This is a genomic window from Gilvibacter sp., from assembly GCF_013214815.1.
Classification (GTDB): domain Bacteria; phylum Bacteroidota; class Bacteroidia; order Flavobacteriales; family Flavobacteriaceae; genus Gilvibacter.
Genome location: NZ_JABSPU010000011.1, coordinates 12,077 through 63,541, shown reverse-complemented (window position 1 = coordinate 63,541; position 51,465 = coordinate 12,077). Strand labels below are relative to the sequence as shown.

General features: G+C 42.2%; 40 protein-coding genes. 27 read left to right on the top strand and 13 right to left on the bottom strand.

Annotated elements, in window-relative coordinates; all coding sequences use genetic code 11:
- The 9 genes from HRT75_RS04200 to HRT75_RS04160 form a co-directional block, all read right to left on the bottom strand.
- Positions 1-804, bottom strand: an 804-nt coding sequence (locus tag HRT75_RS04200) for an asparagine synthase-related protein (protein WP_291183007.1), incomplete at its 3' end; no start/stop codon positions are given.
- Positions 805-1,035: 231 nt separating this feature from the next.
- Entirely contained in the window at positions 1,036-3,447 is a 2,412-nt protein-coding gene (locus tag HRT75_RS04195) for a thiamine pyrophosphate-dependent enzyme (RefSeq protein ID WP_291183005.1), read from the bottom strand.
- Positions 3,448-3,622: 175 nt separating this feature from the next.
- Complete coding sequence (locus HRT75_RS04190; RefSeq protein WP_291183003.1) at positions 3,623-6,442, bottom strand: metalloprotease; 2,820 nt, start codon at positions 6,440-6,442, stop codon at positions 3,623-3,625.
- Positions 6,442-7,680 carry a hypothetical protein gene (locus HRT75_RS04185; protein WP_291183001.1) on the bottom strand — a complete coding sequence of 413 codons (1,239 nt, stop codon included), beginning with the start codon at positions 7,678-7,680 and terminating at the stop codon, positions 6,442-6,444. The genes HRT75_RS04190 and HRT75_RS04185 overlap by 1 nt, the downstream gene beginning before the upstream one ends.
- A 25-nt stretch (positions 7,681-7,705) precedes the next feature.
- Entirely contained in the window at positions 7,706-8,395 is a 690-nt protein-coding gene (locus HRT75_RS04180; RefSeq protein ID WP_272833347.1) for a TIGR00730 family Rossman fold protein, read from the bottom strand.
- A 147-nt stretch (positions 8,396-8,542) separates the two neighbouring features.
- A complete protein-coding gene (uvrA, locus tag HRT75_RS04175; protein WP_291182993.1) occupies positions 8,543-11,386 on the bottom strand; it encodes an excinuclease ABC subunit UvrA in 2,844 nt (947 codons plus the stop codon).
- 56 nt (positions 11,387-11,442) lie between these two features.
- Complete coding sequence (locus tag HRT75_RS04170; protein ID WP_291182991.1) at positions 11,443-12,462, bottom strand: hypothetical protein; 1,020 nt, start codon at positions 12,460-12,462, stop codon at positions 11,443-11,445.
- A gap of 279 nt (positions 12,463-12,741) precedes the next feature.
- Positions 12,742-14,448 (bottom strand): gamma-glutamyltransferase, encoded by a 1,707-nt coding sequence (gene ggt, locus HRT75_RS04165; protein ID WP_291182989.1) that lies wholly within the window; start codon positions 14,446-14,448, stop codon positions 12,742-12,744.
- On the bottom strand, positions 14,445-15,029 hold the full coding sequence (locus HRT75_RS04160) for an acyl carrier protein phosphodiesterase (RefSeq protein WP_291182987.1): 585 nt from the start codon (positions 15,027-15,029) through the stop codon (positions 14,445-14,447). The genes ggt and HRT75_RS04160 overlap by 4 nt, the downstream gene beginning before the upstream one ends.
- Positions 15,030-15,099: 70 nt before the next feature.
- Between HRT75_RS04160 and glmM the strand changes: the two genes are divergently transcribed.
- Positions 15,100-16,488, top strand: a complete 1,389-nt coding sequence (gene glmM / locus HRT75_RS04155; RefSeq protein ID WP_291182985.1) for a phosphoglucosamine mutase — start codon at positions 15,100-15,102, stop codon at positions 16,486-16,488.
- On the opposite strand, the gene HRT75_RS04150 is transcribed toward glmM, so the two are convergent.
- The gene (locus HRT75_RS04150) at positions 16,485-17,354 is read right to left on the bottom strand and encodes a lysophospholipid acyltransferase family protein (RefSeq protein ID WP_291182983.1); all 870 of its coding nucleotides are present in this window, start codon (positions 17,352-17,354) and stop codon (positions 16,485-16,487) included. The genes glmM and HRT75_RS04150 overlap by 4 nt on opposite strands.
- 62 nt (positions 17,355-17,416) lie before the next feature.
- Between HRT75_RS04150 and HRT75_RS04145 the strand changes: the two genes are divergently transcribed.
- Entirely contained in the window at positions 17,417-18,064 is a 648-nt protein-coding gene (locus HRT75_RS04145) for a rhomboid family intramembrane serine protease (RefSeq protein ID WP_291182981.1), read from the top strand.
- Complete coding sequence (locus HRT75_RS04140) at positions 18,061-18,753, top strand: SIMPL domain-containing protein (RefSeq protein WP_291182978.1); 693 nt, start codon at positions 18,061-18,063, stop codon at positions 18,751-18,753. Before HRT75_RS04145 ends, HRT75_RS04140 begins: the two co-directional genes overlap by 4 nt.
- Here the strand turns inward: HRT75_RS04140 and HRT75_RS04135 are convergent.
- Positions 18,750-19,865, bottom strand: a complete 1,116-nt coding sequence (locus tag HRT75_RS04135; RefSeq protein ID WP_291182976.1) for a TlpA disulfide reductase family protein — start codon at positions 19,863-19,865, stop codon at positions 18,750-18,752. The two genes, HRT75_RS04140 and HRT75_RS04135, sit on opposite strands and share 4 nt — an antisense overlap.
- A 122-nt stretch (positions 19,866-19,987) precedes the next feature.
- Here HRT75_RS04135 and HRT75_RS04130 point away from each other — a divergent pair, with 122 nt between their 5' ends.
- Positions 19,988-22,360, top strand: coding sequence for a GAF domain-containing protein (locus tag HRT75_RS04130; RefSeq protein WP_291182974.1), 2,373 nt, complete (start codon positions 19,988-19,990; stop codon positions 22,358-22,360).
- Here HRT75_RS04130 and HRT75_RS04125 read toward each other — a convergent pair.
- Positions 22,357-23,565, bottom strand: coding sequence for a Pycsar system effector family protein (locus tag HRT75_RS04125; protein WP_291182972.1), 1,209 nt, complete (start codon positions 23,563-23,565; stop codon positions 22,357-22,359). The genes HRT75_RS04130 and HRT75_RS04125 overlap by 4 nt on opposite strands.
- A gap of 44 nt (positions 23,566-23,609) precedes the next feature.
- Here HRT75_RS04125 and HRT75_RS04120 point away from each other — a divergent pair, with 44 nt between their 5' ends.
- Positions 23,610-27,311, top strand: coding sequence for a metallophosphoesterase (locus HRT75_RS04120; RefSeq protein ID WP_291182970.1), 3,702 nt, complete (start codon positions 23,610-23,612; stop codon positions 27,309-27,311).
- A gap of 3 nt (positions 27,312-27,314) precedes the next feature.
- Here HRT75_RS04120 and HRT75_RS04115 read toward each other — a convergent pair whose 3' ends face one another.
- Positions 27,315-28,154: a hypothetical protein gene (locus tag HRT75_RS04115; protein WP_291182968.1), complete on the bottom strand. Its 840-nt coding sequence runs from the start codon at positions 28,152-28,154 to the stop codon at positions 27,315-27,317.
- A gap of 176 nt (positions 28,155-28,330) precedes the next feature.
- Here HRT75_RS04115 and HRT75_RS04110 point away from each other — a divergent pair, with 176 nt between their 5' ends.
- From HRT75_RS04110 to HRT75_RS04005, 22 genes are all read left to right on the top strand, one after another.
- Positions 28,331-30,742: an SLBB domain-containing protein gene (locus HRT75_RS04110; RefSeq protein WP_291182966.1), complete on the top strand. Its 2,412-nt coding sequence runs from the start codon at positions 28,331-28,333 to the stop codon at positions 30,740-30,742.
- Positions 30,743-30,748: 6 nt separating this feature from the next.
- Complete coding sequence (locus HRT75_RS04105) at positions 30,749-31,828, top strand: Wzz/FepE/Etk N-terminal domain-containing protein (protein WP_291182964.1); 1,080 nt, start codon at positions 30,749-30,751, stop codon at positions 31,826-31,828.
- A complete protein-coding gene (cysQ, locus tag HRT75_RS04100) occupies positions 31,821-32,636 on the top strand; it encodes a 3'(2'),5'-bisphosphate nucleotidase CysQ (protein WP_291182962.1) in 816 nt (271 codons plus the stop codon). The genes HRT75_RS04105 and cysQ overlap by 8 nt, the downstream gene beginning before the upstream one ends.
- A gap of 2 nt (positions 32,637-32,638) precedes the next feature.
- Positions 32,639-33,094 carry a DUF2061 domain-containing protein gene (locus HRT75_RS04095; RefSeq protein WP_291182960.1) on the top strand — a complete coding sequence of 152 codons (456 nt, stop codon included), beginning with the start codon at positions 32,639-32,641 and terminating at the stop codon, positions 33,092-33,094.
- A gap of 2 nt (positions 33,095-33,096) precedes the next feature.
- Positions 33,097-33,696: an adenylyl-sulfate kinase gene (cysC, locus tag HRT75_RS04090; protein WP_291182958.1), complete on the top strand. Its 600-nt coding sequence runs from the start codon at positions 33,097-33,099 to the stop codon at positions 33,694-33,696.
- Position 33,697: 1 nt separating this feature from the next.
- A complete protein-coding gene (cysD, locus tag HRT75_RS04085) occupies positions 33,698-34,603 on the top strand; it encodes a sulfate adenylyltransferase subunit CysD (RefSeq protein WP_291182956.1) in 906 nt (301 codons plus the stop codon).
- A gap of 13 nt (positions 34,604-34,616) precedes the next feature.
- Positions 34,617-35,873 (top strand): sulfate adenylyltransferase subunit CysN, encoded by a 1,257-nt coding sequence (gene cysN, locus HRT75_RS04080; protein ID WP_291182954.1) that lies wholly within the window; start codon positions 34,617-34,619, stop codon positions 35,871-35,873.
- A gap of 6 nt (positions 35,874-35,879) precedes the next feature.
- Positions 35,880-37,094, top strand: coding sequence for an L-2-hydroxyglutarate oxidase (lhgO, locus tag HRT75_RS04075; protein WP_291182952.1), 1,215 nt, complete (start codon positions 35,880-35,882; stop codon positions 37,092-37,094).
- Between the two features lie 13 nt (positions 37,095-37,107).
- Entirely contained in the window at positions 37,108-37,836 is a 729-nt protein-coding gene (locus HRT75_RS04070) for a sulfotransferase domain-containing protein (RefSeq protein ID WP_291182950.1), read from the top strand.
- Between the two features lie 45 nt (positions 37,837-37,881).
- Positions 37,882-38,889 carry a Gfo/Idh/MocA family oxidoreductase gene (locus HRT75_RS04065; protein ID WP_291182948.1) on the top strand — a complete coding sequence of 336 codons (1,008 nt, stop codon included), beginning with the start codon at positions 37,882-37,884 and terminating at the stop codon, positions 38,887-38,889.
- 1 nt (position 38,890) lies between these two features.
- The gene (locus tag HRT75_RS04060; RefSeq protein ID WP_291182945.1) at positions 38,891-39,367 is read left to right on the top strand and encodes an acyltransferase; all 477 of its coding nucleotides are present in this window, start codon (positions 38,891-38,893) and stop codon (positions 39,365-39,367) included.
- A complete protein-coding gene (locus HRT75_RS04055) occupies positions 39,364-40,464 on the top strand; it encodes a DegT/DnrJ/EryC1/StrS family aminotransferase (RefSeq protein ID WP_291182943.1) in 1,101 nt (366 codons plus the stop codon). Before HRT75_RS04060 ends, HRT75_RS04055 begins: the two co-directional genes overlap by 4 nt.
- A 110-nt stretch (positions 40,465-40,574) precedes the next feature.
- The gene (locus HRT75_RS04050; RefSeq protein ID WP_291182941.1) at positions 40,575-41,819 is read left to right on the top strand and encodes an oligosaccharide flippase family protein; all 1,245 of its coding nucleotides are present in this window, start codon (positions 40,575-40,577) and stop codon (positions 41,817-41,819) included.
- 63 nt (positions 41,820-41,882) lie between these two features.
- Positions 41,883-42,950: a hypothetical protein gene (locus HRT75_RS04045; RefSeq protein WP_291182939.1), complete on the top strand. Its 1,068-nt coding sequence runs from the start codon at positions 41,883-41,885 to the stop codon at positions 42,948-42,950.
- 3 nt (positions 42,951-42,953) lie between these two features.
- Positions 42,954-44,435: a hypothetical protein gene (locus tag HRT75_RS04040; protein ID WP_291182937.1), complete on the top strand. Its 1,482-nt coding sequence runs from the start codon at positions 42,954-42,956 to the stop codon at positions 44,433-44,435.
- A gap of 12 nt (positions 44,436-44,447) precedes the next feature.
- Positions 44,448-45,518, top strand: a complete 1,071-nt coding sequence (locus HRT75_RS04035; protein ID WP_291182935.1) for a hypothetical protein — start codon at positions 44,448-44,450, stop codon at positions 45,516-45,518.
- A gap of 215 nt (positions 45,519-45,733) precedes the next feature.
- Complete coding sequence (locus tag HRT75_RS04030) at positions 45,734-46,492, top strand: hypothetical protein (RefSeq protein ID WP_291182933.1); 759 nt, start codon at positions 45,734-45,736, stop codon at positions 46,490-46,492.
- A gap of 84 nt (positions 46,493-46,576) precedes the next feature.
- The gene (locus HRT75_RS04025; RefSeq protein ID WP_291182931.1) at positions 46,577-47,272 is read left to right on the top strand and encodes a sulfotransferase family 2 domain-containing protein; all 696 of its coding nucleotides are present in this window, start codon (positions 46,577-46,579) and stop codon (positions 47,270-47,272) included.
- Positions 47,273-47,274: 2 nt separating this feature from the next.
- Positions 47,275-47,973 (top strand): sulfotransferase family 2 domain-containing protein, encoded by a 699-nt coding sequence (locus tag HRT75_RS04020; RefSeq protein WP_291182929.1) that lies wholly within the window; start codon positions 47,275-47,277, stop codon positions 47,971-47,973.
- Between the two features lie 108 nt (positions 47,974-48,081).
- Entirely contained in the window at positions 48,082-49,572 is a 1,491-nt protein-coding gene (locus tag HRT75_RS04015) for a hypothetical protein (RefSeq protein ID WP_291182927.1), read from the top strand.
- A 9-nt stretch (positions 49,573-49,581) separates the two neighbouring features.
- A complete protein-coding gene (locus tag HRT75_RS04010; protein ID WP_291182925.1) occupies positions 49,582-50,589 on the top strand; it encodes a glycosyltransferase in 1,008 nt (335 codons plus the stop codon).
- An 84-nt stretch (positions 50,590-50,673) separates the two neighbouring features.
- A partial coding sequence (locus HRT75_RS04005) for a hypothetical protein (RefSeq protein WP_291182923.1) occupies positions 50,674-51,465 on the top strand: 792 nt, incomplete at its 3' end.

Here is a 51,465-nt window from a genome sequence, read left to right as displayed (position 1 = left end):
CAGCTGCGGCCACCAGGCGGATTCTTTATCTCCAGATTCTATGCGTTTATCTGCGTAACGCTTGGCTAGAGCAGAGGTAACAGAAGAATCCAATCCGCCTGAAAGCAATACGCCATAAGGCACATCAGACATCAATTGACGTTTAACTGCAGCGTCTAAAGCTTCACGAAGCTCTTCAACACTGCTCTCGTTATTCTTCTCGGCCTCATATTCCATCCAGTCTCTGCTGTACCATTTTTTGAGCTCCCCATCTTTGCTGTGGAGGTAATGTCCCGGAGGAAACAACTCGATCTTGGTGCAGACGCCTTCCAGTGCTTTAAGCTCTGAGGCTACATAAAAAGTACCGTCCTTATCCCAGCCCATATACAGAGGAATGATCCCCATATGGTCTCTGGCAATCAGATAGGCGTCCTGCTCCACGTCGTACAATGCAAAACCAAACATACCGTTCAGATCATCAATGAAATCGGCTCCCTTTTCCTTATACAATGCCAAGATCACTTCACAGTCTGATTTAGTCTGAAAATTATAGCTGCCTTCAAATTGTTTGCGCCAATATTGATGATTGTAAATCTCTCCATTTGCAGCCAATACTAAATTCCCATCCTCACTAAAAAGCGGTTGTTTTCCAGAAGTAGGATCAACGATCGCTAAACGCTCGTGAGCCAAGATCGCTTTGGGGTGATCAAAGATTCCGCTCCAATCGGGCCCGCGATGCCTGAGGCATTTAGCCATGGTTAATAATTGAGGTCGCAACTGCTGAGCAGGCTGCTTAAGGTCAAAGGCGCATACAATTCCACACATAATTTTGTTGTTTAGTTTAAATCAAAAAAAAAGCCCGTCAAGTACAAAAACCTGACGGGCAATATCTTAGCGACAAGTTTCTGCTAGGGCATCCTGTTATTATTATTGTTATTGAAATTGAAAGTAGCCATATTGTCTAACTTAACTTGTCTGTTGTTATCTGGTGTAAATGTTTGAATTATTTTTTTAATATCAAAATGAGAGTCGAAAAAATCGCACAGGAAAAACCCTCTAAAGTGTTGGGAAGTCCTGTGGATTCGCCTCATGCATGATCCTGTAAACTTTTTCAAAAATATCTTCAACAGAAGGTTTTGAGAAGTAATCTCCATCAGATCCATAAGCTGGACGGTGTGGTTGAGCCGATAGTGTTTGTGGCTTGCTGTCCAGATGCTGCCAAACGTTTTGCTTCTCTAAAATCTCTTGCAACAAATAGGCTGAAGTACCTCCAGGCATATCCTCATCGATCACCAAAAGACGATTGGTCTTAGCTACACTCTTAGCAACATCTTGATTGAGGTCAAAAGGCAATAATGATTGCGCATCGATCACCTCCGCATCAATACCAACTTGCAATAAAGACTTTGCAGCTTGTTCTACCAATCGCAGGGTAGAGCCGTAAGAAACAAGGGTGATATCACTTCCTTCCTTCACCGTTTCTACAACGCCGATCGGTGTTCTGAATTCGCCTAAATTACTCGGCATTTTTTCTTTAAGACGGTAGCCGTTCAAACACTCTACAATGAGTCCAGGTTCGTCACTTTCTAAAAGTGTATTGTAAAAACCTGCAGCTTTGGTCATATTCCGCGGCACTAAGATATACATGCCGCGCAGTAGGTGAATTAAGGCGGCCATTTGAGATCCACTGTGCCAAATTCCTTCCAAACGGTGTCCACGAGTTCTAACAATAAGGGGTGCTTTTTGCATGCCGTGAGTTCGGTAGCGTACCGTAGCCAAATCATCACTCATGATCTGAATACAGTAAAGGATGTAATCCAGATACTGGATCTCTGCAATTGGGCGCAGGCCACGCATGGCCATTCCAATTCCTTGTCCAAGAATAGTAGCTTCCCGAATTCCTGCGTCCGCAACACGTAGATCACCAAATTTCTCCTGGAGGCCTTCTAATCCTTGATTAACATCTCCAATCTTCCCAGAATCTTCCCCAAAGATCAAGGTCTCCGGTTTGGTTCTAAAAATGTGTTCAAAGTTGTCACGTACCACAACGCGTCCGTCAACTTCTTCTGCGCTGTTATCATAAGCGGGCAGGACCTCTGCAATAGCAGTTGCCTTTCCTTCATGCTCACTGTATAGATGAGCGCTGTATTTGGGTTGGATACGCGCTTTATAGCTCGTGATCCATTGGTGTAGTTTTGTTTTTGCTTCGGATGTTTCTCCTACCAAATACGGCAATACAGAGCGGGAGGCCTTTAAAATGTCACTTCTAAACGGCTCTGTATTGGCTGCTAGATTTTCGCGGATCGGTTTGATAAAACTACCGTTAGCACTTGAAGCTTCTACTTCTGCCAATAATTGAAGCGCTTCTTTTTGTTCTTGTAGCTGACCACTGAGATAAGCGTTCCAGGCTGCTTTCTTGCCTTCGCGCACTTCTTTTTTAATGGTCTTCTCGAGCGTGGTAAGATCTTCCTCAGTGGCGATGTTGTTTGCCAACATCCACTCGCGCATCTTCAAATTACAGTCGTGTTCTTGTTCCCATTGCAAACGCTCTGGAGATTTGTAACGCTCGTGTGAACCACTGGTGGAGTGGCCTTGCGGTTGGGTGAGTTCTTGTACATGGATCAAGACCGGTACGTGCTCTTCTCGAGCTAAGCGTCCAGCTTGTTGGTAGGTATTGATCAGCGTGGCGTAATCCCAACCTTTTACAGTCATGATCTCATAACCGTCTTCCTCGCTATTGCGTTGGAATCCGCTGAGTACTGCAGAGATGTTTTCTTTGGTAGTTTGGTCTTTGGCATGAACAGATATTCCGTACTCATCGTCCCAAACACTTACCACCATGGGTACTTGTAAAACACCAGCAGCATTGATGGTTTCCCAAAAGTGGCCTTCACTGGTTGAAGCATTACCGATAGTTCCCCAAGCAACTTCATCTCCACCTTTGGAGAATTGAGTATGTCCAGAAAGCTCCTTGACGTTTCTAAAGATCTTAGAAGCTTGCGCCAAACCTAAAAGTCTAGGCATTTGACTCGCCGTAGGAGAGACGTCAGAACTGCTGTTTTTTTGATCCGTAAGGCGTTTCCATTGTCCATTGGCATCTACACTGTGGGTAGCAAAGTGCCCACCCATTTGGCGGCCAGCAGACATGGGGTCGTGTTCTAAATCAGTATGTGCGTAAAGCCCGGCAAAGAACTGTTGAATGTTCAAAGCGCCAATAGCCATCATAAAGGTTTGGTCGCGGTAGTATCCGCTGCGCCAATCTCCGTTTTTGAAAGCCTTTGCCCAAGCGAGCTGAGGCACTTCTTTTCCGTCACCAAAAATCCCAAACTTGGCTTTTCCGGTAAGTACTTCACGGCGTCCCAACAAACTACATTCGCGACTGGTCACGGCTATGCGATAATCATTAAGTACTTGAGCCTTAAAATCTTCGAAGCTGATCTCGGTTTCTGATTGCGGATGTGTTTGCATAGTGGGATACTTTTTGCGCGAACACAAAATTAGCGAAAATCGTCGGATTGAGCAATAGTAGGAAGAAGCGAAATATTAACAAATTCACAATCAAACATGATTTTGATTGCGAAAAATTGAATAAATGTCAATATTCTGGAATTCTGTTAAATATTTGTCAATGAATCTGCAACCGTTAATACCACTCTCGGGTAAAGAGTCTAAAGAGGGTTTGAGGGCTTAAGGTAACGATAAATCGGATGCGCTGATCGTAGTTGCCCAAGCTCGGTTCCCAACCCAAACTGGAGTAGAGGGGAAGAAAAACCTCAAAATAATCAGCCACCAAACTCAAACGAATCCCTGAATCAAAAACAGCCTGAGTGCCTCGATCTCGATTGTGAATCAGTCCGGCGTCACCATAGGCAAAGATCCACTTCCAAATATTGGTACTGGCATTAACTGTGGCTATCCAACTGTTGGAGAATGCAGGTTCCAATTGCGATTTAAAACCTCCTTCTGCAATAATGATCTGCTGAGAGAAGATCCCTGAATCGTCGCTACGTCCATAATAGTCGTAATCAAATAGGTAATCAGTAGGGCGGTCTAAAGCAAAACTGAAGAAGTCATCATCCCTCGGCGTATCATTGAACAAAAAGACTCCAGCAAAGAAACGCAGATTCAACTGTCTGTTACTCAAAAACAGCTTGCGGTATTCCAGTGTAGTGGTCACCTTGCTGAACTGATCCGAAAGTTCATAACTAAAAGTTCCCTTATAAAAGTCGATCAGGTTGTTGTCTGAATAGGTGTATTGCAGATTAAATACACTGTAGTTAGGCGTTTCCAGAGGAACATTTGGATCCTCATCACGGTCAATATTGATGTTTCTCAGACTGATGGTCTGTCGCATATTGCTACGCAGATTGTCCGGATCGCGAAACGAAAAAGTAATAAACGGGGTGTATCGTCTAAAATTCAATCCGACGTTATAAGAACTCGTTCCTCCAGAGAAACCATAGCGCATCGCGTAAAGCGAACGGTTTTGGATATAATCGGTATAAACCACTGAAGCACTACCCACAATTTGATTGGACTTTAGCGCGTAGCGTGGCTGAATGCGGTAGTTCCAGTTTTTGGGAAGCACCGTTTTATTGTAGAGTTTAGGCCCAATAGAGAGTCCGTCATAGACATTGAAGTCAAAGATGGGCATCACAAAGCTCTGGTTGTATTTTGGGTCCTCAACATCTAAAAACAGGCGGAATTCTATGGGCTTGTTAAAAATCCCTTTGAGGTTTTTATAGTTGTTTCGGTTGTTGATCTCGGGCACTACGCGGTTGTAATTCAGAGCCAATTGTCTGATGCCTTCTCGAGGAATGGTCACCGTGGTCAAACTGTCCACTGGAGCTAGCCATCTGGTGTAAACTATGGAATCCTTATGTAAACCGTAAAGAGGAACTGGTACTTTGACTCCCGTTTTGTTTTTAATGGTCACCCGCAAAGAATCACCCATACGTTTCACACGTTTGATCTTAAAGTCAATAGGGACGTTGGTCTCTACGTATTCATCAAAGAACCAATCCACAGGCAATTCTGCTTTCTGCTTCACCAAATCTGCAAAGGCCTTAGAGCTAGTTGGTTTCAATACATTTTGCTGATAGAAGTTGCGGATGGATTCGTCTAAGGCATCAGAATCCAAATAGTTTTTTAAAAATTTAAAACCGACTCCTGCTTTATAACTGGAGGCGATATTCTTGTTGAACTTTACCAAAGAATCCTTAGCGGTGGTCAGGGATTGATCCAAGTTATTGCGCACCATATTCATATACAACAGCTCGTACTGATCATTGAATTCCAGATCACTAGCGTGAGACCATTTGATCACCCAAAGATTGCTCAAACTCCCAATGATCTTCATGTCTGGATAGTACAGATCGGTATACTTCATCATCAAATACACCTGAATTCCACCATATAGCCAATGGTCCTTACGCGGATCCAACATCAGGGTGTTTTTGAGGTATTTGGCAGTGATGGTTTTGAGTTGTTCAATATCGTATTGGAAACCGTCCGGGAACGGACTGATAAAATCCGGCAACTGATTCAATCCATAAACAGGGCTCATCTTGTAATCCTCTCTGGAAATGATCATTTTTTCCAGCGGATAGGGCCCAAGTTCCTTCTTCAAGAACTGAATAATACGATCAATATTAAGAGCCTTAAGTGGTGGACTGATCTTGTTGTCGTCTAGGTTTGTGACTACTTCAAACTCATCGGTGATCACTGATTCAAAGTCGAAGTTCTTTGTTACGTAGAGAGGGATCTCCGTGCGATTGTCTCCGGTAAGCACCGTAGTTGTTACATCAGCTGTATTACGTGCAGAGATTGTATTGAGATTACTGATCACTTTGTAATTCGTCGGAGCCGTAAAACTTACCTTGACGTGGAAGGGATCGGTATAAAAGTCATTGAGATTCTTATTGCTGTAGGCCTTCCATCCATCTTTAAATACAGCAGGAGCCATATACCAATAGCGCAGCTTTAAATTATTGTCATTGTCATACCCAAAGCGCGTAAAACGATCATTAGGCAGGATAATGCGGTAATTGAGCTTCAGTGATTTACTAGCTCCAGGTGCTAAGCCTTCTGGCAAGGCAATTTGGATCAAATCTACTTTTGGGCGGCTGTACTCCAAGGTAGATCCCATTGCGTCTGTAAGCGAATTCAGTTGAGTTCTTCCGCGGTTCTTGTCTTGCTCAAAGTAAAATCGATTGTTGAAATTCTCTGCGAATCGTACTCCCAGTTCTGAAGTCTTAGTAGAGAAACTGTTTGCCCAGTCCAAAAGATAAATTTCATTGAGGGTCTGCTCGCTGGAGTTGTAATAGATGATCTCTTGCTCAACATCAATATAATGTCCAACAGGATCTGCCTCTGCAGTAATGAGCAACTGATTGGTTTGCCCGAAACCGAGACTGCTCAGCAAAATACTAAGCAAGAAAGCTATGCCAATGCCAGGACGCATTAACGCTTAATAAATTTTAGGGTTTGGCCTTGTTCAGGCACTAGTAAATAAAGACCGCTTGGCAAGTTTTCGGTTGAGATTTCTAGCCTGCTTCCCGTGGTAAAAGAAAAGCTTCCTAAATACTGTCCCAGGCTGTTGTAAAGTCCAATGTTTTGACTGGCGGTGGTAATTGACCCAGCGACAACCAATTGATCGGATACAACATTTCCAAAAGGAAAATGTAGTCCGCTGTTGGCGGTAAACTCATCTACACTGAGAAGTGGCTCATCAGTTTCAATGGTAATGCTCAAAGGCAGATGATCACTGATGTTCCAAAGGGCATCGCGGAGCTCCTCGCTATAAAAACCATCACACAGGTTGTTATTCACACTGCGGTTATAGCAATTGCCATTGTTACCTATGGTGAGGTAAGAATCTTCCACATAGCGCAAAGTGCTGCTGTCATCTAAAAGGTTTTCAGAAACTAAAATATGGTCAAAGCGATCGTCCATACCGCCGCCGGCACCAGCTCCACCAAAAGGAGCAGAACTACTGCGCGTGCTTTGCGTGAACAGATCTTCATAATCTGTATTATTACTCCAGTTACCGCTGCGGTTCAATGGATCTTTAAAAACGATGGGATTAGATACCGCCGTCAACTCTAAATACGCCAATTCCGCGCCCGTGTATAAATTGAGGTCTCCAGCAAAGACCACAAAAGCGTTTGGGTCAAGATCGTCTAAAGTGTCCGTAAAGGCCTGAATCATCTCAAAGCGTCTCAGCTCATTAGCGCTACCTGTACTGGCTTTGAGGTGAGAAGAATAAACCAATAACGTAATCGGATCCGTGTCTTGATTGGCCGTTTTTAGCACCAACTCATAACCGTTGATATCACGCACTGTGGTGGGTATTACCGTGAAATCAAGAAGTTCAAACTTATCTGCTCGATAGTAAACCAGTTGCTGCAAATTCGCGGTGCTTGAGGTATTGAATACAAATTCTGCAGCCTCGTACAAAGCTTCATCAGCATTGAGTACATTGTCTAACAAATTGTCTGCACCAGCCGGTGACTCCAATTCGCAGACCAAAAGGATATCTGGAGGATAGGCCTCAAAAAGGGTTTGCAAATGACTGTCTCTGTCCGCAGGAGGCGCTGTGGGATAGTTCAATAAGTTGTAGAACATTACGGTAAAGTCATTTTGACCAAACGCAATTCCGCTCAGCAACAACAGCAATAGGGTGCATAATTGTTTCAACATAGGGGTAGGAGTAGTTCAGCAGAACTTAGAAGTTCGGGCTCAAGTTGTATTTCGAATAGAAGTTATTAAGAATTTCTAATACCTCGTCTTCTGTATCCACAATGTGGAACAGGTCAATGTCTTCGGGGCTGATGTTCCCGTTGTCTTCCAAAAGGGTTTGCTTGATCCAATCAATTAGACCGGACCAGAAGCTACTTCCTACTAAAATAATTGGGAAACGCTCTATTTTATGAGTTTGGATCAAGGTCATCGCTTCAAAAAGCTCATCCAAAGTTCCGAATCCTCCAGGCATCACCACGAAACCTTGAGAGTATTTTACGAACATTACTTTACGAACAAAGAAGTAATCAAAGTTGATGCTCTTGTCACTGTCAATATAGGGGTTGTCGTGCTGTTCAAAAGGAAGGTCAATATTCAGTCCAACTGAAGTTCCTCCAGCGATATGCGCTCCTTTATTACCCGCTTCCATGATACCTGGTCCACCACCAGTGATCACTCCGTAACCGTGGTCGGTGATCTTTTGCGCGATGCGTTCCGCGAGCTTGTAGTACGGATGGTCAGGTTTGGTTCGTGCAGATCCGAAGATAGAAACACAAGGCCCAATAAGACTCAGTTTCTCATAACCGTTGACAAACTCTCCCATGATCTTAAAGATCGCCCAAGAGTCGTTGGTCTTTACTTCGTTCCAACCTTTTGGATTGTTGTTTGCTTTCATTTATTTGATAATTTTTATTGAGCTGCCAATCAAGCAAATAAAAATTATCTGCATAAATCAACCGCTTCGCTTTCGCACAAAAAATTTAATTATTTCATCGGTAAGCTTCTAATTAAATTTATTTGCGCTCATTTCATTTATATATTTTTATTTCTTTACCGATTCCAACTCGCGCTTTAGGAAAGCCGCGGTGTGGCTCGATTTTACTTTTATAATTTCTTCTGGGGTTCCTTTGGCGACTACTTTGCCTCCGCCTTTACCACCTTCTGGTCCTATATCTATCAAATAGTCTACCATTTTTACAACATCTAGGTTGTGTTCAATGATCAGCACCGTATTTCCTTTGTCTACCAATTTGTTCAAAACCAACATCAAAACCCGAATATCTTCAAAGTGCAAACCGGTAGTGGGCTCATCTAAGATATAAAAAGTGTTGCCGGTATCACGCTTGGAAAGCTCTGTGGCGAGTTTAATTCGCTGTGCTTCTCCTCCGGAAAGAGTTGTTGATTGTTGCCCTAGGGTGATGTACCCGAGGCCTACATCTCTGATAGTCTTAAGTTTGCGATAGATCTTTGGAATGTGTTCAAAGAAATCGCAGGCCTCATTAATGGTCATTTCAAGAACGTCAAAAATGGATTTTCCCTTATAGCGAATCTCCAAAGTTTCACGATTGAAGCGTTTTCCTTGACAGGTTTCACATTCTACATAAACATCCGGCAGGAAGTTCATCTCAATGACTTTAAGACCACCACCTTTACAGGTTTCGCAGCGTCCACCGGCCACATTAAAACTAAATCGTCCCGGTTTGTAACCACGGATGGCAGCTTCCGGAACCTTCGCGAATAGCGAACGTATCTCAGAAAACACACCCGTATAAGTAGCAGGATTAGAACGTGGAGTCCTTCCAATAGGACTTTGGTTGATGTCAATCACCTTGTCTATATGCTCCAAACCACTGATCTTCTTATACGGAAGCGGTTTTTTAACGCCGTTGAAAAAGTGTGCGTTTAGAATTGGGTACAAGGTTTCGTTGATCAAGGTAGATTTTCCACTTCCAGAGACACCAGTAACACCGATCATTTTACCCAAGGGGAGATCAATGCTTACGTTCTTTAAGTTGTGCCCTGTAGCGCCTGTAAGGCTTAACACCTTGCCATTGCCTTCGCGTCGTTTGGCCGGCACTTCAATCATTTTGGTGCCTTTAAGATACTCCGCGGTAAGAGTAGGGTGCTCTAGAATCTCTTCTGGAGCCCCTTTAGAAACGATCTCTCCTCCGTGTTTTCCGGCGGCAGGTCCTATGTCGATCACATAATCTGCGTGTTCAATCATATCCTTGTCGTGCTCCACGACCAGGACGGAATTTCCAAGCTCTTTGAGTTTGACCAAAGAGTCTATCAGTTTTGCATTGTCTCTTTGGTGGAGTCCGATACTCGGTTCATCAAGAATATAGAGTACTCCAACCAATTGGGAGCCGATCTGTGTAGCCAAACGGATGCGTTGCGCTTCACCTCCGGAGAGGGATTTAGAGCTGCGGTTCAAGGAAAGATAGGTGAGTCCTACATCAACCAAGAACTGCAAACGCGCTTTAATTTCTTTTATCACCTCGGAGGCGATCTTCTTTTGTGACTCACTGAGCTTGTCGTCAATATTGTTGAACCATTCCAAGAGTTCCACCACATCCATTTTGGCTAAATCGGCAATGCTTTTATCGGCTACTTTGAAGTAAAGCGATTCTTTTCTCAAACGAGAACCATTGCACTCTGGGCATTCCACATGGTCCATATACTCCTTAGCCCAACGTTGCAATGACGCGGAATCATTGTTGTGGTAAGTATTTTCTATGAAATTTGCGATCCCTTCAAAATCGATCTTATACGTCCGGGTAATTCCCAAGGTTTTAGAAGCGACTTCAAACTTTTCGTTTCCGCCGTAGAGGATAATATCAACTGCCTCTTGAGGAATGTCTTCAAAAGGATCACTGAGTTTGAAGTTGTAGCGTTCTGCAATTAATTCCAGTTGCTTAAAGATCCAGTTGGATTTCTGCGGACCTTGTGGCGCCAGCGCTCCTTGTTTGATGGACAGCTTTTTGTCTGGAACAATCTTGTCTATATTGACCTCGTACAAATGTCCCAGTCCTTTACAGCTAGGACACATCCCCTTAGGTGAGTTGAAAGAGAAATTATTTGGCTCTGGGTTCGGATAGGAAATACCACTGGTAGGACACATAAGCGTTCTACTGAAATAACGCGTGGCTCCAGTCTCATTATCGATCACCATCAAGACATCGTCTCCATGGTACATCGCCGTTTTGATAGTTTCTGCCAAACGGTTGTCCAAGAGGGCAGAGGCGTCTACCAAAAGACGGTCAATTACAATTTCAATATCGTGGATCTTGTAACGATCCACTTTCATCCCGCTTACCAGATCCACAATCTCTCCGTCAACGCGGACTTTGATAAAGCCTTGTTTACCGATCTGCTCAAAGAGTTCGCGGTAATGTCCTTTTCTGGAACGAATCACTGGCGAGAGCACAGAGACTTTTCGTCCTTCAAAATCTTTAAGGATCAGCTCCTGAATCTGCTCATCGCTGTAAGAGACCATTTTCTCGCCGGTCTCATAACTGTAAGCATCGCTACCACGGGCGTAAAGCAGACGTAAAAAGTCATAGATCTCCGTGATGGTTCCTACAGTAGAACGCGGCGATTTACTGGTGGTTTTTTGTTCAATGGCAATTACGGGAGAAAGTCCGTCAATTTTATCCACATCCGGACGCTCCAATCCGCCTAAGAATTGACGGGCATAAGCCGAGAAGGTCTCTATGTATCTTCGTTGTCCTTCTGCATAGATGGTATCAAAGGCCAGGGATGATTTTCCGCTGCCTGAAAGCCCAGTGATCACCACTAGATTTTCTCTGGGAATGCGAACATCTATATTCTTGAGATTGTGTACTCGAGCCCCTAAAACTTCGATAAAATCGTCCTGATTTGCCATAGTTTGCAAAGGTACTGATTTGACCGCTAAAAACTCAGGGACTTAAGAAGCTTTTATCAACCTTGCATGCGGGTGGATTCGCTCAGCAGGAATTGGTAAAAGGAAGTAGCGATAAAAAACACCAAGGCGATGATCACCGACACACTTACTATGCTAAAAATCATAGATAGTTGCAGCAAGGAAGCCACTATAGGTAGTAGCACTCCAAAAATGATTAGCACAGCAAAAATGGCGTACAAGTAACGAACCATCCTTGGCAGTTTTTTATCGAATCCTTCCTGAAATTGATAGAGCTTGGGCAGAATTTCATTAGACATATATTCTCCAAGCTTAGAGAGGAAAACTTCGTTGAATGAAGAGTCCTCAAAGGCTTCATTGTCAATAGACAAAGCCAGTTTCATTATTTTATCCTGATGACGCTCATAGACATTGTTCAAATTGAGCGCTTCTTTGTAGGTACTGTATTTGTATCCGAAGTAATACCAAAGTCCAGACCCACATTTGTGTTCCAGCCATCGCTCTAATAAACGCTTGTCATAGATCTTCGGATGAGAAACACTTTCATTGATGCGTTTGTCCCGAGCGGAATTGTAAAGGAGGGACTTAAGCTCTAAATATAGGTTCTCTGTATCCTCATAGTTGTGCGATTCCTGCAGGAATTCAATGGCCAACTTTGATTTTCCTTTGTAAAACTCTTTGACCTCAAAGAAGGTGAGGCCTTCGTATTCATCGTCTATATACTCCTTAAGGCCAGGAAGCCACATTTTAGAGCGCAAAAGCAGTTCTACGATCTCTCTAAAGTTGTTCATCTTATCGGTAACTCGGCGCAGGTCAGAGAGCAAATTGTTCCGATTGGTTTTTACCGTCAGGACATTGGCGGCTAGATACACCATGATCACAGCGCCAAAAATGGCACTGATGTAAGTCAAGATGGTGTTGATGTTTTGCAGCAGAAGAGCGAACTCCGGGTCGGTCTGGCTTTTTTGCCACAGCAGGAAAAACAGGCCAATACAAAGCAGCCCACTGAAGATCAGCGGTATGATATTGAGTATATCCTTTTTATAGGATTTGGCCATAATTTGCACTTTTGATAGCGCTATGGCAGCAGGTCAAGCCCGTTTAAAGACCCGAACACACCAAAGTATGCAACGGCCCAAAAACGGCGTTGTAGTTTCGTTTTAAAGTAATTTTAAACTATAAGTATCTAAAAATCAATTAAATAAAATAGCCCCAAGTATAAAAATGAGTAGCTCCTGCTGCAACATAGAGTTACCTAATATGCCTCAAAAATAGAAAAATATCTTAAAATGTAGTACAAATCTTACTTTTTGTAAGAAAATACATCGCGTAACTTGCTAGTATCCAACGGCTGTATCGTCTCCTCTGCGGTCTGCTCCACCTTCCAATCTGCCGTCTGGCAATACAAGAATTCCATCTACCTTACCAATGATGGGTGAGTTGTTAGAATTCGGCAAATAGCCTTTGGTCTTTAGGCTGTCCAAAACGGCTTGATCAAATCCTTCAGGCTCAAACAAGATCACGTCTGGTAACCATTGGTGGTGGAATCGCGGTGCATTGACTGCTTCTTGCATGCTCATATCGAATTCATAGACATTGAGCACGGTTTGTAATACTGAGGTAATGATCGTGGAGCCACCGGGTGTGCCCACAGTCATCCAGAATTCACCATCCTTTTCAATGAGGGTTGGAGTCATAGAACTCAGCATGCGCTTTTGAGGCGCGATAGAGTTCGCTTCAGCTCCAATGAGTCCAAACATGTTGGGCACTCCAGGCTTGGCGCTAAAGTCATCCATTTCATTGTTTAAAAAGAATCCGAGCTCAGGGACATAAAGTTTAGAACCATAAGCTCCGTTGAGCGTTGTAGTTACTGCAATGGCGTTTCCATATGCGTCTACAATAGAGTAGTGGGTGGTTTCCATAGATTCTACAACCTCCACTTCACCGTAATTAATGCTCGATGAAGGTGTTGCCGCATCAAAGCTAAAGTCACTCATGCGACCGCTCAAGTAGGAATCGCTGGTTAAGATCTCCGTTGGAATGTCCACAAAGTCAGGATCTCCTAAATAATAACTTCGGTCAGCATAAGCACGGCGTTCCGCTTCTGTAATGACCTGAATGGCCTTTAAGCTATTGTGTCCGTAGCTACTCAGGTTATAAGGCTCGATCATTTTCATAATCTGCGCCAAACAAATTCCACCAGAAGAAGGCGGTGACATAGAAATGACACGCAAATCCTTATAATCAAAAACCACCGGTTCGCGCCACTCGGCTTCATAAGCTTTCAAGTCTTCTAGGGTGATAATTCCATCGTGTTTGTTGAGGTAGCTCACCAATTGCTCTCCCAAAACGCCGCTGTAAAAGGCAGAGCGCCCCTCAGTTTGAAGAGTCTTTAAACTGTAGGCAAGTGCTGGGTTCTTCACCGTATCTCCTGCCTTAAAGCCTTGACTGTAGAGTGTTTTTTGTTTGTTGATGGAATCAAAAAGGGCTGCATAATTGTCAAAACGCGCCTGTTGTTTTTCGGTCACTACATAACCGCGCTCGGCCAATTGAACTACAGGTTCTAACAAAGTTTCCATGGGCAGAGAGCCCAATTTTTCATGTACTGCAAATATACCGGCCACAGTTCCTGGCACGCCCACGGCCAATCCACCGATTTTGCTCTTCGCAGAAATGACATCTCCATTCTCATCCAAGTACATGTCTTTAAATGCAGCCATTGGCGCTTTTTCGCGATAATCCAAACCACCTAATTCTCCGTATTTAGTGCGATAAACCATAAAACCTCCACCTCCTAAGTTCCCGGCAAAGGGATAACTCACGGCCAAGGCCATCTCCGTAGCGATCATGGCGTCAAAGGCATTACCTCCCATTTTTAGAATCTCCGTTCCGATACGTGAGGCTTCTTCTCTGGCGGATACAACCATGGCTTTTTCAGTGATCAATCCTTGTTTAGACGGAGCTTCTACTGCAGTGGTTTTGGGTTCGTTCTTGCAACTTACAAGCAGTAAGATTGCAAACAGGCTGGCGAGTGTTTTGGTCATAGGGTTTTTAGTTTTTCGGCGCTGTAGGTAATGAGTTCAGCAAAAAAAGTGGTGAATTCCTCATAGAACTCGTCATAATGCGCTTCGAGCTCTAAGATAGCGAAATTCATCTTGGATCGGTTCTTGGTTCTGCGGTTCATTTGGAAGAGGATCTTTCCAATTCCCTCAACGGTAGCATAACTCAGTAGCCAATTGTGGGCAAACATAATGGGCATGATCTTTTGGATGCGTTCCGGGACGATGTCATGATGTGCCTGTAATAAGTCGTAAAAGGCTTGCACATATTGGTCCAGCGGTTGGTCGCTGTAATCGCTCCAATTGGCTGCGAGGAAGTGGTCATAAAGGATGTCTACTATAACTCCGCTGTAATGCCCGTATTTTTTGTGCAAGCGTTTGCTGCTTTGCTTGACTATAGGATGGCTGTCTGTAAAGGTGTCTATGGCGCGATGTAGAATAATGCCTCTTTGAATGCCTTCGGAATAATTCAGATAATCTTTTCCTTTGACGGCATCAGCTATAAAGTTGCCCACGGTTACTTCCGGATCACCTCCGGAGAGATAAATATGAGCGAGATAATTCATGTCTCGAATTTACAAAATCTAGCGACTAGAGCCTCTGAAGAAATACTATCTTTGCCAAAATTTATTGAGCATGACCCTAATCAAATCTATTTCTGGAATTCGAGGAACTATCGGCGGAAGCGCTGGTGACAATCTAACCCCTATTGATGCAGTGACCTATGCGGCAGCTTACGGTACTTGGATCAAGCAGCAGCGTGAAAAGACGAACTACAAAGTAGTGGTAGGTCGCGATGCGCGAATTTCAGGACCAATGATCCAAGAGTTGGTCATGCAGACCTTGATTGGAATGGGGATCAATGTTGTGGATTTAGAACTTTCTACTACACCTACTGTTGAGGTAGCTGTACCGATGGAACACGCAGATGGGGGTATCATTCTCACAGCCAGTCACAATCCGAAGCAATGGAACGCCCTAAAGCTCTTAAATGCGAAAGGCGAATTCTTAGATGCTGCTGCCGGACAAGAGATCTTAAACATAGCCAACAATCAAGATTTTGATTTCGCAGAAGTCGATGTTTTGGGCGAGATCAATAAGAACCAAGCGTATATGGATTTGCATATTGACGAGATCCTCGATTTGGATCTGGTTGACGCTGAGGCCATCAAAAAAGCTGGTTTTAAAGTGGTTGTGGACGGTGTGAACTCCAGTGGAGGAGTAGCTGTTCCACTGTTGTTAGACCGTTTGGGCGTGCAAACTGTGAAGTTATTCTGCGAACCTACGGGACATTTCCCGCATAATCCAGAACCGTTGAAGGAGCACTTAGGAGATATTATGAAAGCCGTTGTAGACGAGCACGCTGATTTTGGGATCGTAGTGGATCCTGATGTAGACCGTTTGGCTTTTATCTCAGAAGACGGCAGCATGTTTGGGGAGGAATACACCCTGGTCGCGGTTGCTGATTATATTTTGAGCCGAGTTCCTGGAAACACAGTTTCTAATTTATCTTCTTCACGAGCCTTGCGTGACGTGACTGAAAAGCACGGCGGACAGTATTTTGCCAGTGCAGTTGGTGAGGTCAATGTGGTGACCATGATGAAAGAGAAGAATGCCGTTATTGGTGGTGAAGGAAATGGTGGAATCATCTATCCAGAGCTGCATTACGGGCGTGACTCTTTGGTAGGAATTGCTTTGTTCTTAACGCATTTGGCCAATCAGACTAAAACGGTAAGTGAGCTTCGCGCCAGCTATCCGAGCTACTTTATGAGTAAAAAGAAGATCCAATTGACTCCAGATTTGGATGTAGATGGCATCTTAGCCGGAATCCACAGCAAATATGCTTCGGAGAATCCTACGACCATTGATGGGGTAAAGATCGATTTTGCAGATTCTTGGGTTCACTTGCGCAAATCCAACACGGAACCTATCATTCGTATTTATACAGAGGCGCCGTCTGCAGCTGCAGCGGACACTCTTGCAGATCGATTTATCAGTGAATTGAGTGAGTTGGCTGGGCTTTAAGCCTCTTTGCGATACTTCCAACGTTTATGAGACCAGAGGTAGAATTCTGGAGCTTCTTTGATCTGAGATTCCAAAGCATCCAAAAAACTGCGGGTGACCGGATATTCGTTGGCCTGCGTAGGATGCAAAGGCACTAAGGTGGCCTCATAATAGCCGCGTTTTACCTTTTCTACATGCAAATAAAGATGAACCAGGTCTAATCTACGGCCGAGCTCTTCTCCTCCTGTAAATACAGGTACTTCCACACCCATAAAGGGCTCCCAGTGTTTGGCAACCGTTGGTCTTGGAGTTTGATCACTCAGCATAAGCGTTATGGAAGAAACACCCTCTTTTTTATTTCTAAAGAGGGTTGAAACGATCTGTTTGTTGTTGACAATTATACCTCCGAAACGACCGCGAATCTTGCGGACCATGGCGTCAAAGGACGGGTCCTCTAATTTTTTATAGACGGCATAGCCTTGTACAGGAATAGACTTTTGCAAAATTCCGCTCCATTCCCAAGAGGCATAATGGCCACACCACAAAAGCACAGAACGGTTGTTGTTGAAAACTGGCTTAAGGACCTCTAAATTTTTATAAACAAAGCGTTTTTCTGCCTGCTCTTGACTGATGGTATAACTTTTAATGGTCTCCAAAACAAAATCACAGAAGTGGCGATAGAATCCTTTTCTGGTTTTTTTGATTTTTACCTCGTCCCAATTGGGAAATGCGAGTTGAAGGTTGTTGTAAACGACTTTTTTTCGATAGCCAATGAGGTGATAAGTCAGCAAGAAAAGAAAATCAGCTAAGGCGTAAAGCGACCAAAACGGTATTTTGGAAATGGCCCAGACCAGTGATTTAACTAGAATATATCCTGCTTTACGCATCAAAAAAATTTAAGCAAAACTAACTAAAATTAATTCATTAATTTGGTCTTCAAAGTGCAATTATGTTAGATATAGCCCCGGTTACCATACTGCTTATAGGTGCCAACATTCTGTTTTCTTCTAAAGGATTCCAGGACTTTTCATTTTTTGAGAAATACAAATTCAATGTCGGGGCAATTCGCCGCGGAGAATATGTGCGTTATCTCTCTTCTGGATTCTTACACGCAGACTGGACCCACTTACTGGTCAATATGCTGACCCTTTACTTTTTTGCGGGAGCCATTATGAACCGATTGGGTTTGATCCCTTTTTTGATCATCTATTTTGCAAGCTTGTTGGTTGGGAACTTTTTGTCTTACGCCTTCCACAAGAATGAATACCATTACAGCGCCATTGGCGCAAGTGGAGCGGTCTCCGGAGTGGTTTTTGCTTTTGTATTATTGTATCCAGATCAGAACCTCTATTTGTTCTTTGCCTTACCGATAAAGGCTTGGCTCTTTGGAATCCTGTATTTAGTTTACTCCATTTACGGCATGCGGAATCAATTGGGTAATATTGGTCACGACGCTCACTTTGGAGGGGCTGTTGCAGGTTATGCGTTAACACTTTTATTTGAACCTTATCTACTGGAAGCTCGGACAGAAATAGTTCTTCTGATGGCGGTTCCAATTGTGGCACTGTTTGTGCTAATCAAACAAAAACGAATATGAGAACATTTTTTTTATTTATCAGTCTAGCTATTATGAGTATGAGCATGCATGCGCAAGCAGAGGCCTTTCCGTCACGTGTTGATGTTACAGGAACGGGGGTGGTCAAGATCACTCCAGATCAGGTTTTGATTAGCCTTCGAGTGGAAAATACGGGGCAGGAAGCTGCAGCGGTCAAGAAACAGAATGATCAAGTAGTCGCAGCCGTGTTGCGCTTTTTAAAGGATTCAGACATCCCGGACACCGATGTCCAAACGGAGTACATCAGACTCAATAAGAACTACAACTACAATTCCAAGACCTATAATTATCAGGCTAATCAAGCAATCAATGTCCTACTTAAAGATCTGACCAAGTATGAAGCTGTAATGAATGGTTTGATCAGCTCCGGAGTCAATCGTATTGACAATATAAGCTTTGGGAGTTCAGAACGAATCAATTTAGAGGCTGAGGCGCGTAAAAAGGCGGTGCAGCACGCACAACAAAAAGCACGTGAATACGCGGGTGCTTTGGGACAGGAAATAGGAAGAGCTGTAAAGATCAGTGAACAGACCGCTACGGTTATGCCTGCAGTGAACATGCGATCTTTTGCAGTAGCTGATGCTGCTGAAAGCGAACCGACAATTGCTCCTGGAGAATTGGAGATTTGTGTTAATGTGCAAGTGAGTTTTCTACTCTTGGCAGACGACTAGTTGTCAAACAGCTGAGCCAGTTTAGCTTCTAGCTGAGGCCCTCTAAGGTTCTTGGCAATGATCACCCCGTTTTCATCCAACAGGAACGATGCAGGAATTGCGTGTACGTTGTACATGCGGGCAATAGGATCTTGCCAGAATTGCAGGTTAGAGATCTGCGGCCAAGGCAGTCCATCATCGGCAATGGCTTTGATCCAGCGGGCCTTCCCATTAGGCTGATCCAAAGAAACTCCAATGATATTGAAGCCTTGGTCATGATAGGCTTCATAGGCTTTAACCAAATTCGGGTTTTCAACACGACAAGGCTTACACCAAGAAGCCCAAAAGTCAATAAGGGTAAATTTTCCTTTAACCTCCTTTAGAGAAACGATCTCTCCTGCGGGATTTGGCGCTTCAAACTTTGGAGCGATACCACCGATCTCCACGTTTTTCATAGCCTCTAAAGATTCTTTTACAGTCTTTCCGATCAGGGTGTTTAGTACTTCTGGACTGGTATTCTCAACGATCTCGCGAGCCTCATCCGCCGTGATGTCCTTTTTGTTGATCAGTTCAGAAAGAATGATCATGGTAAACAGAGAGTTTGGATTTTGCTGTACAAACTGCTTTTTAAAAGCGCGTTCTGCAGACATGAGCTCTTTGTTCTCCTCCTGCAGGATGTTGATCAAAATTCCATCCTGTTCTTGACGAGCTTGCTTATAAGCAGCCGCTTTCTCTTTTTTCAAAACTGCGTATTGACGCAAGGTTTGATTGTATTCACCATACAGGTCATTGCTGCGGCCACCAGTGGCTCGAGAAGCCTGCATACTGTCCTTGTACATGGTGATCTTGATGTCCTGATTCTCATTAAAGACGATCATATTCTTACGGCCAATAGGTTCGGTGATCAATCGAAGCTCAGATCCTTCCACAGTTTCCAGATCAATACTGACCTTTCCGCCTTGAACGATAAGGGTGTCCAAAATGACTGGTTGGTTGTTCTCATCGATGCTCTGCCAATAGAGTTTGGTGCCTTCCTCAAAACCGAGGGCAGTACCTGTTAATTTTTTCTGACCGCTATCGCCTCCACAGGCTGTTAAAATTGCGGCTATTGCCGTAACGAATAATAATCTCATACGTCTAAAGAGTGTAAAGGACAAAAATAGCGATTCGCGGCAATAAATTTTGTTAAGATTATATTATTGTATCTTTGCAATAAGAGTCCTTAATTAGGCGTCTAAGTAATTGATTTCTAGGCATGAATCTGAGTGATGACAACTTTCCGTTAACCATAAAAATTGGGTTCGGAAAACTCTTTGAACACTACAAAGAGCATATTAATAGCACGGATCCGCTAGTACAAGAGCGCGCAAAAGCGGTGCTTGAACTGGCCGATAAGCATCCGGAGCTGACCACTGGTTTGGAAACTCCCGAAGATGTGGAGCGTTTCAAGCCGCAGATCGACTTTATTCTAAGCGATCTGTTTTCTCCTGTATTACAGCGCAATGAAATCAAGATAGCGACCATTCCGTTTCGCAATTACGTCTTTAAATCGACCCAACGTTTTGAGAGTATTCTCAAGAATGCAGAGGGTAATTACGATCTAAGTTTTACAGATTTTACTGCGGATGAGTTCTATGTGATGAGTTGTAGCGTGATCTTAGGAGCACATTACGGCAAGCGCATGGACTTTAGACGTCCGTTCCATTTTGCGATTCCGGACAGTAATCAAATTACAAGAAACTACCGCGTGCTTTACAACGGAGATTTCATTGAGATGAAACCTACTGAAAGAGCTTTAGCCCTTACGGAAGAGGATATCGCGGAGCTTATTGATAATTACGACAATATTGAACTTTGGAAATCCAAGTTTCCGCCTCAAAGCTGGGAGTTTAACGGTTTTGTGATCGGAAATATGTACGATGCTACCGTGGATGTAGCGCTGTCTGATCTCAAAGCCACCCTTTTGCGTCAAAACGATGAAAAGGTTGATGAGGACATCGAAGAGTTTCAAACCATTTTACAGGCGATTTTCAACTTGCCAGATATCAAGATGGGGTTTGCGGTTTACAATGCTGAGGAACATCAGTTTGAACCCATTCCACAGGGAAAGAACATCAACAGTTTTATCCTCAACGGTGAAATGAGCGCCTCTTGCGACAGAGCGCTTTGTCCGCATTCTTATGAGGCTTTGTTTGTCTCTAACGAATACTATTGTGTTTCTGACGTGGAGCGTTTCCACAGACTGTATCCTAAGAATCCACTATACAAAAAATTACACGCTCAAAAGGCGGGAAGCGCCATTTTGGCCGCTGTCCGTGATGAGGGCAAAGTTTTGGGAGTGTTGGAATTGGTTTCTCCAAATCCGCAGGAACTCAACTCCATCAATGCCAATAAACTCAATGATATAATGCCGTATATCATTGACTCGGTGCGGAGTTCCAAGCGCAGAGAAGAGAATGAGATCGAGCTTTTGATTCAACATGAGTGTACGTCCATCCACCCCAGCGTGCACTGGAAGTTTGTGCAGGAATCCAAGCGCGTATTGGCCAAGCGCTATGCCGGAGAAGAGGTAGGATTTAGAGAGATTGTCTTTGATAATGTGTATCCGCTTTTTGGGCAGATCGATATCAAAGGTTCTTCTGTAGCCAGAAATCACGCGATTCAAGCGGATTTGATTTTACAGTTGGCGGCGATAAAAGACGTGATCAAACTCGGCTTGGAGAAAGAACCCATGCCGATCTACGAACAATACATACATCGCATTGACAGCTATTTAGAGATCATACACAAGGATTTGAAGGTGGACAGCGAGCAAAAGATACGCTCCTTCATCAAAGACAATATCAAGCCCTTATTTGATCACTTCAATAAATTGTCTCCAGAATTAGCCGCTGCTATTGCTGATTATCGTGGACAACTTGATCCAAACTTAAATTTGATCTATAAGCACAGAAAAGATTACGACAACTCCATTACCTTGATCAATAAAAAGATGTCCGAACTCTTGGATAAGAAGCAAGCCAAAGCACAAGGGATGTATCCGCATTATTTTGAACGCTTCAAAACGGATGGGGTAGAGCACAATATGTATATCGGTGAGTCCATCACCAAGCAAGACAGCTTCAACAAGCTGTATCTCTACAATTTGCGCCTCTGGCAATTACAGGTGATGTGTGAGATGGAGAATGCTTACTACAATATGAAGCCCAAGCTTCCATTAGATCTTGACGTAGCCTCGATGATCTTAGTTTTTAACTCGGCGCTTTCGGTTCGTTTTAGAATGGATGAAAAACGCTTTGATGTTGATGGAACCTACAATGCCCGTTATGAGGTGGTTAAAAAGCGTGTAGATAAAGCCTATATCAAAGGTACCACCAAGCGTGTAACCAAAAAGGGCAAGATCGCTATTGTGTATTCTCAACGCAGTGACGAGCAGGAATACTTGCGTTATATCAAGTTCTTGCAGTCCAAAAACGTTTTGAGTGATAAGGTAGAGGTCGTGGAATTAGAAGATCTACAAGGCGTAACAGGTCTTAAGGCGATCCGCGTGGATGTTCTTTACAAGACTAAAAAGAACGACAAGCAGTTCTACACCTATGAAGATCTGATGAAAGAGATCAAGAATTAAGTTCCCATTGCTTCACGGATTCCCGCAGACCATTGAAAGGCAATGGCAAAGGCAATTACAGAGACAATAATTCCTACGATGAATACCGTATAGGTCAGTCGGAGGATCTTGTATTTTCTGTCCAGGACAATTCCTAAGAAATAAAGATCCTTGGTCATGGCAGAGTAGATGTAATCCTTGTCGTTGAGCATTTGATTGATCGCCCAATCAAATTCCTTGTATTCCATTTTGTGAAAGTTTCCGAAGAACAAAAGATTCACGCGTTTTTGTTCTACATCTTCACGGGTGAATTTTCCTCGAGTCACGTTAGGTCTTGTGGCCAATACCGATAGAATCATTGATGCTACACTGAAGATCACGAATACTACGGTGGGAACAATCAAATAGGCGTTAGAAGGATTGTCCAGTTTTGGAATTAAGTTAGACAAGGCTAAGGAGATGATGATCGCGTTTACGGAAAGCAAGATGTTTGCCTTGGTGTCTGCAATATCGCTGAGTTTGATGTGATTTCGCAGCGTCACACGATACATGGATTGAATGGCCTTTTCTGGGCTTTCATCTTTGAGCTTGGCTTTGAGTTTGGCAAGCTTGGCCTTCTTTTTCTTTTCTTTTTGAGAGGCGCTTTCCTCTTGGAGCATTTTTAGGTTCAGCGCTTTTTGAGGCTCCCATTTTTCTTTTGCATAATCGGTATACCACTCGTGTTTATTAGCAAACATATCTATGTTCACCAATGTCCATTTGCGGGTAGAATAATCTTGGATATTCAAGTTTTTAAGCTCCTCTCTCAAGTATTCTGAGGCCTCTAGGTAATAGTCTTTGGCAAAATGAGAAGCGTCCGCATCTCTTATGATGTATTCCAGCTCATCCTTTGGAGTGTAAACCATCTTTGTGGCAAGGATACAGCGCTTAACTGTATCTATTTGATCCTGAGGCACGTCTTGCGAAGCCAAGTAGTCTTGTGCCATATTCGCACTGATCTCCTCGTGTCCGTCCCATTGCTTTATGTATCCAACATCGTGGAGCAGCGCGGCAAGCTCAAGCGCTTCGGCATCTTTCTCGCTTACGGAACTGTGTTCCAAAATTTCTTTTGTACTTTTAAATACGCGTTTGGTATGGAGTAGATTGTGGTAGACGATCTCGGGAGGAAGTTTCTCTTCTAATAGTTGTGAAACGTACTCGTGAGTATTTTGGATAAGGGAATTCATCTGTTCGATTATTACGCCAAATTACTAAATTATCATTACTTCTTATGTCGAAATTTAAACTCGTCCTTTCTTTGGCGCTTGCATTTATTGTTCTGAGTTGTGCTACCTACTCAACAAAGATCGCTGAAGACTCGACTTACACCCAACCCCCGTCGACAGCAAAAAAGACCCATTCCATATTTCTTTTAGGCGATGCTGGTTTTGCTAGTCAGGACCCTGATAAGTATTCCATTGACGGTTTTAAGGATATTCTGGAAGCAGAAGGTCAGGCTGATGATATCGCCATTTTTCTAGGCGATAATATCTATCCCAAAGGCCTTCCGCCTAAAAAAGACAAAACTTACGATGCTGCAAAAGGCTATTTAGATGCTCAAGTTGCAGCCATAACCAATTTCAAAGGAGCAGCTTATTTCATACCTGGAAACCACGATTGGTACAGTCGCGGACTGCCCGGATTAAAGCGTCAAGAGGAATATTTGGAGAAAGCCACCGATAACAATGAGGTGTTTCAACCGGAGAAGGGTTGTCCAATAAGAACCAAATCCATCAATGATGATCTGGAGATCATTTTTATTGATACCCAATGGTTCATGGTGGATTGGGACAAGCACCCGACCATGAATGACGACTGCGATATCAAATCCCGCAATGACTTTTTCTTGGAGTTGGAAGGAGAACTCAAAAAGAACAATGAGAAGACCATTATTGTAGCTACACACCATCCAGCAATAACCTATGGACCGCATGGAGGCTATTTTGCAGCTCGTCAACATTTGTTTCCATCAGGCAGTAAGATTCCCTTGCCGATCTTAGGTTCTTTTGTGGCTTTGGCGCGTTCTCAAGGCGGAGTGACCAATCAAGATCGCTACAACAAAAGATACGATGAGCTCATGGACCGCATAACTACTATGGTCACAGCTTCAGATCGAGCAGTGATTGTTTCCGGACATGAACACACCCTGCAATACATTGATCTGGATAATATCAAACAGATTGTATCTGGTGCGGGATCCAAAAGCAATCCAGTTGCCTTAGGGCCTGGTGCAGATTTTGTTTCTAGTTCTCGAGGATTTGCGGTGCTTGATATTTATGACGATCGATCCAGTAAGGTCCGCTTTTATACTATGGACGGAGCTACTGCAACTTTAGTGCATTCCGCAGATGTTCATCCTGCTGAGAAGCCTTTTGATACGAGTGGTTTGCCGACTGACTTTGAAAATGAAACAGCAGCTAAGGCATACAAAGAAGGCACTGATAAAACCGATGGATACCGCTGGTTCTGGGGAGATCACTATCGTTATGTCTACGGTACAGACATCAAAGTTCCTGTGGTCACCTTAGATGAGTTTATGGGAGGCTTCACTATTGAAAGAAAAGGTGGAGGACACCAGACCCGATCGTTGCGATTGATTGACGGTCAGGGCCGTAACTTCGCATTACGCGCTGTAAAGAAAAGTGCGGTGCAATTCCTTCAAACAGTGGCTTTTAAGGATAATTATGTAGAAGAAGACTTTAAAGAGACCCTCACAGAAGATGTACTCCTTGATTTCTACACCTCCAGTCATCCATTTGCGAGTTTTACCGTTGGGCCGCTCTCTGATGCCATCGGATTATACCATACCAATCCACAGCTGGTCTATATGCCAAAACATCCGGCATTGGGCAAGTATAATGAGGAGTTTGGCGATGAGCTTTACATCATTGAGGAACGACCAGATGACGGCTTTTTAGACGTTGCTTCTTTTGGAAATCCTGATGATATAGAAAGCACGTCAGATATGTTGGCCAACTTACGTGCCGATGAAAAATATCAAGTCGATGAGGCGAGTTATATCAAGGCGCGTTTGTTTGATATGTTGGTGGGAGATTGGGACCGTCACCAGGATCAATGGCGTTGGTCTCGATTTGATATCTCAAAAGATCAGAAGGTTTATCGTCCCATTCCACGTGATCGGGATCAGGTTTATTCCAATTATGACGGAGCTCTTTTAGATTTCTTGAAAGTGATCATTCCGACCACAAGACAATTTCAAGAGTTTGATTTTGAGCAAAAAGATATAAAGTGGATCAACTCCGCAGGGATCAAATTAGACCGAGCACTCACTCAGGACAGTAATCTCAATGTTTGGCTGGAGCAGGCGGCTTACATACAACAACAAATGACCGATGAGGTCATAGAGCAAGCATTTTCTAAGCTTCCTCCGGAAGTTCAGGATGAAACTGCCGAGGACATCAAGGCAAAACTCAAAGCACGTATTCTGGACTTAGATGACTTAGCGCAACGCTACTATACTTATTTGAGCAAGTTGGTAATCATCACTGCCACTGACAAAGATGATCTGATCAATATTGAACGCGGTCGTGGGGAGACCAGAATCACCGTAAGTCGCATTAAAGACGGAGTTGCACAAGCCCCGTTCAAAACCAGAACAGTTAAGAGTTCTGAAACCAAAGAGGTTTGGATTTACGCTTTGGATGATGACGACAGAATTACTGCCAGTGGGGGTGGAAACAACCCGGTGTTTATTCGTGTGATTGGTGGACAGAATAACGATATCTATGATCTTGAGGATGGACGTCGCATAAAGATTTACGATCATGCCTCCAAGCCGAATACCATTGTAAATACAGGAGGAGCTGAGCTGCGATTAAAAGACATCTATTCCAATAACGTTTACGACTTTGACAAGTATATCAATCGCATCAATATGATAGTGCCTACCATTGGGTTTAATCCCGATGATGGTATCAAGATCGGTGCGACCAATACCTACACGGTAAAAGGGTTCAAAAACGATCCTTATCACAGAAAGCATGTGGTTAGCGCGGGTTATTTCTTTGCCACTCAAGGTTTTGATTTGAAGTATCAAGGAAATTTTGCCAACACTTTTGGCAATTGGGATTTGGTTGCTGGTGCGCGATTTACAAGTGAGAATTTTGCTTTGAATTTCTTCGGATTCGGAAATGAAACGGACAATTTTGACGATGATCTTGGTTTGGATTTCAATCGAGTTAAAACGGGTATTCTTCAAGGGTCGATCGGTGTACAAAAAATAGGTGATGCGGGGAGCAGTTTCGCCGTATCGCTGCGCGCAGAGCGCATAGAGTTAGACCCGACTCCGGACAGATTCGTGACCCAGTTCTTTGATGCTAACGATCCAATTCTCACTGACTCAAAAACCTTTGGTACGCTGCTGTTCCACTACAATTACACGGGAGCAGATAATAGAGCTTATCCAACACGTGGAATATTCTTTGACTTTTCAGCAGGAGCAACAGCCAATCTCAAAGAAAGCGACAGAAACTTTGCCTTTATAAAACCCTCCCTTGAGTTTTACAGCGCGCTAATTGGCTCGCGTAGGCTGGTGTTGCGCACTCAAATTCAAGGACAGTTTAACATTGGAGACAATTTTGAATTCTATCAAGGGGCCGTTTTAGGGGCTAATACGGGTCTTAGAGGCTATCGTCACCAGCGATTCACAGGAGAGAGTGCGTTGGCCATGTCTGCAGATTTACGCTTACAACTCACTAAGTTTAAAACGGGCTTATTGCCTTTGAAACTCGGGGTGTTTGGTGGTTATGACCTAGGACGTGTTTGGATTGACGGAGAAGACTCAAATATCTGGCACGATAGTGTTGGTGGTGGTCTTTTAGTGACTGCTGTAGATGCGATCTCAGGTCAGTTTGGGCTGTTCAATAGTGATGACGGCTTGCGATTCTCATTTGGATTTGGAGTTTCCCTCTAAAGCTTACTCTTTGAGTTGAAGCAGATATAACCATTGGCTCCCTTTGTTGCGTTCTTCGCTAATAAACACCTCTTGGCTGTTTTTAAAACACAGGCCTTCTTTTTGAGAATCGTCCTCAAATTCGTAGCGCTCTAAGGTAATAGCGTCCAATGCGTTTGGATCAAAATCTGGAATGAGCCACAAGTTTTTATGGCTCAATAAAGCTAATTGACCGCTTTCTTTGTGAAATGCCGCTGCAGTAATCTTGCAATTCTTTTCTTTGCCGCACAGGGGAATGGTGCCGCAGAAGCGCGCAGTTTGCGTCCCATTTTGCGCTAGCACTTCAAAAACTGCGGTTTGGTCTTTGAATTTATTCCGAAAGGTCTTGGTGAATAAGTAAAAAGAGCCGTCGCGGTAGATCAAGGCTTCCACATCGTATTTGATCTTGCCCTTTTTAGTAGTGTAGTTTTTTGGAAACTCAATGGTTGTGGTCAACACAGTTTGAGTATCATCAGCATCTGGAAGCACACCATAGATCGTCAAGCTTTTTCGGGAAAAATCATTATTTCCAGTATCGCTAATAAATACCATGCCCTTATCTCCAATGGCTAAGTCTTCCCAATCTTCATTGTAGGTGTCTGGAGGGAACACCTTTTTGATCACCTCGCCATTTTCCAAATCGATGGCGTAGAGAACATCCCGATTACCGCTGTCATTGTGTGTCCAGAGAAGCTTTCCATCATAGGCCAAGCCACTTGACTCACTTACTTCGTTTGACAAAGGAGTAAGTCCTTGGAGTTGCCCTAAAAATAAAGTTGGTGTTAGGAGGAATACGAAAGTGCAGATGTATTTGAATTTTCTCACAGACCAAAGTTACAAAGAAGTATGCTTTTTGGTGCTTTTTACAAGCCAAAGATACCCTTCTTCATTTCTCCCAAAGACTTGCGGAAAAACTAGGGTTCTTGGCTATATTTTTTATATTTGCGCAAGTTTTGAGGGCTGGTTTTTTTAGTCCCTGAGAATATCAATTTATCGACCACATGATTACATCCAAGTTTGTGAAGCAATTATCCCTTGTGGCAATGTTTTTATTTGCCATAGGGATTCAACAAACAACGGCCCAAGGCTCAGTGTCTGGGGGCGATCTTAACAACCTAACTGATTCCGAACTTTTGGAATACTGGGAGCAACTCCACGCTCAAGGTTATACCATTGATCAAGTTAAAGCTGTAGCACGAGCTCGCGGGATTTCTCCCCAGCAGATTGCTGCCTTAGAAGAGCGTTTAATGTTGTTGGACGGTCAGGCGGCTTCTGATGTTTACGACACCACTTCTAATCCGCTGACTTTAAGTACGCCCGCAACCGCAACGGCAAACACTTGGGGAAGAGCGGTGGTTAAAGATTCACTTTTCGGATTTGATTTCTTTGCCAACGACAATATCTCCTTTGCACCAAATCAAAACCTAGCAACTCCGGAATCTTATGTTTTAGGACCTGGAGATGAGTTGGTGATAAGCGTTTGGGGAGCGGCAGAAAGTAATTATTTGGTTGAAGTTGACCGAGAAGGCGCCTTACGTATTCCAAACATAGGGCCCATATATGTAAGTGGAATGGCCATCAAAGACGCCAAACTAAAAATAAGAAGTGCTCTTAAGCGGGTTTATGCAGGACTTACTGCTCCAGCTAGTAGCCCATATAGAGTGAATTTAGATATCGCTATATCAAATGTACGCACCGTTCAGGTCAACATTATCGGAGAAGTTAAAGTTCCAGGTAGTTATAGTTTGAGTGCCTTATCTACAGTACTCAATGCTCTTTATGCCAGCGGTGGACCAACACGAGAAGGGACTTTTAGAAACATTAAGCTGGTTCGTAATGGGGAAGACGTGGCCGTTTTTGACGTATACCAATACTTAGTTCGAGGCGCTCAGGACGGAAACCTTACCCTTCGTGATGGTGATGTGCTTTTAGTAGGACCTTACGAGACTCGCGTTACGGTTAGTGGTCCAGTAAAGCGACCTGGGATCTACGAACTGAAAGAAAATGAAACCTTTGCAGATCTATTTGTTTACACCAGTGGATTCAAAAGTAATGCCTACAGGGATCTGATCGTTCTGGAGCGCATTGAGAATGACCGTCGTAGAGTTGTGGAAATTCCACTTGCTGAAATGAAAAGTGCCCAGCCTAAAGACGGAGATCGTATTCGAGTACAAGGAATCATTGACAAGTTTGAAAATGCAGTAAGCATTGAAGGAGCTGTATACCGACCAGGAACATATGAATTCCAAAACGGGCTGACGCTAAAAGGCTTGATCGATAAGGCTAGTGGTGTTAATGAAACGGCCTTTATGCAGCGCGGTATTTTGATCAGTACCACAGATGGTGTTAAGAAAACTTCACGTTCCTTTTCTGTTGCAGAGGTGATCAATGGACAAAACGATATTAGTTTACAACCCAATGATGAGGTTCGTATCTACAATAAATACAGCTTGACCGAGGAACAAACGCTAACCATTGACGGTGCGGTAAATAACCCAGATAGCTATCCGTACATTGAAAATCTTACTGTTGAAGATCTGATTTTGATCGCTGGAGGATTGCGTGCTGGAGCTAATCCAATGGTTATTGATGTTTACAGAAGAATCAACGACGATAGTTTTGAAACTTTGACAGAGAGCTTCTCAGTGAGCGCGGACGAAACTTTGAGTCAAAGCACTGGAGGATTCGTATTACAACCTTTTGATCGTGTAGCGGTTCGATATATGCAGGGGTACGGCGATTACAAAACAGTACAAATTGGCGGAGAGGTAATTCGTCCAGGATCTTATTCCTTGGCTCAGAAAGACGAGCGTATTTCAGATCTAGTAGACCGTTCGGGCGGTGTATCTCCTTATGCCTTTGTGGAAGGAGCTTATATGATCAGAAAGAATCCTTACTACAATGAAGAGATTCAAAATTCCGTACGCGTAGATCTGCAAGACAGTACTGCAACGAATCTAGACCTGCGTAACCGCAGCGAATTCAAAGTAGGTATTGATCTTCAAAAGATATTGAGCACGGACGGGAGAGGCTCTAAATACGACCTGATCTTAGAAAACGGAGATGAGCTTTTCATTCCATCTACCAAGCAAACCATTAAAGTAGAAGGAGAGGTGCTTTCTCCGAGCATGGTTCGCTTTGATGAAAACTTTACCCTCTTAGATTATATAAACCGTTCGGGTGGTTTTTCAACCAACGCCAAACAAGGCAAAGTTTATGTGGTCTACGCCAATGGTGATATCGCATCAACCAAACGCTTTTTGTTCTTTAGATCATTTCCTAAATTAAAACCAGGTGCTATTATTTTGGTGCCGGCTAAACCAGACAGACGTCCATTAACGGTACAGGAAGGAGTTGGTATTACCACAGGATTGGTAACCGTTGGGCTTTTAATTGATAGACTTATAAGATAATCTGAAATGGATAACATTGACATTTTTGAAATATTAGGTCACATTTGGCGAAAAAAGCTATTTGTCATTAGATGTATGATCATTTTCTTCGTGATCGGAATTCTAATGGCTGTATTTACGCCCAATCAATACGTCTCTAATACGGTTATCTTACCTCAAATCAGTGGAAGTCCTGGATTAGGCAAAAAGTTAGGCGGTTTTGCGAGATTGGTAGGATTAAATTTGGATGACAACGGGAAGAATGAAATTTTCCCGACACTATATCCCGTAATTGCCACAAGCATACCTTTTCAAAAAGGACTTCTTTATTCCGAAGTTAAAACAGGCGATTCCGGAAATAAGATCAATCTAAACGACTATTTGGAAAGTATTAATCTTAATTCTCCTTCTGATTATGTTTATAAGTACACCGTTGGTCTCCCTGGAAGGATCGTGCGTATGTTTCGCAGTAAAGAAGAGAAGACTTATAAAAATGTTGATACGACTATAATTCAACTTTCTAAAGCAGAAAAATCTAAAATAGCCTATTTAGAGAAGCATATGGATGTTTCGTTCAATGAGCTTGAAGGGTTTGTTGAAATTTCAGTATCAATTCCAGATGCGGAGGTTTCAGCTAATTTGGCCAAGAATGTACAAATATTGCTGCAGGATAAAATCATAGACTTCAATATTTCAAAGGCTAGAGAGGAATTAAAATATTTGAATAAACGCTACAATGAAGCTGAGCAAGTCTATGAAGAAAAGCGACAAAAACTCGGTCAATTTCGAGACCGAAATAAAAATTATATCAGTTCTGTTAGTGAGAATCGCTACGAGCAACTGAAGACTGAGAACGATCTCGCTTTCAACGTTTATTCTCAATTAGCCAGCCAGGTTGAATCTGCAAAGCTCCAAGTAAAACGGGATACTCCAGTTTTTACAGTATTAAAACCGGTCTCAGTTCCTTTAGAGCCCGCCGGGCCCAGTAAGTTAATTTTAATCATAGCTTATATCATAGTTGGAGCTGTTCTAGGCGCCGGAATTATTGTTTTTAGAAAACTATTCCCTGAGATAAAAGCTAAACTTAATCAGAAACCCATTGAATAAATCTGTTGTTGCTCTTTCTGAGCAATTATTAATAGCCGTACGTGCTGCGTTAGAGGCTGGAAATGTCATTATGGATGTCTATCAAGCTCCATTTGATGTAGAGATCAAAAATGATAATTCACCCTTAACTATTGCTGATAAGAAAGCCAATGACGTGATCAATGGCTATTTGAAGCCTACTGGAACTCCGATTATCAGCGAGGAAAACAGGCAATTGGACTACTCGGAGCGCAAGTCCTGGGAGCAATGTTGGATTGTTGATCCGCTTGATGGTACGAAGGAATTCATCAAACGCAACGGTGAGTTTACGGTCAATATTGCCTTAACGCATTTGGGCGTCCCTAAACTTGGAGTGATCTATGCTCCATATACTCGGGAATTGTATTTTGCACAGACTGACCTTGAGAAGGCTTGGAAGATCGTTGTGCCGGAATCTTATGAATCTGCTGAAGAACTTATGGAATCTGCTGTTTTGATTCAACCTAAAGCAGACGAAAAGCAAATGCGCATAGTTGGTTCGCGGTCACATTTGAACGACGAAACCAAAGAATATATTGAAGGTTTGGCCACCGCTAAGGAAAAAGAAATAGTCTCTAAAGGGAGTTCGTTGAAGTTCTGTTTGGTGGCTGAAGGAAAAGCAGATGTTTATCCCAGATTTGCGCCAACCATGGAATGGGACACTGCCGCAGGACAAGCCATTTGTGAGGCCGTGGGTGTTCATGTCGTAGCATTGCCGTCTAACAGCCCGATGCGCTACAACAAGGAGAATCTTTTGAATCCTTGGTTTTTGGTGAGTAAGGAACTTTAGTCATGACGCACTACAAGCAAGAATCGCATTACCGAAGCCTGATCAAAGGTATATCGTGGCGAATTGTAGCTACGACCGATACTGTATTGGTGGTTTTGTTGGTTACCTGCTTGGCAGATCAGTGCAGCCTCGCCGATGGCTTGAAGATCGGTTTTATTGAGTTCTTTTTGAAACTTGGGATCTACTATGTTCACGAACGAATTTGGCAAAAGATTCTTTTTGGGCAACGTATAACTAAGAAGAGAACGCTCTTTAAAACCATCTCTTGGCGTCTTGTCGCGACTACTACGACCTTTATTATCGCAGGAGCAATCCTCAATGAATTTGATGAAATTGCGCTATATATTGCACTGACAGAGATGTTTACCAAATTTGTCTTGTATTATTTTCACGAACGCCTGTGGTTAAAATTACCACTAGGGCGTGTTCGGAACTATCTCAAAAAACTAAAGAAATAGGCATGCAGGAAAATGTAATTCCACATCAATTCGGGATTAATAAAGAAAACCGAGAGTCACTCAACGGGCATCGCGGGTTCTTGATTTGGTTTACGGGCCTTTCTGGTTCTGGAAAGTCGACTGTGGCCAATGCTGTAGAAGAAGCCCTGCATAAGCAAGGGGTTCACACTTATACTTTGGACGGCGATAATATCAGAAAAGGTATTAATTCTGATTTGACTTTTGCCCCGGAAGATCGATCTGAAAACATTCGCAGAATAGCAGAGATTGCAAACTTGTTTGTCGATGCCGGAACGGTTGTTCTGGCGGCCTTTGTTTCGCCTTATAAAAAGGACCGAGAAATGGTTAAAAGTGTCGTTAAAGATTATAACTTTGTCGAAGTCTTTGTGGACACCCCGATAGAGGAGTGCGAACGCCGCGATGTTAAAGGTCTTTACGCTAAAGCACGCCAAGGTTTGATCAAAGATTTTACAGGTGTAAATGCACCTTATGAAGCTCCGGAAAATCCGGATTTGAGGATAGACACCACTTTAACTGATATAAATGAATCTGCTGCCCTTGTTTTACAAGCGGTGGCGTCGAAGTTAGAACTCAACAACTAGCATGAGCAAATATTATTTAAACTATCTAGACGAATTAGAGTCGGAAGCGATTTTTATCCTGCGCGAAGTATGGGCGCAGTTTCAGAATCCTGTAATTCTGTTTTCAGGAGGTAAGGACTCTATCGTGGTTACCCATTTGGCGAAGAAGGCATTTTATCCTGCCAAGATTCCGTTTCCATTAATGCACGTAGACACCGGTCATAATTTTCCGGAGACCATTGCCTTTAGAGATGCTCTTGTAAAAGAATTTGGAGTGCAGCTTTTGGTGGGCTCAGTACAGGAATCTATTGACCAAGGGCGTGTTGCAGAAGAGCGTGGAAAGAACGCTACGCGAAATGCATTGCAGATCACTACTTTGCTCGATGCTATTGAAACACATAAAGTGGACTGCGCCATTGGTGGAGGCCGCCGCGACGAGGAAAAAGCTCGTGCCAAAGAAAGATTCTTCTCGCACCGCGATGATTTTGGACAGTGGGACCCAAAGAACCAGCGTCCAGAACTTTGGAACATACTCAACGGTCGTCATTTTGAAGGAGAGCACTTTAGAGCCTTTCCGATCAGTAACTGGACGGAGATGGATGTATGGAATTACATCCAAAGAGAGAACATTCAGATTCCTTCTTTATACTTTGCTCATGAGCGTGAAGTGGTTTGGAGAAGCGACTCTTGGATCCCGGTTTCTGAATTCTTGAAATTGGAAGAAGGAGAGAAGGTAGAAAAGAAAAAGATTCGTTTTAGAACCTTAGGTGATATCACCATTACCGGAGGTATTGAGTCCGACGCAGACACCGTTGAAAAGATCGCCATGGAAGTGTCGGCAATGAAACAGACCGAACGCGGAAATCGTTCCGACGATAAGCGCAGTGAGACCGCCATGGAAGATCGTAAACGTCAAGGATACTTTTAATCAGAAAGAACTTATGGAAATCAGCAACAATCAACTGCTAAGATTTACAACAGCCGGTAGTGTAGATGATGGTAAAAGTACCTTAATCGGAAGACTGCTCTACGACAGCAAGGCTATATTTGAAGACCAATTGGAAGCGGTGAGCAACACCAGTAAGCGCAAGGGACATGAAGGTGTGGACTTGGCTTTATTCACAGACGGTCTTCGCGATGAACGCGAGCAAGGGATCACCATAGACGTGGCCTACCGCTACTTTACGACGCCAAAACGTAAATTCATCATCGCAGATACTCCTGGGCATATTCAGTATACCAGAAACATGGTGACTGGAGCATCAACGGCTAATGCAGCATTGATCTTGATCGATGCACGTCACGGAGTTATAGAGCAGACCAAACGACACGCGTTTATAGCATCTTTATTGCAAATCCCACACGTGATCGTTTGTGTGAATAAAATGGATCTTGTGGAATATAAAGAAGAGACGTTCACTAAGATCATCAGCCAGTTTGAGGAATTCTCCTCTAAACTTTTGGTAAAAGACATTCGATTCATTCCGATCAGCGCCTTGAATGGGGACAATGTGGTGAATCGCAGTGAGAATATGGATTGGTACAAAGGAGCGCCTTTGTTACACGTATTGGAAAATATGCATATCTCCAGTGATCTCAATAAGATCGATGCGAGATTCCCAGTGCAAACGGTTATTCGCCCGCAAAGTGAAGGCTTTATTGATTACAGAGGATACGCCGGTCGTGTTGCCAGTGGTATTTTAAGACCTGGCGATGAAGTTACAGTAATGCCTTCTGGATTCACTTCTAAAGTTAAGACCATAGATACCTTCAACGGAGAAGTTGAAGAGGCTTTTGCGCCTATGTCTGTAACAGTTACTTTGGAAGACGATATCGATGTGAGCCGCGGAGACATGATTGTTAAGACCAACAACAAACCAGAGTCCAAGCAGGAATTTGATGCGATGATCTGTTGGTTGCACAACAACCCGGCAAGACCGCGTACTAAATACACCTTGATGCATACTTCTAACGAGCCTAAGGCTATGATCAAGAATGTGCTCTATAAGATCGACATCAACACCTACAATCGCGAGGAAGAGGATAAAGAACTCAAGATGAATGACATTGGGCGTATTACCATCCGCACCACCCGTCCAATTATGTTGGATGAGTATCGCGATAACCGCATTACAGGAAGTTTTGTTTTAATTGACGATGCAACTCATGAAACCGTTGCAGCTGGAATGATACTATAGGACCACTTGAGTCAACCAACCGAAAATATAACTTTTGATCTCCTAGTAATAGGGGCTGGAATTGTAGGTTTGGCTTCTGCCTATACCTTTTTGCAGCAGTATCCAGATAAAAAAGTACTTGTACTTGAAAAAGAGGAAGCTGTTGGAAAACACCAGTCTGGCAATAACAGTGGCGTAATCCACAGTGGTGTATATTACAAACCGGGAAGCAGTAAGGCAATCAATTGCCGTAAAGGTTACAAAATGCTTTTGGAGTTTGCCAAAGAGCACGACATCAAGCACGAGGTCTGTGGAAAGATTATTGTTGCCGTTAAAGAGGAAGAGCTTCCTTTGTTGGAGACCATCCATGAGCGTGGTGTTGAAAATGGCTTAGAAGGGCTTCGCTTTTTGAATTCGGAAGAAATCAAAGAGATCGAACCTCATGTACGAGGAATTAAAGCAATACACGTGCCTCAAGCGGGAATCATTGATTACCCGGGTATGTGCCTCAAGCTTGAGGAATTAATTTGCCAAAAGGGTGGAAGTCTACTTTTCAAGCAAAACGTACAGCAAATTATTCCGGCCGATGACAGCGTAACGGTAAAAACGAACACGGGAAGTTTCACTGCCGCTAAGGTGGTTTCCTGCGCTGGCTTGTTTTCTGATCGTGTTTCTAACATGACCAGTGAAGAAGAAGATCTTCGGATCATTCCGTTCCGTGGGGAATATTACAAACTCAAACCGGAAAGCCAAGGTTTGGTCAAGCACTTGATCTACCCGGTGCCGGATCCTAATTTCCCGTTCCTCGGGGTGCATTTTACACGAATGATCGAGGGTGGAATTGAAGCTGGACCTAATGCGGTACTCGCTTTTAAGCGTGAAGGCTATAAATTCTTTGACGTGAATCTCAAGGATCTTGCAGCCACCTTGCGTTGGCCAGGATTTTGGAAGATTGTTGGGAAATACGGAAAAACGGGTACCAAAGAAATGTACCGATCGCTTTCCAAACGCCAATTCACTAAGGCTTTACAAGGGTTGATCCCAGAAGTGAAGATGAGTGATTTAGAGCCTGGAGGCGCTGGTGTACGAGCCCAAGCTTGTGATCGTGAAGGAAAACTGCTGGATGATTTTGATATTCAAAGGCAAGGAAATGTGATGCATGTGCGCAATGCGCCATCTCCTGCGGCTACGTCGTCGCTGGCCATAGGCGAATCTATTATCAACGAACTATATGGACATTAATTAAAGGACCAAAATGAAATCTTTACAGTATTACAAGAATTACATTACTCTTAGGTTGATAAAGACTTTTGTGCAGCGTTTTCCATTTTTATTCCGCAGAATTCAACTCTCTCGATATAAAGGAACTGAAAATGTAAATCAAATTGTCGGTCCTAATTCTGATGTGGTAATCGAAGGATATCCGCGTTCGGCCAACAGTTTTGCCATTCGGGCTTTTATGTTATCCAATGGTATGGATTCTGTCATCGCCACGCACTTACATGTGTACACGCACATAGCCTTGGGAATCCATTATAAAATTCCAACCTTGTGCCTTATTCGCCATCCTAAAGATTGTGTGTTGTCTTATGCGGCTTTAAAATCTAGAATGGCGCCTATTGAAGAGTTTAAGGAAAAATACAATATGCTTTGGTTGATCAAAGAATATGTATTTTTTTACAAAAATTTGAAGCGTTACGAAGGTAAATTTTTGATGGCGACCTTTAAGGAGGTTACCACGGACTTTGGCGCAGTTATTAAGTCATTAAATGAGTTTAGTGGAAGCGACTTCGTTCCGTTTGAACATAACGAGAAGAATGTAGAGGCTGTGTTTAATTTTCACGATGCGACCACGTATTTAGGTCCAAACCAAAAAAGAGAAGACGTTAAAGCTTCCTATCAGTCTGAATTAAATCCGTTAATGCGGACTAAGGCCTACAAGGAAGCGCTTGAATTGTACGAGTATTGGGCAAAAAACGATTAAAAGGGTTCAAAATCAACAGACCTAACTAATGCTAAATAAAGGATTATGGAACAGATAAGATTCGGAATAATTGGATGCGGTAGAATAGCCAACAGGCATGCCGAGCACATTTCAAATAACGGAAAGCTCGTTGCGGTTTGCGATATCGTAGAGGAAAAGGCCGACACTCTTGGTGGTAAATACAATGCTGCAGTATATTATTCCATTGAGGAATTGATTGAGAATCACAAAGACGATATTGATGTTTTGGCCATCTGTTCTCCAAATGGACTGCACGCACAACACTCTATTCAAGGATTAAATGGCGGATACCACGTACTTTGTGAAAAGCCAATGGCCATCAATGTACACGACTGTGGAGAGATGATCAAGACCGCAGAGGCCATGAACAAGCGTCTGTTCGCTATTAAGCAGAATCGTTTCAATCCGCCAGTAGCAGAAGTAAAGAAACTTATTGATCAGGGGATTCTAGGTAAGATTTACAGCGTTCAATTAAGCTGTTTCTGGAACCGTAACTTTGATTATTACAAAAACTCTTGGAAAGGGACTAAAGACCTTGACGGAGGGACATTATACACCCAGTTCAGTCACTTTGTGGATTTGTTGTATTGGATGATCGGTGATGTGAAATCTGCCAAAGGAATGTCCAACAATTTCGCCCACCAAGGAGTAATTGAATTTGAGGACACTGGAGTTGTTGCTTTGGAATTCTACAACGGAGCCATTGGAACGATCAACTATACCGTAAACAGTTACGGACAGAACATGGAAGGCTCACTGACCATCTTCGCAGAGAAAGGTACCGTAAAGATCGGGGGGCAGTACCTCAATGAGATGGAATACCAAAATATTGAAGGTTATAAGATCGAAAACCTTCCCGAAGGCAATTCCGCAAATAACTACGGAAAGTACACGGGGTCTATGTCCAACCACGACAAGGTTTATGAGAACCTTATTGACGTATTGAAGAATGGAAGTTCCATCAATACCAGTTCCTTTGAAGGATTAAAGACCGTGGAGATCATCGATAAGATCTACCGCTCATTTGAATAAGATGAACAAGAACGAACCCATAATTTTTGAAGCGGGCATTAAGGATGTCGAATTTGGCGAAAACGTCAAAGTGGTCCATCCGTCCAATATCTACGGTTGTAAAATAGGAGATAACTCCTTCATAGGCCCTTTTGTAGAGATTCAAAAAAATGTGACCATCGGCGCGCAAACCAAGATCCAATCCCACAGTTTTATCTGTGAGTTGGTGGATATAGGCGACCGTTGTTTTATTGGTCACGGGGTGATGTTCATCAACGATCTGTTTGCCAAAGGCGGACCTGCTCAGGGGGATAAAACCCTTTGGAAATCCACCAAAATAGGCAACGACGTTTCTATCGGAAGCAACGCGACCATTTTGCCTGTATCCATCTGCGACAAAGTAGTCATTGGCGCAGGCGCAGTGGTGACGAAAGACATTACCAAATCCGGAGTATATGCCGGTAACCCCGCAAAATTTTTAAAAGACTTTGAACAATGAACATACCTTTTGTAGACTTAAAAGCCCAGTACTTAACCATTAAGGATGAGGTTAAGGAAGGCATAGACTATGTATTAGAAAACACCATGTTCATTGGTGGTAAGCCTGTGGATGATTTTAAGCGTGGTTTTGAAGAACTTTATGGCGTAGATCATTGTGTTCCTTGTGCAAACGGAACTGATGCCATTTTTATCGTGATGAAGATGATGGGCATTGCAGCAGGAGATGAAGTGATCACTACAGCTTCTTCTTGGATCAGTACCTCTGAGACCATTACCCAAACCGGCGCGAAACCTGTTTTTGTGGACATTGATGATTATTACACCATTGATATTTCAAAGATAGAAGCGGCCATTACACCAAACACAAAAGCGATCATTCCAGTACACCTTTACGGTCAAATGGCAGACATGCCAGCTATCATGGAGATCGCAAAGAAACACAACCTCAAGGTTATTGAAGACTGTGCGCAGTCACACTTCTCTGAGATTGATGGAAAGCGCGCAGGGCTTTACGGGGATGCTGCTACCTTTAGTTTCTATCCTGGAAAGAATTTAGGTGCCTATGGAGACTCCGGATGCATCATTACCAATGATGGAGATCTAGCAGAAAAGTGCACCATGTACGCCAAGCACGGAGCCTTAGTAAAGCACCACCACATCATTGAAGGAATTAACAGCAGGTTAGATACCATCCAAGCTGCAGTTTTAAATGTAAAGCTGAAGTATATTCTAGACTGGACAGCCTCCAGACAACGTATTGCTGCGCGATATGACGCTGCTTTACAAGGAGTAGGAGACTTGGTAACACCTAAATTGAGATCCAACGGTAAACACACTTACCACGTTTATGCGATCAGAACTGCTAAGCGTGATGAGATGAAGGACTACCTAAAAACTCAAGGGGTGAATACGCAGATTCATTACCCCAATGCTATGCCTTTTATGCCTGCTTACGATTATTTGAACCTGGATAAGAGTCAATACACAATGGCCAAGGCGCATCAAGAGCAAGAATTGTCGCTACCCATCTATCCAGAAATGACAGACGAGCAGGTAGATTATGTCGTAAAAGCGGTGAAGAGTTTCTTTGAATAGCAAAGTGCTGAATTCGAACCACTAGAGGTTCTCACTACTTACACAATAGTTTTTCGTCCCAGCAAGGATCGAATCTGAAAAGATTCAAAATATGCCATAAACGCCGAAGCATGAAGTTTCCTTTGAAGAGTGCAAATATCAAGAATGTCTTTCTTTTAATAGGAAGTATTGTACTTGGAAAGGGAATCGTACTGCTGTGTACACCATTTATTACCCGGCTTTACGATCCGTATTTGTTTGGTATTCTCGCCTTGATCTTGAGTTTTAGTAGGATACTATTTGTGATCTTCTCCATGCGTTATGAATTAAAATTCTTAAACGTTGATCAAGAAGAGCGCTTCTCTGTGCTGCAGTTCTTGAATACCCATGTTTACACACTATTTCTTTTATCAATACTAGTTTGTAGTTTGATAACTCTAGGCTTGGATAAGCCGATGTATTATTTGATGGTGCCATTTTTTGCTTTGGTCATTGCAATGAATAATATCCATCGATTCTATAACGTTGCCTCTAAAAATTTCAATAAAATCGCTGTTTCTGAGGTAATAAAGGGACTTGGTCAGGGCCTTATACCTTTGTTAGCTTATTTTTCCAGTCTGTTTGTCCCAATTGGTCTTGTGGTATCTGAATTAAGTGGATGGGCAGGTTCAGTATTCAGTTTGTCAGGAGTTAAACGCTTAACAGCGACTCAAAAATTCAACACCTATTTAAGCAATCTTAAAAAGGCATACCGAGAAATGTTGTTAACAGGATCTTCAAAACTTTTGAATGTTTCTACCGATGAGATCATTCCAATAGGAATTGGGTTTTTGTTTAACAATGAACTGTTGGGGCTTTACTTTGTTGCGAAGAAAATTATGGCGGTACCCATTAGTCTAATTACACGCTCCATAGGAGATGTAACGAACAATGCGGTAAGTGAGATCTTTCTAAAATCGGGAGCTAATAAAGCGAAAAATTACCTATTCAAGCAATTTAGATTGCTTGTTCTAGCGGGACTTGTATTTGGGGTTGGCGTGTATTTTTTGATTGACTTTTTGATCGATATATTTTTGGACGAAAAATATGAGAAGGTCAGCCAAATAATCAAGCTCAGCCTTGTATACTATTGCGGAATGCTCATGGTTCAGCCTTTGAGTAACTACTTCAATATTATTGGTAAGTATAAAGTCAGTCTTATTTGGGATATCATACGTTTTTCATTGGTGATCACTTCCTTTGTTGTTGGATGGCTGATGGATTTGGGTTTCGATAAGTTCATTTTATTGCTGTCCATTTGCTTGTTTACTGGGTATTTAGTTTTTGTATTTTTACTCAAATTTTACAAGATTAAAGATGATCGGACGCGTGTATAGTAGGGTTTTTAAATACTATATGTTGCGTCATATGATGGATTTTGAATTACAACAGTAAAGAGGATGCTAGCTAGAATCTTGATATACACTTTTCTCTTTGCAGGTTATTTCGAGTTTTTAACTGGAGGTGTGGACTTGCAGCTGTATGCCGGAGTTTTAATAACATTATTGGGTTTATTGCAATGTGAATTAACCAAGCAATATGTATATCAACTCTTTGGCTTGGGCTTGCTATGTTGGGTGATCTACTCTTATGAGATTTATATTCCGTATAACGATTATGCGAATCTTAAAGCCCGTAAGCTCATTGTGCTAATGATTTTTGCGTTCTTTTCAGCCAAATTGCTCCTGAAACAAAAAAGTCTAGAGCCCTTTGTCAAAGGCTTGCTCAGTTGTTGTTTGCTGGTTTTCTTATTAGCGGTAGGTTCAGTATTTGGCCTTTCTGCAAAAATCCAAAACAATGCTATTTGGTTATCGAGAGCAACAGGATTTTTTATTATTCTCAACATCTTTGCTTATTTAAAGAATAAAAATATCATTCATTTGATAGTCTGTGCTGTTGCAGCAGGTACCATATTATTGCTCAATAAATGGGGTCCAATTCTGTCTTTGGCCATGCTTTGGTATTTTTTCTTTTACCAACGTCTAAGAGCTACTAGTCTCTATTTATTTTACTTCATATCGTTGTGTTTATTCATAATTGCATACGTGAAGTTCCCGGAGATCGACTCCAGTGGTAGGGATGTGTTGTTCGGCATTGTGCTTTCCAACATCACCGAAAATTACTTTGGATATGGCTTGGGCTATTTTAGCACCTTGACACATCACAGATATCCGCACAACATTTTCACAGAGATCTTTTTAGAGATGGGAGTGGTGTTTTTGGCGCTCTTCATTGTTTTCATCGTTCGCTTTTTCAATACACTCAGTACCTATGTCAGAAAGCTGGAGTCAGAAGAACTCATTCTGGCGTCTTTGATGTTGTACAGTTTTTTTAATACCCAATTTAGTGGGGACCTTTCTAGTCCGAAAATGTTCTATATTTTTGTGATCTACTTCATGATCAAATACAAACGACCAGCAAAACAGAAAGCTGCCGCCCCAAGGGTAGGATCGGTTACAGAATCATAGAATATGTTGTTGAGAATACTCTTATTAGGACTTTTAGTGCAGTGTGCATCTGCTCAGCAATATAACGATGAGCAATCTTTTTTTATCGATCAGAACGAGAGTGAGATCAATTGGTGTGGCATACCCGAACGTTTTAATCTAAATCCACGCTTAAAACTCATTTATGGTATTGATCCTGTTTACGATAACTTAAGATATAAAGGATCGTGTGAGGTTGATAGTTTGCTTTCCTATATACCTTTAAAGTACGGTTATACCCATATCAATGTTCCGCTAGATACCAATAATGTAATATACAAAGGGCTAGCTCCTAATGAGCGCGCTTCAATAGTGTATTTGAATCGTTATTTGAATACTCGCGAATATCCGATCATAAAGGATAAATCGCCCTTTAACAATGATTTTGAAAAATTCAACAGTGACCTTAAAGAGAAGGTACTCAAACATGGAGCAGGCTTAGAATTAGATTATTTGGTCTGGGATATTGAGAAGGCGGTTTTTGGTGATGCTCGTATCAGTAAACATCTCTTGGAGAAAAAGGCCGAATCAGAATCCATTTGGGAGGCAATTCCAGCAGCTTTAGATGTTCAAGAGTACAAAACCTTATTGCATGATTTCTATTTGAGGTTTTTAGAATCTGGAGATAGCTATTTATGTTACGATGGACTTCAGCAAAGTTCATATGCAGATGTTCCGATCCGCAGATCATATCACCAAGTCAGAAAAACAGATTGGGACGATTTAATTGCTGACAAAGCAGATATTTCAAACTATTTGTTCTTTGATGAGAATGAAAATCCGACAGATTTTTACAAGTCTCTAGATTTGTTAACTCCTTCCACATATCTTATTTATCAAAGTGGGGAAAGAGGTGATAATTATTTGGCCTATGCACTTTTTCAGATTGAAGCAAATCTAAAGTTCAGGGATAGTTATTACGAATTAACTGGGCAAAAGAAAGAAGTGATTCCCTTTGTTTGGATGCGATATCATCCAAATACACCTATCAAGTCAAACTCACGCAAACTTATAGAGCCCTACAAAGCGGAATCCCTGGCCATATTCACCTTGATGTCAGGTGCCGATGGACTCTGGCTTTGGGACGCTTTAGATTATTACGACAGAAAATTCAAGGAGCTCAGGGGCGAATCGTTCGTTACCTATAACTACTTCAATCGCGGTTTATATCGCATCAGTAAATTCAATGAATTTTTTGATACTTCAAGTCAAATCTTGAACCAGTCCAACTCCAATGTGAAGGATCCTAACCGCCTATTTAAACAGCAGACTCCTGTCTGGAGAGGAATTGTGTCTAAGGATAGGAGTAAAATACTAGTTGCCGCGCATAATCCTTATGCCCAAGAAGGCCAACAAACCAGAATGCGCATTGAGTATAACTCAAGTGATGGTACCCAATCATTCACCAAAGAAATAATACTACAAGGCAAGGAGACATTTCTAGAAGCTTTTCCAATAAAAAATTAAAACGATCCTATTTTGAGAATTCTGTTTATAAGGCCATCTAGTATTTACGTGACTCCTGCGTTTTCCAGAGTTATCGAAGCTAAGGGATTACTGGAAAACCCTGAGGTTGAGATTCACGTATTGCATTGGGTTGATTCAGATGCTGAGTTCAAAACAGACGGGATCAAGTATCACAATTTTAGAAGCTCCAAAGGAAAGTTAGGATTCTTAAAATGGAACTGGATCATTCTGAAAACCTTGTTGATGGTGAGACCTGGTTTTGTTCACAATTTCTCATTTCAAAATTGGTTTCCCATAGTGCTTTATAAGCTGTTTTATCCCAAGCGAATTAAGCTGTTTTACGACTGTCGTGATTATTTTGCATGGAGCGCCAGTTGGAGTCCTGTTTTAAAAAGAACAATGCACTTCTTTGATCGTAGGATAGCCAGATTGTGTTCTCAAATCATCTTCCCAGACCCTAATGGGTATACCTATTTTAGAACAAAGGCCGATAAATTTTCGGTAATTCCTAATACCGTGACTGATGCGTTTGAGAATCGTGAATTGAGTCGCAAACCCAGTGGAGATCCTATTAAAATCCTCTATGCAGGCTATTTATCCAATGACAGGAACATTCAGGCCATCATTGACGCAGTAAAGAAGTTCCAGCATTTAGAGTTAAATATTGCAACCAACTTTATATCTAATCAGTTTGATCAATCGCTTTTGGATGACCCCAGATTTATTTATCACGGTAAATTGTCTCACCAACGGGTAATTGATCTCATGTTAGCATGTGATTACTCCTTGATCATGTACAACGCCACGCTGGAAAACTACCAACAGATCCAACCGACAAAGTTTTACGACTCGCTAATGAGTAATACACCTTTTATCTGTGCTGAGGGGATGACATCTTTACAGAAATACTGCGGATCGGACTGGCCAAACATCTGTTTGCCTTATAATGATGTAGATGCTTTTTCTGAATTGAAAAAACCGTTGATCAATAATAAGAATAGGAAACTGTACACAGACACTTATGAATATTCTAAAGTCCTCACAGAGCTAGCAGAAGTATACGATGTTTATTTAGGTCAATAGCGATCCTTGTAGCTTTAGTATATTAATGTAGAAAGGCTGGTCTTTACACAGAAGCTTTTCTTTATGCTCCCAATTAGTGACGATCAGCTTGTTGTATATACTATGAATATTGTGCTCGTGTTCTTTTACGCCAGAAGTTGTACTTTTAGCTGTGGATATTCAAAATTACAAGCCTGTAGTGCTATTTAGATTTTTGTTTCATAAAAAGAATCAGCTTGAGTAAAAAAATACTCATCACATCCATTGGTAGAACAGCTACAAGCAGTATTAATGCATTGCTCGCCCAATTTAGTGGAGTTATATCTCATCACGAAAAAGCTAAGAATGACCCTTATTTCCTTTTCTTATCTCAGTTTGATGCATACCAAAAATTCACTCAAGATTATCTCAAGGATCGAGACGATCAAGCCAATCGGAGTGGGGCAAAGATCTATGTAGAAGTGAATCCGTACTTTCGATTTGTCGATCATGAGTTTTTACGTTCAAAAGGCTGGAGCACACTGTTTATAGTGCGTCATCCTAAAACCTACTTAGAAAGCGTTTACAGAAGGAAATTATTTATGCCCAATGATTCTTCCTTTCAGAAACTACCAGATTCTTCGGATCCCTTTTATGAGCAATGGCCTACATGCAGTCGGTTTGAAAAACTTTGCTGGTATTACAGTCAGGTCCATGAATTCGTCTTGAATGAAAATCATCCTTTTTTCAGATATGAATCCTTGGTCGGTGAAGGGCAAGATTTGCCGAGACTATTAAACGAGGTCGGAATTAAAGATTTTGATGTTAATACGATAAAATTACCTCATCTGAACAAAAGTGGGATCCACAGTAAAAGTCAAATCTTGCAAACTGCGTTGTCTCGTTCAAACAAGATTCCAGATGAGCTCCAGTGGGAAGTACTAACCGAGGCAGAACGGAAGACTTATGATTCTGTTTGTCGACCATTATTGACTAAATTGGGTTATGAAGATTAGGCTCGATCACATACAGCTGCTTACATTTTTTGACTGGAGCTTCTTCTGTGTTAAGGGAAGGCAAATTTCTAATCGAGGCGTTTTATGATCATACCGAAACACAAAGCGCTATTTGTTCATGTACCTAAAACAGCTGGGCAAGCGGTCGAGAATTATTTCTTGACTTCAATGGGGCGGACTAGAAAATCAGACAACTCGGATCTGCTTATGGGGCTGAACCCCGATTTGAGTCATCCAAAGCGATTGGATCACTTAAGTGCCAAAGAATACACTTCTCTTGGCTACTTTTCAGAGGAGGATTTCAAGACGTACTTTAAGTTCGCTTTTGTAAGAAATCCTTGGGCGAGGTTGGTTTCATTGTATCGTTTTAGAGGCTTTTCATCAGTCACGAGTTTCCCCAACTTTGTCAACTATTATTTACCCGAATACATGGAAAAAGAACACTGGTTTTTCAGGTCACAGGCCGAATTTATTTGTGATGAGAATGATCAATTTCTGTGTGATTTTGTTGGGCGTTTAGAGGATTTGGATATCGATTTTAACAAGGTGTTGAGCGCTTTAAAATTGCCAGCAACTAATTTGGATCGTGCTAATGTATCCGCAGAGAAATGGTTATCCAGAAAAACTTTAAGACTTTACAAGAAGTATCCTTCTTTATTACTCAGACCTTTGGGTGCGGGTCAAAAGCCCAACTACCGAGATTACTATAACCCCAAGACCATGGCCTTGGTGCACCGGATGTATGAACGCGATATTAATCTGTTAAAATATCAGTTTTAAAGGTGATCATTTCTCATAAACACAAGTTCATTTTTATCAAGACCCGCAAGACTGCGGGAACAGCACTAGAGATCGCACTCTCGGCGATTTGTGGCCCAAATGATGTCATTACGCCCTTATCAGGGACGGATGAGGATCTGCGTTTTGAGCTGAGCGGAAAACGCGCTCAGAATTGCCAGCTTCCGCTGAGTAGTTTAGGCCTGGAGGAATTCTTGAGATGGCTTAAGCACGGGAAGCGTCCAAGGCATGTAAATCATCAATCCGCCTTACTCACACGAGATCGAGTAGGGAAGAAGTGCTGGGAGGATTATTTCACCTTTACCGTGGAGCGTGACCCTCTGGATAAAGTGGTTTCGCATTACCAATGGTTAAAAATGCAGAAGCAATGCAAGTCTCCAGAAGAGTATCATCAGAAGAAATTCTACAAGAAAATTCAAGCTTCAGCGCTTTATGCAGACCGCAACGGAGAGATCCTAGTGGATAGCGTTTACATTCAATGCCAATTAGAAAAAGTGACGAGCTCCTTGGCCAAGAAGTTGAACCTACCGCAATCAGACTTTACACTACCCCCTCAAAGAGTCAAAGAAAGCAAGGCCGTCAGTCAAGAAGAGTTGACTGCCTTACATATGCTTTATCAGCAACATCTAAAGCAAGAATTTGCTTTAGAGGCTGGTCTTTTAAAGGATAAAATGCAGAAATAGTCGAATAAAGGACTTTTTAAAAATCCTATTGATTAAAACAATGCAATTAAGTGGAATTGTATTATTTTTTCCAATAGAAAGTGCAAAGCGCCATACATCGTTTTATAGGTGACCGATAAATTAAGTAAATCCATAAGCTACAAAGCCCTGCAAACTGTTGGGTTTACCATGTACTCTCTTTTGTTGATCCCATTGCTGATTCGCTATTGGGATGTGGCGACTTACGGTAGTTGGATCGCAATTTACGCCTTGTTCAATATCCTGCAGGTCATAGAGTTTGGTCATAACACCTACATTGGCAATACCTTTAATTCCTTGGTCAACACCAATAAAGCTAAGGCCCGTGAAATTTTGGGTTCTGCTTTTAAGGTAAATATTTTGACTGGAACAATTCAGATGATCTTTATCTGGGTTATTTACAAGTTGGGTGCTTTTGGGTTCTTTATCAAAAGTGATCTGCCCGAGTCGGACATTGCCGTTATTCTCTCTCTACTTTTATTATACCGACTACTGATAGGGTCTTATCGCGGTTTGCTGATCAAGATTCTCAATCCCTTCGGATACATCTATAAATCCTATCAAATTTCTTTAGTAGAGCGATTCATTGAGTTTGTGATTTTGACCTCTGCTGCTTTCTCTGGTATCTCATTAATTGACCTAGCATTGCTTTGGTTTATTATCAAGAGCATGTACTCCATTGGGATTTTGATCTATATCAAGAAATTACTGCCGGAGTATTTTCCTTGGTGGAGATATGGAAGTTTCAAAACTGGCCTAAAGAACTTGTGGCAATCGGTGGCCTATATGATCTCCACTTTCATGAACCGTATAGTTAGTGATGGAGTACTATTGATCGTCTCTCCATTGATGGGAACTGAGTTTTTGCCAGTATTTGTTGCAACGCGATCAATTGTCAATTTCAGTGTGAAAGTAGGTGATATATTCCTTAGTCCATTGGGGCCTGAACTAATAAACCACCACGCCAATAGATTCTATGATAAACTGATGCGAATTGTCAGCTATTATTGGTCCATAACTGGGACTATTTTAGTCTTTGGTTTTGCGTTCTCTATTTTCTTGATTGAACCTGTTTTTGAAATATGGACCGGTGGTAAGTTGAGATTTAGACCAGTTCTTTTTTACGGATTGGTCGTGGCAGCTGTTTTGCGAAATTACGGTGCAATCCTTTATGTGTTCTTGATGGGTATTAACAAGTCCAAGATTGTTCTAATAACAACTTTTTTGAGATCGGCTACTTTGGTTTTGGGGATTTATTTGTTGTATCCTTTTGGTTTCAAAGGCCTTGTGATCTCCTTTATCGCTTCTGAGGTCATCACGAGTATAATTTATTTACCGGCCTCTTATATCAAGGAAATGAATTATAAGGTCGTTAATTCGCAGTCCTTTTGGATCAATCCAATGGTGGCATCCGCCTTAGGCTTATTCTTTTATTTAGTGGTAATTGAGACCGCTCCTATCTGGTTGGTTGTTGTTTTTATAGGAATATTATTGCTGTTGTATCTACAGTTCAGAAGTATTGAGAAAACGACAAGGGCCAAACTGAGTTCCCTATGGCAGCGAATTAAAAATGTATCTTAGGTCAACCTAATGAAAGTGCATTTTATATACCGCAAGCCAAATCCTGGCAATTTTAGTATTGAATCCATCTACAATCAGTTGATTGACCATTGGGAGAATTCACCAGAACGTAGCATCGTACCCATCTCTTTGAAACTTCGACTTAATTATGATCTCTGGACCTTTTTAAAATGCTGGGTTAGGAGTCTATTGGGTAGGTTTAAAATCGTTCACATTACTGGCGGTTGCAATTATATGATCTTAGCTTTTCCAAGAGCTAAACGTGTTTTGACCATTCATGACCTGTATCATTTAGAGGCTAACGAAGTGCCTTTTAAATTTTTGTATCGACTTTTTTATTACTCTTTGCCCGTTCGTTATAGCCACAAAATTGTGACCGTTTCAGAGCAGACAAAAAAGGCCTTGATTGCCGCTTATCCCAAGGCTCGTGGTAAAGTAGAGGTGATCCAAAATCCACTGAATGCTGTTTTTTATACACAAAGCAAAGAAATAGATGCCGCGTCTAAACCTTCCAGCCCAATCCGTATTTTGCAAATTGGTGATAAGAAATTAAAGAATTATGAGCGTCTCATCAAAGCTACGCATCAGTTAAAGGTTGAATATACATTCATTCACGCCAAAACCGATCGAATTAATGCGCTGATAAAAGAGTATCAAATTCAGGCGCGGACCAGAGTGCGTTCCAATTTGAGTACAGAAGAATTAATTGAGGAATATTTGAATGCTGATCTGTTGTACTTCGCATCAACTGCGGAGGGTTTTGGACTTCCATTGATTGAAGCCCAATCCTTGGGGCTGCCTATAATCACCTCTAACAGAGCTCCCATGAATACCGTAGCCCCTTATGCATTTCTAGTTAATCCCGAACGTACCGATCAAATAGAAGTTGCAGTAGAACAAATGATTACTGAAGGTGCGTCTGCAGCAAAATTAAGGGCGGCAAAAGAGGCGGTTTCACTTTATCGAGTCGAAGCAGTAGCCAAGCAGTATTGCGCACTTTATTTAGGGACAACTTAATTTTAAAAGTCGGACTTTATTCGTTTCTTTGCCATGGGAAAAATTGAAGATAAACCCGCTGCCAATACACATTAAACTAGGAATTTGATAACCATACTTACACCGAGTTTTCCACCCATTTCTGAGTTTGGTGGGCCAAATAAATCCTTGGCTGGTGTCTGTAATTTGTTTCAGAAGGCCAACATCAAATACAGGGTCATTGCGCGTTCTAAAAGAAATTTAAACGAAAGTGATATTGCCAGCAATGACAATCCAAATATCAAGTTCAAAAAATCCATTCGCGTTGGTGAACTGATCCAAGAGTTTAAAGAAGCTGAGGTTATCTGGCTTAACACACTCTATAATGTTTCATTCAGCATGGTGCCGCTTATTGCTCTGTTGTTTACTCCCAAGCGCACCGTACTGATCAGTCCCAGAGGAGAATTGCTTAATGGAGCGATGAATCTCAAGAAGTATATTTATCTCCAGTTTTTTAAGTTAGGATTGATCCTAGCAGGCCATAAATACTATGTGCACTATGCCAACCCTTTCGAGGCAGAAGGGAGTTACGGCATATTTAAAAAATACCCAAAATTGATTTTTAATAATGTGATTTCTGGTGCAATTTCAGACCGAGAACACCGTGTTAAAGAAGACAAAAATTTTGTGTTGGGATACTTTGGTCGAGTATCTCCAATAAAGAACGTAGAATATTTGATGGAACTCTTACCTGCATTACCAGAGAATGTAAGTTTAGAAATTCACGGCTCCATTATTGAATCTCGATACGTAAACGGATTAAAGCAGCTAGTGGAAAAATTTGATTTGTCCTCTCGGGTAACTTTTTACGACAGTTATAATAGCGCTAGTTTTGCGCAACGCGTGGAAGGGGTTGAT

Bases quoted from the DNA above. Each gene is read 5' to 3' on its own strand.
- HRT75_RS04180 (WP_272833347.1), bottom strand. From the start codon at position 8,395: ATGAAAGCAAACAACAATCCAAAAGGTTGGAACGAAGTAAAGACCAAC.
- HRT75_RS04120 (WP_291182970.1), top strand. From the start codon at position 23,610: ATGTCGAAATTTAAACTCGTCCTTTCTTTGGCGCTTGCATTTATTGTT.
- cysN (WP_291182954.1), top strand. From the start codon at position 34,617: ATGGAAATCAGCAACAATCAACTGCTAAGATTTACAACAGCCGGTAGT.
- HRT75_RS04150 (WP_291182983.1), bottom strand. From the start codon at position 17,354: ATGCGTAAAGCAGGATATATTCTAGTTAAATCACTGGTCTGGGCCATT.
- HRT75_RS04055 (WP_291182943.1), top strand. From the start codon at position 39,364: ATGAACATACCTTTTGTAGACTTAAAAGCCCAGTACTTAACCATTAAG.
- uvrA (WP_291182993.1), bottom strand. From the start codon at position 11,386: ATGGCAAATCAGGACGATTTTATCGAAGTTTTAGGGGCTCGAGTACAC.
- HRT75_RS04065 (WP_291182948.1), top strand. From the start codon at position 37,882: ATGGAACAGATAAGATTCGGAATAATTGGATGCGGTAGAATAGCCAAC.
- HRT75_RS04040 (WP_291182937.1), top strand. From the start codon at position 42,954: ATGTTGTTGAGAATACTCTTATTAGGACTTTTAGTGCAGTGTGCATCT.
- HRT75_RS04135 (WP_291182976.1), bottom strand. From the start codon at position 19,865: ATGAGATTATTATTCGTTACGGCAATAGCCGCAATTTTAACAGCCTGT.
- HRT75_RS04045 (WP_291182939.1), top strand. From the start codon at position 41,883: ATGCTAGCTAGAATCTTGATATACACTTTTCTCTTTGCAGGTTATTTC.
- HRT75_RS04070 (WP_291182950.1), top strand. From the start codon at position 37,108: ATGAAATCTTTACAGTATTACAAGAATTACATTACTCTTAGGTTGATA.
- HRT75_RS04160 (WP_291182987.1), bottom strand. From the start codon at position 15,029: ATGAATTATCTCGCTCATATTTATCTCTCCGGAGGTGATCCGGAAGTA.
- HRT75_RS04010 (WP_291182925.1), top strand. From the start codon at position 49,582: ATGAAAGTGCATTTTATATACCGCAAGCCAAATCCTGGCAATTTTAGT.
- HRT75_RS04125 (WP_291182972.1), bottom strand. From the start codon at position 23,565: ATGAATTCCCTTATCCAAAATACTCACGAGTACGTTTCACAACTATTA.
- HRT75_RS04185 (WP_291183001.1), bottom strand. From the start codon at position 7,680: ATGTTGAAACAATTATGCACCCTATTGCTGTTGTTGCTGAGCGGAATT.
- HRT75_RS04050 (WP_291182941.1), top strand. From the start codon at position 40,575: ATGAAGTTTCCTTTGAAGAGTGCAAATATCAAGAATGTCTTTCTTTTA.
- HRT75_RS04110 (WP_291182966.1), top strand. From the start codon at position 28,331: ATGATTACATCCAAGTTTGTGAAGCAATTATCCCTTGTGGCAATGTTT.
- cysC (WP_291182958.1), top strand. From the start codon at position 33,097: ATGCAGGAAAATGTAATTCCACATCAATTCGGGATTAATAAAGAAAAC.
- HRT75_RS04025 (WP_291182931.1), top strand. From the start codon at position 46,577: ATGATCATACCGAAACACAAAGCGCTATTTGTTCATGTACCTAAAACA.
- HRT75_RS04130 (WP_291182974.1), top strand. From the start codon at position 19,988: ATGAATCTGAGTGATGACAACTTTCCGTTAACCATAAAAATTGGGTTC.
- HRT75_RS04145 (WP_291182981.1), top strand. From the start codon at position 17,417: ATGTTAGATATAGCCCCGGTTACCATACTGCTTATAGGTGCCAACATT.
- HRT75_RS04095 (WP_291182960.1), top strand. From the start codon at position 32,639: ATGACGCACTACAAGCAAGAATCGCATTACCGAAGCCTGATCAAAGGT.
- HRT75_RS04060 (WP_291182945.1), top strand. From the start codon at position 38,891: ATGAACAAGAACGAACCCATAATTTTTGAAGCGGGCATTAAGGATGTC.
- HRT75_RS04190 (WP_291183003.1), bottom strand. From the start codon at position 6,442: ATGCGTCCTGGCATTGGCATAGCTTTCTTGCTTAGTATTTTGCTGAGC.
- HRT75_RS04105 (WP_291182964.1), top strand. From the start codon at position 30,749: ATGGATAACATTGACATTTTTGAAATATTAGGTCACATTTGGCGAAAA.
- ggt (WP_291182989.1), bottom strand. From the start codon at position 14,448: ATGACCAAAACACTCGCCAGCCTGTTTGCAATCTTACTGCTTGTAAGT.
- HRT75_RS04140 (WP_291182978.1), top strand. From the start codon at position 18,061: ATGAGAACATTTTTTTTATTTATCAGTCTAGCTATTATGAGTATGAGC.
- HRT75_RS04170 (WP_291182991.1), bottom strand. From the start codon at position 12,462: ATGGCCAAATCCTATAAAAAGGATATACTCAATATCATACCGCTGATC.
- HRT75_RS04195 (WP_291183005.1), bottom strand. From the start codon at position 3,447: ATGCAAACACATCCGCAATCAGAAACCGAGATCAGCTTCGAAGATTTT.
- glmM (WP_291182985.1), top strand. From the start codon at position 15,100: ATGACCCTAATCAAATCTATTTCTGGAATTCGAGGAACTATCGGCGGA.
- cysD (WP_291182956.1), top strand. From the start codon at position 33,698: ATGAGCAAATATTATTTAAACTATCTAGACGAATTAGAGTCGGAAGCG.